Origin of the sequence: Amycolatopsis ultiminotia, from assembly GCF_039536925.1 — a bacterium.
Lineage (GTDB): Bacteria > Actinomycetota > Actinomycetes > Mycobacteriales > Pseudonocardiaceae > Amycolatopsis > Amycolatopsis ultiminotia.
This window is the reverse complement of record NZ_BAAAZN010000002.1, coordinates 188346-245361: the sequence shown is the minus strand read 5'-3', so window position 1 is coordinate 245361 and position 57016 is coordinate 188346. Positions and strand designations below refer to the sequence as shown.

Here is a 57016-nt window from a genome sequence, read left to right as displayed (position 1 = left end):
TGCCGTGTGCAGGTCGTGGCCGCACGCGTGCATCGCACCGGCCACTTCGGACGAGAACTCCTCGCCGGAGGCCTCGGTGACCGGCAGTGCGTCCATGTCACCGCGGAGCAGCACGGTGCCGCCCGGACCACCGCCACCGCGAAGCACCGCGGTGACCGACGTCAGGCGCTCGCCGAGCGCGATTTCGAGCCCGAGCCCGTCCAGGGCACCGAGCACTTTCTCCTGGGTACGCGGCAGTTCGAGGCCGATCTCGGGGGCGCGGTGCAGGTCGCGGCGCAGGGCGACCAGCTCCGGGTGCAGTGCGGCGGCGTCGGAGCGCAAGGACATGGCTCTCCCTCGCTGGAACATCAACATATGCTGGCCCGACGATAATGGGAGTGTCGAACCCCGGCGGCGGGGAAATTGCCGGAATCCGCCGAACCGGCCGCGCTGAGACGAAGGATCCGCCATGTTGAGTGAAGGCGACCTCAAACTCGTCGATGCGCTCCAGACCGATCCGCGCGCACCGTGGTCGGTGGTCGGCAACGCGCTGGGCATCGGCGCGGTGACGGCCGCGCGCCGCTGGGAGTCGCTGGTCGCCCGCGGCCACACCTGGTTGACCGCGTATCCGGCCGGTGAGCTGATGGCCAGGATGGCGCTGGCGTTCGTCGAGCTGGACTGCGAACCGGGCGAGACGCTGCGCGTGGCGCACGAACTGGCGGCCGACCCGCACGTGGCGACCGTGGAACACCTGGCCGGACACTGTGACATCCGGCTGCACCTGATGGCGCCGACCTTGCCGGACCTTGCCGATTACGTACTGCACCGGATCACCGAACGCCCCGGTGTGCGAGCGGCCCGGACGGTGCTCGCACCCCGGTTGTTCACCGAGGGCAGCCACTGGCGGGTCCGCGCGATCTCCCCGGTCGAACGCGAAGCGCTGACCGGCCGGGCCCCGCGCGTGGCCGCACCGCTGCGGTTCACCGACCTGGACCGGGGTCTGGTGCTGGGCCTAGGTGAAGACGCGCGGGCATCTGCCGCGGCGCTGGCCGTCGGTCTCGGCGTGGGTGCCACGACGGTGCGACGCCGGCTGGACGCCCTGCTCGGGCACGGCGCCGTCCGGCTGCGCTGCGAGATCGCCCGCCCGCTGTCGCCCGCCCCGGTCACCGCGACGCTGTGGCTGCGCGTCCCGCCGGACAAGCTCGAGACGACCGCCCGTTCGCTGGCGACCCTGCCCGAGGTACGGCTGTGCGCCGCGCTCACCGGGAGCGCGAACCTGCTGGTCGTGGTGTGGCTGGCCGCGCACCAGGACCTGATGGCGCTGGAAGCGTCGCTGGTCGCGAAACTGCCGTGGCTCGAGGTCGCCGACCGTGCGGTGACGCTGCGCATCGTCAAGCTGATGGGACGCCTGCTCGACGACGCCGGCTTCGGCGCCGGACGAGTCCCGCTGGACTACTGGTCCCCGGTCGGACCGCTCGGCCGGTAACTGCGCGGCCGGGGGTGGGGCCAGCACCCGTACCGGCTCTCGGGCCTGCCGGGTTCTGGCCGGGCCCCGGTGCCGAAACACTCGACAGGTGACCACAGACAAGCTCGTCCTCCCCGCGCCGCCCCGCTCCGGGAGCGATTTCTCCCGGCTCACCCGCCGGGTCTCCGACGCCGGCCTGCTCGACCGCAGGCCCGGGTACTACGCCGTGCGCGCCACGGTGGTGACCACGCTGTTCGCCGGCGGCTGGGTCGCGTTCGCGTTGCTCGGTGATTCGTGGTGGCAGCTGCTCGTCGCCGCGTTCCAGGCGTTCCTGTTCGGGCAGATCGCGCTCCTTTCGCACGATCTCGCGCACCGGCAGGTGTTCCGCACCCGCCGTCCGAGCGAGCTCGCCGGACGGCTGGCGGGGAACCTCGCCATCGGGATGAGCTACGGCTGGTGGATGGACAAGCACACCCGGCATCACGCCAACCCCAACCACGAGGAGCTCGACCCGGACGTCGAACCGGACATCCTCGTCTGGTCCCAGCGCCAGGCCCGGGAGAGCCGCGGCCTGCCGCGGTTCGTCGGACGGCACCAGGCGGCGCTGTTCTTCCCGTTGCTCACCCTCGAAGGGCTGAACCTGCACTGGTCCGGCATCCGCGCCGTACTGCGTCCCGGCCTGCGCAACCGCGGCCTCGAAGCGGTCCTGCTCGGCACCCACTTCGCGGTCTACCTGTCCGCGTTGTTCCTCGTGCTCCCACCCGGGATGGCACTGCTGTTCCTCGTTGTCCACCAAGGACTCTGGGGTGTCTACATGGGATCGATCTTCGCGCCGAACCACAAGGGCATGCCGACGCTGACCGGACGGCCCGAACTCGACTTCCTCCGCAAGCAGGTGCTCACCTCCCGCAACGTGCGCGGCGGACCGGTACTCGACGTCCTGCTCGGCGGGCTGAACCACCAGATCGAGCACCACCTGTTCCCGCACATGCCCTCGGTCCACCTGCGCCGCGCGCAACCGGTCGTCGAGCAGTACTGCGCCGAACTGGACATCCCCTACCTGCGCACCGGCCTGTTCGACTCCTACCGGCAGACCCTGACCCACCTGCACGCTGCGGGGGCGCCGCTGCGGGAACGTCCGTAAACTCGGGAACATGATCAGGAAGACGTTCGCGGCGCTCGCCGACCTCCCGGTCGCTTTCGGGGCGAAGGCGACCGGCGCGCGTGCCGAACGCATGCGCCGTTCACCGCAGTACGCCGACGGCGTGTTCCGCAACGCGAAGCCCACCAACGCGACACCCGCGTCCCCGGCCGGGCTGGTGCGTGAGTTCTTCTTCGGCGACGACCGCAGGCGGCGCCGTCCGGCGAGCGCGATCCCGGTGGTCACGGCATCCGCTCCGGAATCCGCCGACGGCCTCTACCTCACGTGGTACGGGCACGCGTCGAGCTTGGTGGAGATCGACGGCGCGCGGGTGCTGTGCGATCCGGTGTGGAGCGAGCGGGTGTCCCCGGCAGCTTTTGCGGGCCCGCGAAGGCTGCATGCGCCGCCGGTGCCGCTGCGCGAGCTCGGCAGGCTGGACGCGATCGTGATCTCGCACGACCACTATGACCACCTCGACCTCGCCACCGTGCGCGAGCTGGCCGCCTCGACCGACGCACCGTTCCTCGTACCGCTGGGCGTCGGCGCGCACCTGGAGCGCTGGCAGGTGCCCGCCGCGCGGATCGTGGAACTCGACTGGCACGAGACGGCCGACGTCGCGGGGATCCACTTCGTCGCCACGCCTGCGCAGCACTTCTCCGGACGCGGGATCGCCAACGACAGCACGCTCTGGGCCTCGTGGGTCGTCGCCGGTCCGCAGCACCGCGTCTTTTACAGCGGGGACACCGGATATTTCGACGGCTTCGCGGAAATCGGTGCCCAGTACGGGCCGTTCGATGCCTCGTTGATCCAGATCGGTGCCTACGCCCCGAATTGGCCGGACATCCACCTGACCCCGGAAGAGGGTGTGGCCGCGCACCTCGACCTGCGGGGCGGGGTGCTGGTGCCGGTGCACTGGGCCACCTTCACCCTCGCCATGCACCCCTGGACCGAACCCGCGGACCGGGTGTGGCGCGAGGCCAAGGCGAACGACCTCCCGCTCGCCATCCCGAAACCGGGCGAGCGGATCGACCTCGCCGACCCACCCGCGGTCGAGGGCTGGTGGCAGGCACTCGGCTGAGCGGCGAACGCTGTCCGGCGAATGCCGGCCAGTGAGCGCGGACCGCGCGGCCGGGTACCTACCCGAACGGACGGGTCGCACCCGCCGTACGCCGAGGTAGCCTGGCCAGCAGTCAACGCCGACCCGACCCTGGAGTTCCCGTGGTCCTCACCCGCCGTCCGCCGCCGGTGCGCCGGGCCGACGACGGTGCGGGGTGGCCGGCGGCACCGGTGCGGCCGTCCGCTTGGTACGGCACCCCCGCCCCGGCCGAGGCGCCGCCGGAGGAGAGCCTCACCATCGCCAAGTTCCACGCGCCGGAGATCATGTTCGGCGAGGGAGCGCTCGCCGAGGCAGGGCACGCAGCGCTGCGGCTCGGTGCGCGGCGGCCGATGCTCGTCACCGACGCCGGGCTGATGGCGACGCCCTGGGTCGAGGAACTGGCCGGCCACCTGCGCGCGGCCGGGCTGAGCCCCACGGTGTGGGCGGAGCCGACGCCCAATCCCAAGGACCACGAGATCGCGGCCGGGTACGAGTGCTACCGCGAGGCGGGCTGCGACGTGCTCATCGGGCTCGGCGGCGGATCGGTGATCGACGCGGCCAAGGGCGTCGCGCTGCTGGCCGCCAACGGCGGGGACATCCTCGAGTTCGAAGGCGTGGACCGCAGCAGGCAGCCGATCCCGCCGATGGTGATGATCCCGTCCACCGCGGGCACCGGCGCGGACGTATCGCAGTTCTGCATCGTCACCGACACCCGGCGCAACACCAAGATCACCATCATCGGCCGCACGCTCGTGCCCGAGGTTTCGGTGACCGATCCGCGCCTGCTCACCACGATGCCGGACTGGCTGGCCGCGGCGACCGGACTGGACGCACTGACGCACGGTATCGAGGCGTTCGTGTCCAAGGCGCACAACCCGCTCACCGACCACCATGCGCTCAATTCGATCGCGCTGGTCAACGGCAACCTGGTGCGCAGCATCGACTGCCGGGCGGAACGCTCGCCGCGGCTGCTGATGGCACAGGCCAGCCTGGAGGCGGGCCTGGCGTTCACCAACGCCATCCTCGGCGCCGCGCACGCGATGAGCCACCAGGTCGGCGGGCTGCTGGACCTGCCGCACGGCGTGGTCAACGGGGTACTCCTGCCGCACGTGGTCCGGTTCAACGCACGCGCCCGACCGGAGCGGTACGTGCCGGTCGCGCGGGCACTCGGGGTGGCGGACGAGCGGACGCCCGCGACAGCGGCCGGGATGGCCGTGGCCGACCAGGTGCGGGCGCTCGCGGACGAGGTCGGCGTGCCCAAGACGCTGGGCGAGCTCGGCGTCACCGCTGCGCACGTCCCGGTGCTGGCCCGCACGACGCTGCACGACGCGTGCCTGGCGACGAACCCCCGAGCGGCTACCGCCGACGAGATCGAAACGCTGTTCCGGGCGGCCTTGTGAGCTCGGCTCCGTTCGAGGATCCGCCGTTCGAGGACCCGCCGCTCGAGGGCCGGGCCCGGCCGGGATACCTGGCCGAGCTGACCGGCGTGCGGTCCGGGAAGAAGTCGTTCTACCCGGCGTGGGTCACCTCGATCGAGCGGCTGGAAGGCGTGATCCACGCACTCGACCGCATCTCCCGCACACTCGTGCGGACTGTCGAAGGCCAGGACAACCTGCTGCGCGCGACCGTGCGGACCGCGGCCGAGCACGTCGACGCGGAGTACGCGCTGTTCGCCCTCGCGGATTCGGTGCTGCCCGAGGCCGAACCACGGTTCACCATCATCGGCCCCGGCGGCCGTCAGCTCGCCACCACCGATCCGATGCCGGGATACGTGCGCACCTGCCTGGCCCGTGCGCTCGCGGGCGAGCTGCGGTTCGACTCCGCCGCCAGTGACCGGCCGTGGCGCCACCTGCGCGTGCCGGTGAAGGTCGAGAGCGAGGTCGTCGGCGGACTGCTGTTGTGGGCGCCGCAGCGGCGGCAGATCGACGCGACCGACGAGGCGGTGCTGCGGATCCTGGCCAGCCAGAGCGTGGTGGCGCTCTACAACTCCTCGCTGCACCGGCGCAGCGAGCGCGCGCAGGAGGAGCTGCTGGCCGCGCGGCAACGCGAGGTGATCGACTCGGAACGGCACCGGATCGCGCGCGAGCTGCACGACAGCGTCACGCAGTCGGTGCTGTCCGCGGGAATGCAGGTCGAGCTGTGCCGGGCGGAAGCGGACGGGACCGCGGCGGCGGACCGGCTGACCGTGGCGAAGGATCTCACCCGCGGCGCGGTGGACCAGCTGCGGTCGGTGATCCACGCGCTCAGCCACGACCGGGACAGCGCACGCAGCAGCCTGCCGCAACTGCTGGAACAGCTCACCAGCGTGCACCTTCCCGCGGAGCTGGCCGTCGAGCTGCGGATCGGCGGCAAACCGGTGGACCTGCCCGCCGCGGCGGAGCACTCGATGTTCCGGATCTGCGGCGAAGCCCTGTTCAACAGCGCGGTGCACGGCCGGGCGCACCGCGCGCTCATCCGGCTGACGTACCGGGCGTCCGAAGTGGTGCTCGCAGTGTCCGACGACGGCTCCGGGGAACCGGATCTGCTGCGCCGCGCGCTGCGCGTGGCGGGCGGGCACGACCTCGACGGCGCGCATCGCGGCCTGGCCAACATGGACGCGCGCGCCAAGGAACTGGGCGGCACACTGTCCGTGCGCCGGTCACGGATCGGCGGGGTGCAGATCGCGGTGACCGTGCCGTTGCCGTCGGGAGGTGGCCGTGCCTGAACCCGAAGTGTCCGAAGTAGACGTTCCGGGCGGAGCCCGGGACACGGTGCCGATGGTCCTCGTCGACGATCACGCCATCCTGCGCCAGGGGCTGCGCTCAGTACTGGAGCGCGACCCGTCGTTCCGGATCGTCGGCGAGGCGTCGACGGCGGACGAGGCGCTGGCCGTGGTGGCCGCGCACCGGCCGGCGGTGGTCGTGCTGGATCTGAAGCTGTCCACGAACTCCGATTCCGAAGGTCTCGCACTGTGCCGCCGGCTGACCGGCACCTACCCCGAGCTGGCCGTACTGGTGCTGACCACCTTCCTCGAGGACGCGCTGGTGATGGAGGCCGTCCAGGCGGGCGCCCGCGGGTACGTGGTGAAGGACGTGGACACGACCGCATTGGCCAACGCGATCAAAGCGGTGGCACGCGGCGAGAGCGCCTTCGACTCGCGCAGCGTCTCCTCGGTGGTGCGCACCCTGTCGGGCCGGCGGCAGCCGGAGGCACAACGGCTGACCGACCGTGAACTGACCGTGCTGCGGCTGCTGGCCCAAGGCCTGTCGAACCAGGCGATCGGCCAGGAGTTGTTCATTTCGCACACCACAGCGAAATTCCACGTCGCGAACATCATGCGGAAGCTGGCCGTGAGCCGCCGTGCGGAAGCGGTGTACGCGGCTTCGAAGCGTGGCTTGCTCTGAGGCCGGTCAGCGGTCCAGGACCAGCCATCCGCCGTGGTGTTCGAAGACCGTGAACCGCTGTCCCGACTCGTTTCCCCACTCGCGCAACGTGTCCGGATCGAAGCAGCGGACATGTCCGTAGGCCGGGTCCGGGGAGTCCTCGAGCGGTACCGCGATCACCACGCGGCGACGGGCGACGCGCAGCATTTCGTGCAGCGCACGGGTGCCCAGCCCGGGGGGCAGGTGCTCGAGCAGGTGGATCGCCAGCACCGTGTCCACGCTCCGCGCGGCCAGCGGGATTGCCGTGGCATCGCAGACGAGGGTGCGCAGCGGGGTGCCGAGCCACGCCGCGACGCGGTTCAGCAACGCCATCGTGCCCGCGGTGCGGTCGCTGGCGATCGGGGAGAACCCGTCCGCGGCCAGACGCAACGGCAGGAACCCGAAGCAGGAGCCCACATCCAGCACGGTCCGGCCGCGGATCAGCGCCGACGCGCGCTCGTGCACCGGCGCGAAATCGGCGATCGCGCCTGCCTTCGGCGGAGAACGCAGGGCGGCCAGCGTGTTCGCGTAGAAGACCGACCACGCCAGCAGCGGATCGTGCACGGTCGAGCGGACGACACCGGTGAAGATCCGTTCGAACTGCGCCGCCAGCCGCTGCGTGCCGCCCAGTTCCGTGGCGAGGTGCCCGGCGAGGTCGTCGTCCAGCTCGTCGGGCCGGAACCGGTGCGCCACCAAGACCCGCTGCCCCAGTGCGTAGACCCGGAAGTGCTCGGTGACCTGATCCGGCACCAGCCGGGTGAACAGCCGGTTCGGCACCGCCACACCGTCCTCGTGGCACACCACCAGTTCGCCGCTCTCCCACCAGCCCCGGTGCCCCGGCGCCAGCGGGTCCAGCACCGCGGTCACCGGCCCGTCCTCGCCGTCGCCAGATCGGCGGCCGCACTGTCCAACCCGGACAGGTCGCGGACGACGCGGACGCGGTCGCAGTGCTGCGCGTACGCCGGCAGGTCGCAGGGCCCCAGTCCCCAGGAGTAGCGTGGTTCCTGGGTGAGCCAGATCGTCTCACGCGCCTGCCGGGTGATTTCCTCGAACGCAGGCAGATTCGGATCGTTGCCGTTGCCACGGCCGTCGCCGAGGACCAGCACCGTGCTCCGGCGCGTGACGACCGAGCCGAAGCCGTGGAGGAACTCGCCGAACGCGCGGCCGTAATCGGAGTTCGCGTCCACGTCCAGCACGTCCCCGCCGAACACCATGCCCAAGGCGTCCTCGACCGGGTACTGGCCGAACAATCCGGTGATCTCGGTCAGCTCGGCGACGAACGCGAAGCTGCGCACCTGTCCGAACATCCCCTGCAACCGGTGGACGAGGTGCAGTGTGAAACGTGCCGTGGCCCGCACCGACAGGCTGACGTCGGCCAGCACCACCAGCCGTGGCTTGTCCTCGGCTTTCGCGACCGTCACCGGGCGGAACGGCACGCCGTCGTAACGCAGGTTGCGGCGCATCGTCCGCGCGGAGTCGATCCGCCCGCGCACTGCTTCGCGCTTGCGATGCGTCGGTGCGCCGCGAAGGCTGTACACCAAGCGCCGCAACGCTTCCTCGAGCTGGTCCTGCTCACGGCCACCGATCTCCCCCACTGGGGCAACGCGCTTGCCCTCGACGGTGTGCTGCAAGTTCATCAGGTACTCGAGGTGCCGTTTCACCGCTTCGGGCAGCCCTTCGAGGACACCGGCCAGCCGCGCCCGCACGGCCGCGGCGTCGTCCTCGTCCCCCTGGTCCCCGGCGCCGCTCTCGTCCAGCCAGCCGAGCAGCGCGTCCTGCTGTTCGACACCGAGGTCGGTGTCGAGCTTCGTGCCCGGCGCCGTACTCAGCGCGGCCGGGTCGGCGCCGTGCGTGCGGTCGACGTCCAGCCGCACCGAGTTCGCATCGTCCAGTGATGCCACTTCCTGTTGGGAGAAAACGACTTCGTCGGTGGTCTCGTGGTCGAGCACGATCGGGTTCAGCTCCGGATGCGGGCTGTACCGCTCGACCATCCGGTCCGGCTCGAACAGGTCGCCGACCTCGGCGTCCGGGCTCTCCATGTCCGCCCGCGGCGGCCGCTGGCCCAGCTCGTCGGCGAGGGTGAACTCCGCCAGCTCCGGCGCACTGCGCTGCCGGGGCTCTCCGGCGAAACGGACCAGTGCGAAGAACGCGTCGAACAACTCGTCGAACCGTTCGTCGTCGCGGTGGTCCTTGACCAGCGACGCACGCAGCACCTCCCGCAGCAGTGCACGTTCGGCCAGCACACCGGGCGCGGCGGCACCGGCGAGCGCGTCCACCACCTCCGAAACCGACACACGGACGCCGGCGGCGCGCAGCAGCCGGGCGAACCGGTGGATCGTCGCCTGCACGGTTCACGCCCTCCGGTGCCGGCCGAGGTTCGCCGTGAAGGAACGCGAACCCTGGCTGGTGCTGACCTGCCGGACGCGCCCCTGCTCGTCGCCCGGCGCGGGCGTCTGCTTCTCGCCGTAGTAGCCGGGGCCGTGCCGTCCCGGACGATCGCGGTCGTCGCGAGCGGTACTGCCCTCGTTCGCTTCGGCGACAGCCTCACCGGTCAGCAGCTTCGGGATCGCCTCGACCGCACGTGCCACGTCCTTGTCGTACTTCGCGACCACGGAAATGGTGTCCTGCAGCAATTCCGGCGTCAGCTCGGTCGCGCCGAGCACGGCGATCGTGGCCGCCCAGTCGACCGTCTCCGAAATGCTCGGCGGTTTGCGCAGCCCGAGCCCCCGCAGCCCGCGCACGACTTCGACGAGGTGCCCGGCCAGCGCGTCCGGCAGTCCGGTCTTCTTGCCGCGGATGATGTCCAGCTCGCGCGCCGCCGACGGGTAGTCGAGGAACAGGTGCAGGCAACGGCGCTTCAACGCGGCCGAAAGATCACGGGTGTTGTTGGAGGTGAGCACGACGAACGGCGGATGCGCGGCAGTGAACGTGCCCAGTTCCGGCACGGACACCTGCTGCTCGGCGAGCATCTCCAGCAGCACCGCTTCCAGTGCTTCGTCGGCCCGGTCGACCTCGTCGATCAGCAGCACCACCGGCTCGGCCGCGCGTACCGCCGACAGCAACGGACGTTCGGCGAGGAACCGTTCGGAGAAGAACACGCTGTCCTGGGCGCTGATCCGGTCGACGGCCTCGGTGAGATCGGCGGCGTCGTCGACGATCTGCCCGATCTTTTCACGCAGCAGCTGCGTGTAGAGCATCTGCTTGCCGTAGTCCCATTCGTAGAGGGCCTTGGTCTCGTCCTGGCCCTCGTAGCACTGCAGGCGCAGCAGCGGCCGTCCGGTGGCCAGTGCCAGCGATGTGGCCAGCTCGGTCTTGCCGACGCCTGCCGGGCCTTCGAGCAGCACCGGTTTGCCCAGCCTGGTCTGCAGGAACACGGTGGTGGCCAGCCTCCGGTCGGCGAGGTAGCCGACCTCGGCCAGCCGGTCGGCGACGTCGTCGACCGAAGCGAAACTCGTCACGGGCATCCCTTCCGGGGGCAGACCGCGGGTGCCGGGCCGGTCCGCCCGGCACCCGCGAGGACGGTCAGGACAGGAAGTCGTCGAGGTCGCCGTTGAAGCAGTGGTCGACCACCGGGCGGACCGTCTCGAACGTCGTTTCCTTCGGGTTCCCCGGCGTGCACGAGTCGCCGAGGATGTGGTTGGACACCCGGTCGACGTCGTCCGCGTCGCCCTTGATCACCTTGGCGTTCTCGTAGAACTTCGTCGGGCCGGTGCCGAGCCGGCTCTTCGGGTGCGTGTCCTGCGTGACGTCGGTGAACTTCTCCGGGATGCCCACGTCGCGCAGCAGCCGGATCGCCGCGGCGACCGCCGCATCGGCCGCCTTGACCGTGGTCATGCCGGCGGTGTCCACACCGAGTGCCTCGGCGAGCTTGGCGTAGCGCTGGTAGGCGACGGGCAGGTTCCACGCCCACACCCGTGGCAGTGCAATGGCGTTGTTGAGGCCGTGGTGGGTGTCGTAGAAGGCACTCACCGCGTGCGAAACGGAGTGGATCACGCCGAGGCCACCGGAGTTGAACGCCTGCCCGGCGGTGTACTGGGCGTACATCATGCCCTCGCGGGCCCGGAGGTTGTCACCGTGCCACGTCGCGGCGCGCAGGTGCTCGCCCACCAGCTCGGCGGAGTACAGCGCATTGCCCAGCGACGGAATGAAGTCCAACCGCGAGACGTACGGTTCCGACGCGTGCGCCAGTACGTCGAATCCGCACTGCGCGGTGAAATGCGAGGGGCAGTCGTAGTACAGCACGGGGTCGTCGACGGCGAGCGTCACCACGGATGCGTCGTCGAAGGCCACGTACTTGTGCGGGTTGTCCGGGTCGGTCGTGGTGTCGGTGATGACGTACGCCCACGACGTCTCGGAGCCGGTTCCCGCGGTGGTCGAGACGGCGATGTGCGGCGGGTTCTTGGCGTTCTCGCTCTTGTTGAAGCCCTCGAACTCGTTGATGTTGCGCCCGTCGTGCGCAACCGAGATGCGGGCACCCTTGCACGCGTCGTGCGAGGAACCGCCACCGATGGAGACGAATCCGTCGCACCGGTTCTCCTGGTACAACGCGACCGAGTCCATCACGTTGTAGTCCTTGGGATTGGACTCGACCCGGTCGTAGAGCACCGGGTCCAGCCCGTGGTACTTCAGCGATTCGAAGATCTTGTGCACGATGTCGGTGCCCCGCAGCCCGGACGTCATCACCAGCGGCCGCTTCATGCCGATCTTGAGCGCCTCCGGCCCGATCATCTCGTGCGCACCAGGACCGAGCAGCGCCCGCGGCATCGGATGGAACTCCTTGAGCGGGAACGGTTTGATCAGTTCGTCGACCTGCATGGGGCGTCCCTTCACGAGCCGGGTGGGTACCGCACGAAGCTATTTCGCCCGACCTGCCCCGCACCACCACACGAGCGCGAAACCGTCCGTCCGCCGCCGCGAACTCCCCGAGCAGAGCGGCCACCACCCTGCCCGACCGGACAGGGCCACGACGGAGGGGCGGCAAGTTCCGGCGGGTGCTGTTCGATCAGCGTGGCCGCGTGCACACCTCGGCCTCGACCGCCGGCGGCGACGACGCGTTGATCGAGTTCGTGCGGATTTGCTCGCACTACTACGCCCACCACGGCCGGCTGGGCGAGGAGGAGCTGCTTGGCAAGCACGCCGGGATCCCGGCGTGCTTGCCGAGGCCGTCACCGCATGGACGTGCGGCACCGCAGTCGTCAGGTAGCGTGCGTTCGTGGAGCCGGTAGGGATTCCCTGGGGAAAGCCGCGCGGGGAGCGGGCCGACGCGGTGCGCAATCGGGCGCACCTGATCGAGGTTGCCCGCCGGATGGTGGCCGAACTCGGCGTCGACAAAGTGACCATGGACGAACTGGCCGAGCGGGCCGGGCTGGGCAAGGGCACCGTCTTCCGCCGGTTCGGGACCAGGGCGGGCATCTTCCACGCGCTGCTCGACGAGGACGAAACCGAGTTCCAGCAGCGGGTGATGAGCGGGCCGCCGCCGCTGGGGCCCGGCGCATCCGCGGAAGAGCGGCTGATCGCCTACGGCCACGCCCGGATGGCGTTCCTCCTGGCGCGCACCGCACTGGCGCGCGCCGCGCTCGATCCGGAGCAGCCGGTTCCGCCCGAGGGCAGCCCGTCCGTGTTCCACGTGCAGACGTTGCTGCGGGTGGCCTGCCCGGATGCGGCGACGAGCGGCGCGCTGGCCTTGCAGCTGACCGCGGCGCTCGAAGGGCCGATCCTGCTCTACGTGCAGAACCCGCAGGAGTCCGATCCCGGGCCCATGCCGGAGTACTTGGCGGACAGCTGGGTAACCCTCGTCCAGTGCGTCTGCCGCTCGTATCGCTGACCCCGGCGGATCAGCGGCGTACGCGGGCTTGCCCGGCAGCCACTTAAGCGGGGTATAGTCCGGTTAGGTGGTACGGCAGCAGGCGCCGGACGCCATGGGACCAGCACACATCGACGCACCGGGAGGACCGGACATGCCACTGACCGGGAAATACGAGCCGAGCCCGTTCGAATTCAGCCGCACCCAGGCGGAACTCATCGAGTCCTCCGGCGGCGAGGAGGGCACGGACAACCAGGGCAAGCCGGTGATCGTGCTGACCTCGGTGGGCGCCAGGACCGGGAAACTGCGCAAGACGCCGCTCATGCGCGTCGAGCACGACGGTGCCTACGCGGTGGTCGCCTCGCTGGGCGGCGCGCCCCGGCACCCGGTCTGGTACCACAACCTGGTCGCCAATCCGCACGTGGAACTCCAGGACGGCCCGGTCAAGAAGGACTACCTGGCCAGGGAAGTGCACGGCGAGGAGTACGAGACCTGGTTCGAGCGAGCCGTCCGGGTGTGGCCGGACTACGCCGAATACCAGAAGAAGACCACCAGGAAAATGCCCATCTTCGTGCTCACCCCGATCGACGCCTGACCCCGGGCACCCAGCACCGGGAGCCGACCACCCGGCACCGGGCGCCGCGTGCCGAGCACCCAGGCGGCAGGTGGCGAGCGCTGCCGGCCAACCCCGGCAGCCGGGCACCGGGCGCCGGCGAATATCGGTGGGCAGCCCGGCTTGCGTGAGTTACGCTGCGCTCGGAGTATCGCAATCATCCGGAGGTTGAGGCCAATGCCGGCGACCCAGCAGGGCCGCTGCGCGCTTCTCCCCGTCGAGACGATCCGGCTCGACGGGCGAGACTGACCCGAGCGGTCCATGGCGACGTTTTCTTTTCTCGTCCGACCATGAAAGGCCTCACCTACCGTGTTTGCTTCTGCTGTCCACGCCTACGTCCGCGCCCAGATGGGCACCGCTGCGGTACACATCGGTCCGTTCCTGGCCTCGTTCGACAGTCACGACGACGGCCTGTTCCGCAACTATGCGATCCCCGGCGAGCACACTGTCCCCACGGCCGGGGATGTCGCGGCACTCGTCCGGGCTTTCCGGGAACGAAACCGGGTGCCGCGCCTGGAATACCTGCCCGCGCTGCAGCACGGCCTCGAGCACGTGCTGACCGAGGCCGGGTTCACCGTCGAACGGCACCTGCCGGTGATGGTCTGCCCCACCCTGCCCGGTCCGGCCGAAGACCCGGCCGGAGTCGAGATCCTGCTCGCCCGGTCCGACCGGCACCTGTGGCAGGCCGCGGCCGCGCAGAACGCGGCCTACGGCCAGGCCGAGACCACCGTGCACGACAAGGATCGGCTTCGCGCCACCCTCGATCGCGGCGGCCTGGTGGCGCTGGCGCTCGACCGGCACACCGGGGCCGGCGTCGGTGCGGGACTCTGCGCACCACCGCACCACGGCGTCAGCGAATTGGCCGCGATCGGCGTCCGCACCACACACCGGCGCCGGGGAATCGCGGCCGCGCTGACCGTGCTGCTCACCCGTTCCGGTCCCGCCGCCGGGATCACCACCCCGTTCCTGACGCCGGCCGGCGAGGCCGAGGAACGCATCTACCGATCGGTCGGCTACCGGGCGGCCGCACAGATGATCCACATTTCCCTGCCCCCGGACCGTGGCACACTGGAGCCATGAAGCTCAAGCTCGATCTCCACGACATCTACAACCGCGGCGGGGAGATCGACCGGGCGCTGCGGGCGGTGATCGACGAAGCGGTCGCGAAGAAGGCACCGTTGGTGGAGATCATTCCCGGAAAGGGATCGGGCCAGCTCAAAAAGCACGTGGTGCGCTTCCTGGAGCGCAAGGACATCAAAGCGCTCTACCACCGGGTGGAAAAGGACAAGGACAACTTCGGCCGGATTTTCGTGCACTTCCGCTGGAAATGAGTCACAGCCAGTCGTCGGGCCGGGGCCAGGGCATCAGTGCGGAGAGGACGTCCGGAACCGGCTCGGTCACGGTGTAGCGGCCGCGGTGGAACAGCAGCGGCCGGTCCTGCGAGGTTTCGCCGAGCGCGGTCACCCGGCCGATCACCACGTAGTGGTCACCGGCCGGGTGTACCGCCTCCACCTCGCAGTCCACCCAGGTGAGCGCGCCGTCCAGCAACGGAGCACCGGACGGCGCCGGATGCCAGCCGACCGAGGAGAACCGGTCGCCGCCCCGGCTGCCGAATGCCGCACTGACCTCCCGCTGGTGCTCGGCAAGCACGTTCACCGCGAAGCACCCGGCGGCAGCGAGCAGGGGCCACGTACGCGAAGTGCGTGCGACGCAGAACAGCACGAGCGGCGGATCGAGCGACAAAGCGGCGAACGATTGGCAGGCGAACCCGACCGGCCCCTCCCCCGAACCGGCGTCGGCGGCATAAGCGGTCACCACCGTCACACCGGTACAGAAATGTCCCAGTACCTCACGGAAACGGGCAGGCGCCGTGCCCTGCTCCGGAAGCTCGCCGAGTCGACCCGCCTGCGGAGCGGCGTCCGCCGCACGGCCGTCCCGAGTGGACGGAGCAGGCAGGCTTTGCCGCGGCGACCCGGTCATCGGCTGCCCACCGAGAAATCGTGGCCCCACAACGAAACCGCGGTGCTTTCCCGCGCCATCCACTTCTCGTCGTCCACTTGACGGCCTTCGCAGCCGAATTCCACGTCGAAGCCGCCGGGGGTCTTCATGTAGAACGACAGCATCAGATCGTTCACGTGCCGGCCCAGCGTCGCCGACATCGGCACCTTGCGGCGCAGCGCCCGGTCAAGGCAGAGACCCACGTCGTCGGTGTGCTCGACCTCCACCATCAGGTGCACGATCCCGCTCGGCGTCGGCATCGGCAGGAAGGCCAGGCTGTGGTGGCGCGGGTTGCAGCCGAAGAACCGCAGCCACGCCGGATCCCCGTCGGCCGGACGGCCCACCAGCTGCGGCGGCAGGCGCATCGAGTCCCGCAGCCGGAAGCCCAGTACGTCGCGGTAGAACACGAGCGCGGCGGCGTCGTCGTGAGTCGACAAAACCACGTGGCCCAGACCCTGTTCACCGGTCACGAAGCGGTGGCCGTACGGGCTCACCACGCGTCGGTGCTGCAGGGCCACGCCGTGGAAGACTTCCAGGGTGTTGCCGGACGGGTCGGTGAAGCTGATCAGCTCGGCCACCCGGCGGTCGGCCAGTTCCTCCGGGGTGCCTTCCTTGTACGGCACCGAGGCGGCGTCGAGCCGGGCACGCACGTCGGCCAGCTCCGCGGCGTTCGCGGCCTCCCAGCCCGTCTGGGCCAGCCGGTCGTGCTCGCCGGGGACGATCACCAGACGAGCCGGGAAATCGTCCATGCGCAGGTACAGGGCGTTCGGATCGGTGCCCTCGCCCTGCACCATGCCCAGCACCTTCAGGCCGTAGACCCGCCAGGCGTCCAGGTCGGTCGCTTCGATGCGGAGGTACCCCAGCGAACTGATGGACATCACGCACTCCCGAGGAAATCCAGGGCAAGCCGGTTGAACTCGTCGAACTTCTCCAGCTGTGCCCAGTGTCCGCAGCCGCCGAAGACGTGCAGCTGCGCACGGGGGATGGTTTTCAGCGCGAGCAACGCGCCGTCGAGCGGGTTGACCCGGTCTTCGCGGCCCCAGACGAGCAGCACCCGTTGCCGCAGCCGGTAGGCCTCCCGCCACAGCAGGCCTTCCTCGAAGGAATCCGGCTGGGCGAACGACCGGCCCATGGCGCGCATCGCGGCCAGCGACTCCGGATCGCTCGCCGCGGCGAGGCGTTCGTCGATCAGCTCGTCGGTGATCAGCGACTGGTCGTGCACCATGATGCGCAGGAACGACTCCATCCGCTCGCGCGTCGGATCACCGGCGAACCGGGACAGCAGGCGCACGCCCTCGGTCGGATCCGGGGCGAACAGGTTCACGCTCAGCCCGCCCGCACCCATCAGCACGAGCCGTCCCGCGCGGTCCGGATGGTTCAGCGCGAGCCGGACCGCGGCACCGGCCCCGAGCGAATTGCCGACCAGATGGGCGCGTTCGATACCCAGCGCGTCCATCAGGCCGACCACCGCATCGGCACTGTGCCGGAAGTACTGCGGATGCTCGGTCGGCTTGCCGGAACGGCCGAAGCCGGGCTGGTCCACCGCGATCGTGCGATACGCCTTGCCGAACTCCGGCAGGTTCCGGCCGAAGTTGCTCCACGCCGAGGCACCGGGGCCGCCGCCGTGCAGCAGCAGCACGGTCTCGTCGTGTTCCACGCCTGCCTCGTGGTAGTGCAGCGTGAGTCCACTTCGGACTTCGACGGACCTGCCATCGGGAGCCATCAGACCATCGCATTCTCGACGGGCAACCCGAAGGCGCCGGTACCGAACAGGACGTACGCGCGCTCGGCGTCGTTGGCCGCGTGCACCCGGCCGGCGTGCGCGTCGCGCCAGAACCGCTGGATCGGCGTGCCCCGCTGCAGTGCACGGCCGCCGGAGTTCTCGAAAAGCCGGTCGATCGCGGCGATCGACCGTTCGGTGCCGCGCACCTGGTCACGGCGCACCCGCAGCCGGGTGCTGAACGGCAGCTTCTCACCCCGGCAGGCGAGCTGGTACAGCTCGTCGATGTTGTGCGTCAGCTGCAGCCACGCAGCGTCGATTTCGCTGGCCGCTTCGGCGATCCGCACCTTCGCGAAAGGGTCCTCTTTGGACTGTTCACCGGCGTAGGCGGCACGCACCCGCTTGCCCTGGTGTTCCACGTGCGCGTCGTAGGCGCCCTGCGCCATGCCGATGATCGGCGCGGTGATCGTACTGGGATGCACCGAACCGTAGGGCAGCCGGTACAGCGGCCCCGGGTTCAGCTCCTGCCCCGGCGTCTTGCACTTCGAGGTGGCCACGAAGCTCAGCGCCCGGTGCGCGGGCACGAACACGTCCTCGACCACGATGTCGTTCGATCCGGTACCCCGCAGCCCCACGGTGTCCCAGACGTCCACGATGGAGTAGTCCGCGATCGGCAGCAGATAACTGCAGAAGTCCACCGGGTGTTCACCGTCGAAGGCGGGCCCGCCGACCAGCACCCAGCTGCAGTGGTCGCAGCCGGAGGAGAAACTCCACCGGCCGGACAGCCGGTAGCCGCCCTCGACCACGGTCGCCTTGCCCATCGGCGCGTACGACGAGGAGATCCGCACGTCGTGGTCCTCGCCCCACACCTCCTCCTGTGCCCGCGCGTCGAACAGCCCGACGTGCCAGGGATGCACCCCGAGGATCGACGCGACCCAGCCGGTGGACCCGCAGGCGCTCGCCACCAGTTTCACCGCGGTGTAGAAGGTGACCGGATCGGCTTCCAGGCCGCCGTACGGTTTCGGTTGCAGCAGCCGGAAGAACCCGGTCTCCTGCAAGGCTTTCACGGACTCCGCGGGGATACGGCGGGCATCCTCGGCTTCCTGTGCGCGTTCCCGCAGCACCGGGAGCAGGTCGCGCACCCCCGCGATCACGGCAGCCAGCTCGCTCATCGGCCGTCCTCTCTCGTTCGAGAGTCCAAGACTAGAACACGTTCTCGTTTTTGTCGACGCGGTGCGTGCCGCGGGCCGCGTTCAGGCCTGCCCTGCGGCCGGAAAACACGCAGTCGGCCAGCGACAGACCACTCACATACGACCTGGAACAGATTCCCACTGCGGTCCGCCCGGCGGCGTACAGACCGCTCGTGCCCGCCACCGCGCCGGTGTCCTCGTCCACCACGAGCCCGCCGAGGGTGATCATCGGACACGGGTAGCCCAGGTTCGGTTTCACCGACACGTCGATCAGCGAATACGGCGGCGTGTCCAGCGGACGGGCGAACTCGGCGGGTTTGCCCGCCGGATCCGGACCTCGCCGGTACTGCGCGTACGTCTCGGCGAGCCCGTCCGGGTCGACACCCGCCCGCCGGGCCACTTCCTCCAGCGTCGCGCCGGTGACCCGGCCGGGGCCGAGCAGGTACCGCAGCTGCAGCGCGGCGAACCACTGGCCCTGCCGCCTGCCGTCGCGACGGGCCTCGGTGACGATCGGCGCGTCGACCAGCAGCCAGCCGCGGCCACCGTGCTCGGTGATCATGCGCTCGCCGATCGCCGCACCGTAACGGGATTCGTCGATGATCCGGCGTCCGCCGTCGTCCACGAGCAGTCCGCCGAGGAACGCCGCAGGCGGCGTGAGGAACCGCCACGCCGAGATCCGGTCCAGCTCCGCCGCCCGTCCTCCCGCGTCGAGGCCGAGCCGGAGACCGGAACCGTCGTCGGCGGACGTGCCGAGTGCGAGCCCGCCGCGATACGCGGGCGCGTGCTCCCGGACCAGTGCCCGGTTGGCGATGAACCCGCCGGCCGCGAGCACCACCGCTCGCCGGGCGGTGATCCGCAGCTCACGGGCGTGTTTCCGCTCGATCCGTTCGACCCGCCGGTGCAGTGAACGGCGCAGCGGCGGCAGATAGATACCCGGCTTGGCCGACCACGAGGCAAGGCGTTCGTGCCGGCTGCGGACCCAGCCCGAAGCGCCGTGCAGGCTGTCCGCGACCACACCGGTCACCGCACCGTCGGCGTCCTGGAGAAGGCTCTGCACCCGCGTCTGCGGCAGCACCCGTACCCCACGTTCACCAGCGGTGGCGAGCAGCCGTTCCATCAGCAGTTTTCCCGAAGTGCCAGGCCCTTTCACGCGATGTCCGCGCGGCGCGGGCTTCGCCACGTTACGGAATCCGCCCGCGGCCTCGCTTCCGGAGTAGTAGAGGTAGTGCTTGTTGCTGGGATACGACGTCTTGTACCCGCACAGGCTGCCCTCGAACGGCACCCCCTGGCGCTCCAGCCACGAGATCATGTCGACGCTCTCCTCGCAGAAGCGCCGCAACGTCTGCTCCGACACGACGTCACCGGCCTCGAGCTGCAGGTACGCGTGCATTGCGTCGACGCTGTCCTCGACGCCCGCGGCATGCTGCTGCGGCGTCCCTCCCCCGGCGTAGACCACGCCTCCGCTGACCCGGCTCGCCCCGCCGCCGGCGAACCGGTCGACGAGAAGCACCTCAGCCCCCGCGTCCGCCGCCTCGATGGCCGCGCACGCGCCGGCCGCGCCGGCTCCGATGATCACGACGTCCGCCCCGAGCTCGTCCATAATCGCCACCCTAGAACTGAAACACGTTCTCGTCTATGGTGGCTGAAGTGGCCGCGAGCAGGCCAGCAACAGTCGATAACACGTTGCATGTGAGGTGGCATGGCGTACGAGTACGACGTGGTGGTCGCCGGCAGCGGCGCCGCCGGGATGACCGCCGCGCTCGCCGCCGCGCACCGCGGCCTTTCCGTGGTGGTCCTGGAGAAGGCGGCGCACTTCGGCGGGTCGACGGCGCGCTCCGGCGGTGGCGTCTGGCTGCCGGGGAACCATGCGCTGCGCGCGGCGGGCATCGACGAACCGCCCGAACGCGCCCGCGACTACCTGGCGGCCATCGTCGGCGACCTGGTGCCGCCGGGGCGGCGGAACACGTTCCTCGACCACGGGCCCGAGGTGCTGGATTTCGTCACCCGGCACACGCCGCTGGAGTTCCGCTGGGTGCCCGGCTACAGCGACTACCACCCCGAAGCACCCGGTGGCAGGCCCGGCGGCCGGTCCGTGGAGCCGCGCCCGCTCGACGGCAAGCTGCTCGGCGACGACCTCGCCCGGCTCGAACCGCCCTACAGCGCACCACCGCTCGGCGTGCCGATCACCCAGTCGGACTACCGCTGGCTGAGCCTGATCGCCCGGCATCCGCGCGGGCTCGCGCGGGTGCTCTCCCTGGGCACGAAGTGGCTGCTCGGGCGGCTGCGCGGACAGCAACCGCTGGCCATGGGGCAGGCGCTGGCCGCCGGACTGCGGATCGGCCTGCGCAAGGCCGGGGTGGAGGTGCTGCTCGACACGCCACTGCTCGATCTGCACACGGAGAACGATGAGGTCACCGGCGTGCTGGCCGGCCACGAAGGCGACGAGAAGCTGTTCCGCGCGCGCCGCGGGGTGGTACTGGCCTGTGGCGGCTTCGAGCACAACGAGCAGATGCGCACCAAGTACCAGCGCACGCCGACCGGCACCGAGTGGACCGTGGGCGCGGTCGCCAACACCGGCGACGGCATCACCGCCGGGCTCAAGCTCGGCGCGGCGACCGATCTGATGGACGACGCATGGTGGGGACCGTCGTTCCCGCTCACCGGCGGCCCGTGGTTCGCGCTCGCCGAACGTTCCCGGCCGGGGTGCCTGATCGTCGACTCGGACGCGGCACGGTTCGTGAACGAGTCCGCGCCCTACGTCGAGGCCGTGCACGCGATGTACGGCGAGGGCGACGGTCCGGCCGAGCACCTGCCCGCGTGGCTGGTGTTCGACCAGCGCTACCGCGACCGCTATCTGTTCACCGGTCTCGGACCGCGCCAGCCGCTGCCCGGCCGCTGGTACAAGTCGGGCGTGGTCACCCGGTCCTCGACGCTGTCCGGGCTGGCCGAGCGGATCGGGGTGGACCCGGGGAAGCTGGCGCACACCGTCGAACGGTTCAACGGCTTCGCCCGCACCGGGGTGGACGAGGACTTCCACCGCGGCGCCAGCGCCTACGACCACTACTACGGTGATCCGCGCCAGAAACCCAGTCCCAGCTTGGGCGAACTGGCGAAGCCGCCGTTCTACGCGGTGCGGATCGTGCCCGGCGACCTGGGCACGAAGGGCGGCCTGTGCACCGACGAAGACGCCCGTGTACTGCGTGCGGACGGCACCGTGGTGCCAGGACTGTACGCAGCGGGCAACACCAGCGCGGCCGTGATGGGCCGCACCTACGCCGGCCCCGGCGCGACCATCGGCCCGGCGATGGTCTTCGGCTACCTTGCGGCGCGGGCGCTGGCGAACGAAGATCGGACGACCGGCACGGGAGGCAGGCAGTGACCCCGACGACGCAGACCCCACACCAGCAGACGCCGACGGGTTCGGAGGCGGTCCGCTCGATCGACGCCGGTACGCCGCCGGCCCGGTTCGCCCGCGGCTGGCACTGCCTCGGGCTCGCCGACTCGTTCCGCGACGGCAAACCCCACGAGGTCCGGGCGTTCGGCACCAAACTCGTGGTGTTCGCCGATTCCGCCGGGAAGCTGAACGTGCTCGACGGGTATTGCAGGCACATGGGCGGCGACCTCACCCAGGGCTCGGTCAAGGGCGACGAGGTGGCCTGCCCGTTCCACGACTGGCGCTGGAGCGGCAGCGGGAAATGCGTGTCGATCCCTTACGCCAAGCGGGTTCCGCTGCGCGCACGCACCCGGGCGTGGCATGTGCTCGAGGAGAACAAGCAGCTGCTCGTATGGCACGATCCGGAGGGCAATCCGCCCCCGGAGGACGTCGTGATCCCGCGGGTGGAGGGCGCGTTCAGCGACGAGTGGAGCAACTGGACCTGGGACTCGATCCTGATCGAGAACGCCAACTGCCGCGAGATCATCGACAACGTGGTGGACATGGCGCACTTCTTCTACATCCACTACGCCTTCCCCACCTACTTCAAGAACGTGTTCGAGGGCCACATCGCCACCCAGTACCTCAACACCAAGGGCCGCCCGGACATGGGCATGGCCTCCAACTACGGCGGCGAGGAGAACCTGCTGCGTTCGGAGGCCTCCTACTTCGGCCCGTCCTACATGATCAACTGGCTGGTCAACTCGTTCCAGGGCTACGAGATCGAGAACGTGCTGATCAACTGCCACTACCCGGTCAGCCCGACCTCGTTCGTGCTGCAGTGGGGCATCATGGTCAAGAAGCTGCCGGGGGTCTCCGACGAGCATGCGGACAAGATCGCCGCGAAGCTGGCGAAGGGCATCGGCGTCGGGTTCCTGCAGGATGTGGAGATCTGGAAGAACAAGACCAAGATCGACAATCCGCTGCTGTGCGAGGAGGACGGCCCGGTCTACCAGCTGCGCCGCTGGTACGACCAGTTCTACGTGGACGCCGCGGACGTCACCGAGGACATGACCCGGCGCTTCGAGTTCGAGGTCGACACCACGAAGGCGAACGAGGTCTGGGCCGCGGAGGTGCGGGAGAACCTGGCCCGCCAGCGCGCGGAGGCCGAGGCGAACGCGGAAGAGGCCGGGGTGTGACTGCGGAGGCCACCGAGTTCCTCACCGCAGGGCTGCAGCCGCACGAATGCCGCAGCTGCGGCACCTGCGTGCTGGTCAAGAAGAACAGCCTCAAGCACACCAGCATCCAGTGGACCACCGACGCGTCGCGCAGCTGCCCGGTCTTCGCCGCGCACGCCGAGGCAGGCGGGATCACCGCGTTGCTCGACACCTGCGAGAAGCTCGCCGACAGCATCGACAACGCGGTACGCGAGGGCAGCCTCGACAGCGGTGCGCGATGACCGAGATCGTCACGCTCACCGTCGCCGAGGTCATCGAGGAGACCGCGGACGCCTGCTCGCTGGTGTTCACCGTGCCGGACGAACACGCGCAGCGCTTCACCTACTCCCCCGGTCAGTTCCTCACCCTGCGGATCCCCAGTGACCGCACGGGTTCGGTCGCCCGGTGCTACTCGCTTTCGAGTGCACCGCACGAGGGACGGGTGCAGGTCACGGTCAAGCGCACCGCAGACGGGTACGGCTCGAACTGGGTGTGCGACCAGCTGCGCGCGGGCTCGACGGTGGAGGTGCTGCGGCCCTCCGGGGTGTTCAGCCCGGCCTCGCTGGACGCGGACTTCCTGCTGTTCGCCGCGGGCAGCGGCATCACCCCGGTGATGTCGATCCTCAAGTCGGCGCTGGAACTCGGGTCCGGGCGGGTGGTGCTCGTCTACGCCAACCGCGACGAGCAGTCGGTGATCTTCGCGCGCGAACTGCGGGCGCTGGAAGAACGGTTCGGCGAACGGCTCGTGGTGGTGCACTGGCTGGAAAGCCTGCAGGGCCTCCCCACCACCACCGCGCTGCGGGCGCTCGCCGCACCGCACCACGGTCACGAGGCGTTCCTGTGCGGCCCGGCGCCGTTCATGGCCGCCGCGCAGGACGCGTTGCGGGAGCTGGGCGTGCCGCGCGAGCGGGTGCACGTGGAGAAGTTCCACTCGCTCACCGGCAATCCGTTCGAGGAAGCCGAACCACCGGAGGAACCCGGAGCCGGCGAGGAGACCACCGCACTCACCGTGACCCTCGACGGCGAGACCCGGCAGGTCGCCTGGCCACGCCGGCGCAAACTGCTCGACCACCTGCTCGCCGAAGGCTTCGACGCACCGTACTCCTGCCGCGAAGGCCAGTGCAGTGCGTGCGCTTGCCGTCTGGTCTCCGGCGAGGTGAAGATGCTGAACAACGAGGTGCTGGACGCCGAGGACATCGCCGACGGGATCGTGCTGGGTTGCCAGTCGGTGCCGTTGACCGACGAGGTGTCCGTGAGCTACGAGTGACCCGGACGACGAACGAGGAGAGCCCGTGCCCATCGACCCCGCGGCCGCGATCGGTGCCGATCTCGGCGAGCTGCGGTTCGCCTGGACGCAGGCGGACGTACTGCTGTACCACCTCGCGCTCGGCGCCGGTACCGATCCGCTGGACGAGCGCGAACTGCGCTACACCTACGAGCGTGACCTGCGGGTGCTGCCGACGTTCGCGACGGTCGCGGCGAACCTGCGGACCTTCAGCCCGCCCGCGGTGAAGTTCCCCGGCGTGGACATCGACCTGGCGAAGGTGCTGCACGGCAAACAGGAGGTCGAGCTGCACCGGCCGATCCCGGTGCAGGGCAAAGCGATCGCGCGGTCCCGGCTGGTGGACGTGTTCGACAAGGGCAAGGCGGCAGTGCTGGTGCAGCGGACCGAGGTCGCCGACGAACAGGGCGCTCCACTGTGGACGGCCACCTCCAGCATCTTCGCCCGCGGCGAGGGCGGTTTCGGCGGGGAACGCGGTCCGTCCGACCGGATCGAGTGGCCGCAGCGCGAGCCGGACGCGGTGCTCGAGGTGCCGACCCTGCCGCAGCAGGCGCTGCTCTACCGGCTGTGCGGGGACCTCAACCCGCTGCACGCCGACCCGGAGTTCGCCCGCGCGGCCGGCTTCGACCGGCCGATCCTGCACGGGCTGTGCACCTACGGCGTGGTCGCGAAGGCCGTGGTCGATGCCTTCCTCGACGGCGACCCGGAGCGTGTCTCGGTATTCGGGACGAAGTTCGCCGGGGTGCTGTTCCCCGGTGAGCGGCTGCGCGTGCGCGTATGGCGTGAGGACGGAAGGCTGCTGGTCAACGCCACCGCGCCGGAGCGGGACGACGCGGCTGTGCTGTCCGACACAATTCTGGTGCCCCGGTGATCTCCCGGCACGTATTACGGTGTCCACATGGCGGACGAGCGAGGCGAGAGCTACTTCGTGGTGCGCGGCCCCGTGGAGCCGGGCGACAAACGGGGCCGTGAGCTGGGCTTTCCCACAGCCAACATCGCACTGCGCAACCAGAGCGGCGAACTCGGCGACGGCGTGTGGGCAGGCTGGGCCGAGCGCTCGGACGGTACCCGGGTGGCCGCCGCGGTGTCGGTCGGCCGCCGTCCCACCTACTACGGCGCCGACGGGTACCGGCTCGTCGAGGCGTACCTGCTCGACTTCACCGGCGACCTGTACGGCGAAACCCTCACCGTGTGGCTGGGCAGGCACCTGCGGGACCAGAAGGCCTACGGCTCGGCCGAGGAGCTGATCGAGGCGCTCGCCGTCGACGTCGAGGCCGCCAGGGACTGGGTCGCGAACCACCCGGCCGCCGCACTGCCCGCCCTCGGCACTCCGCCGCCGGACGGCGAGGTCCGCAGGCTCGGCTGATCGCTCATCCGGCAGCCAGCAGCAGATACCCCATTCCGGCGCCCATCACCGCACGGCACAGGGTGCGGGACAGGTGCCCCGGCATCGGCTCCGCGGCGCGCAGCCGCAGCGCCAATGCGCCGGAGCGGACGGCATCGACGGCGAAGTACCCGGCGGCCGGCACGGCGACCACCGGCCAGGCCACCGGGGCGTCCATTGTGGACATCACCAGCCACGGACCGTGTGTCATCCCGGTGTGCGCCGTGGCGCTGATCATGTAGAGCATCGCCGCCGCGGACAGCGCGTGGTGCCCGCAGCCCGCGCCGTGGCCCGATCGGCGCCCCCGCCACCAGGCGAACCCGAACCACCCGGCGGTGAGCGCGAGCACCGCCTGCCATCCGGCCGCCGGGATCGGGCCGCCGACCGGGCAGACCATCGCCACCATGGCCACCACCAGCAGCAGTTCGGCGAGGTCACCGCCCCGCAGGGGGTGGCCGAGGCGCACGTAGTCGAGCCGCGCCAGACGCAGCAGGCACGGGAGGGCGAGCAGGGCGAACAGCGCGGTGAGCAGCCAGGCCAGCGGCGGACTCACCGCGGACCGGGCCTGGTGGCGGCTCCGGACAGGCTGGTGCGGGACACGGTCGGCACCTCACTCCACAGGCACAGTTTTTCCACCGTGCCACGCGCGGGGTGCCGGCACCAGCCGACGATGCGGTGAAATCTGTTGCCCCACAAGAGTTACCGTGCCGGCCACGAGGGGTCAGGGTGCGGTCAGCACCAGCCCGCTCGTCGGGACGCCGGTGCCTGCGGTCACCACTGCGGTCTCCGCGCCGCCGACCTGGTTCACCGCACTGCCGCGCAGCTGCCGCACGGCCTCGGCGATTCCGTTCATCCCGTGGATGTAGGCCTCGCCCAGCTGTCCGCCGTGCGGGTTCAGCGGCAGTTTTCCGGTCAGCGTCAGCGTGTCGCCCGCGATGAAGTCCTTTGCCTCGCCCCGGCCGCAGAACCCGAGCTCTTCCAGCTGCATCAGCACGTACGGGGTGAAGTGGTCGTACAGCACCGCGACGTCCACGTCCTGCGGTCCGAGCCCGGACTGCGCCCACAGCTGCCGCCCCACCACGCCCATCTCCGGCAGCGCCGCGAGGTCGTCCCGGTAGTAGCTGGTCATCACGTACTGGTCCGGGCCGCTGCCCTGTGCCGCCGCGGAGACGGTGACCGCAGGCCGCCGCAGGTCCCGGGCCCGTTCCAGGCTCGTGACGACGAGCGCCACCCCGCCGTCGCTCTCCTGGCAGCAGTCGAGCAGGTGCAGCGGCTCGGCGACCCAGCGGGACGCCTGGTGCTCCTCCAGGGTGATCGGCCGTCCGTGGAACCACGCCTTCGGATTGGTCGCCGCGTGCGCCCGGTCGACCACCGCGACCCGGCCGAAGTCCGCACTCGTGGCGCCGTACTCGTGCAGGTAGCGCCGGGCGACCATGGCCACCGTGGCAGCAGGTGTCGCGATCCCCATCGGGTAATGGAACGCGTTGTCCACCCCCGAGGAGTTCACCTGCTGCGCGGCGCCGGCCTGCACCCGGCCGAAGCGCTGGCCGGACCGTTCGTTGAACGCCCGGTAGGCCACCACCACCTCGGCCACCCCGCTCGCCACGGCCAGCGCCGCCTGCTGCACGGTCGCCGCCGCGGCCCCGCCGCCGTAGTGCACCCGGCTGAAGAACGTCAGCTCCGGGATGCCCAGCTCACGGGCGAGTGCGATCTCCGCGTTGCCGTCCATGGTGAACGACACGAGACCGTCCACATCGGAAGGCTGCAGCCCGGCGTCGGCCAGTGCGTGGCTCACGCATTCCGCGGCCAGCCGCAGTTCGCTGCGCCCGGAGTCCTTGGAGAACTCGGTGGCGCCGATCCCGGCGATCGCCGTGGTCCCGCTGAACCTCATGCGGCCTCCTCGGGCAGGATCAGGGAGACCGTGCCGGTGACGTGCGCACCGAGACTGTCCACAGCGGACACCTCGAGCTCCACGCCGGCACCGTCGCGGGCGGTCACCCTGCCGGTGAAGGTGAGGGTGTCGTAGGCGTAACAGGGCACGCCGAGACGGATCCTGATGGACCGCACCAGCGCTTCCGGCCCGGCCCACCGGCTCACGAACCGCTGTACGAGCCCGGTGTCGGTGAGGATGTTGAGGAAGATGTCCTTCGACCCACGGGCCACCGCGGCGTCGCGATCGTGATGCACGTCCTGGAAGTCCCTGGTGGCGAGCGCGGTGCTGATCACAAAGGTCGGCGTCGCCTCGACGACCATCGGCGGCAGCTCAGTGCCCACCGCACAACCACCCACGGCAATCCCGCCCACTTCGGACCCGGCCACGGCAACTCCACGCGCGACCGGACCATCCACTTCGGACTTTCCCGCGGCACCGCCGATTTCGGGCTCGCCCACCCCGAAGCCGCTCATCGCGCCACCTTCCACGCGGGCAGGGTCAGCTCGTCGTCCACTCGCACGAAGGCGGCCACCACCGGCAACCCGACGTGCACCTCGTCCGGCTCCGCGTCCAGCAGTTCGGCCATCAGCCGCACTCCTTCCTCCAGCTCCACCAACGCGACCACGAACGGCAGCCGTTTACCCGGCACCTGCGGGTGGTGGTGCACGACGTAGCTGTAGACCGTGCCACGTCCGCTGGCGACCAGGTAGTCCGGCACCGTGTCCAGTGCGCCGTCCGGCGGCATCGGCCCCGGCGGATGCCGCAACTGCTCGCCCCAGCGCTGGATCCGCAGCTCGCCCTCGCGCAGGCCGGCCCAGAAGAACTCGGTGTCCGCGCTGATCACCGGACGCAGCACCGGTGACGGCGGCGGTTCCGGTTCGCGCGGACGGAACTTCAGGATCCGGAACAGCATGTCCGCCACCGGTTCCCCGTCCACGTACCAGTGCAGCCGGGTGGTCACGAACCAGCCCTCGCCCAGCGCGGTGCGCTTCGGGCCGGTCACGTCCGACAGCTCCGTGGTGACCGAAACCTGCTCCCCCGGCCGCAGGTAACGGTGATAGGTCTGCTCGGAATCGGTGGCGACGACCGAGGTGTACCCGGCCTCGTCGAGCACGGCCATGATCGCGCCCATCGGATCGTCGTCCGTGCGCGCACCGTGCAGTCCGGCCATCGTCCAGACCTGCGCCATCGCCGGTGGCGCCACGAGTCCCTTGTGGACGCTCCCGGCGGCGTACTCCGGATCGGTGTAGACCGGATTGGTGTCGCCGATCGCCTCCACCCAGTTGTTCACCATCGCCTGGTTGACCGGATCCCTGGCGAGGCGCGGCGCGCACTCCCCCGCGGCGGCGATCTTCGCGGCTGCTTCCTCGACGGTCATCGCGGCACCCTCGGCAATCCCAGTCCGGCGGAGGCGATCAGCTCACGCTGGATCTCGCTGACGCCTCCGCCGAACGTCAGCACCAGGTTCCGCTTCGCCAGCACGTCGAGCCATTCGGCCAGCTCCGCGGTGTCCGGATCGGCGAGGTCGCCGTGCCGTGCCACGAGCTCCTCCAGCAGCCTCCCGATCCGCTGGATGCGTTCCGAGGCGAACACCTTCGTCGCCGAAGCGTCGGCCACCGCGACCGGCCCCGCCGACGCGGACACCGCGACCTGCCAGTTGAGCAGCTCGTTCACCCTGGCCACGGCGAACGTTTCGGCCAGCACCGCGCGCACGTCCGCCAAGTCGAGCAACGCCGCGCCGTCCGGGGTGCGCCGGGCGGCCGCCCACGCCCACACCCGGTCGTGCAGTCCGCCGATCCGGCCGGCCGGGCCGAGCATCACGCGCTCGTGGTTGAGCTGTGTGGTGATCAGCCGCCAGCCCCGGTTCTCCTCGCCGACCAGCAGTTCGGCCGGCACCCGCACGTCCTCGTAGAAGGTGGCGTTCACGTGGTGCGCCCCGTCGCAGGTGATGATCGGCGTCCACGAGTAGCCCGGATCGCTGGTGTCGACGATGAGGATCGAAATGCCCTTGTGCTTCGGCGCGTCCGGTGCGGTGCGCACGGCGAGCCACACGTAGTCCGCATCGTGCGCACCGGTGGTGAAGATCTTCTGGCCGTTGACCACGTACTCGTCACCGTCGCGGACCGCGCGGGTGCGCAGGGACGCCAGGTCGGTGCCCGCCTCCGGTTCGGTGTAGCCGATCGCGAAGTGGATCTCGCCGGCCAGGATCTTCGGCAGGAAGCGGGCTTTCTGCTCCTCGGTGCCGAACGCCTGGAGCGTCGGCCCGACCGTCTGCAGGGTCACCGAGGGCAGCTGCACGTCGGCGCGCGCCGCCTCGTCGACGAAGATGTGCTGTTCGATCTCGCCGAAACCCTGCCCGCCGTACTCCTTCGGCCAGCCGACGCCGAGTTTGCCGTCCCGGCCCATCCGGCGCACCAGCTCGCGGTAGACCGGCCCGTGCCGTTCCCGCAGCAGCGCCCGCCGTTCCTCCGGCGTCAGCAGACCGGCGAAGTACTCGCGCAGCTGCGCGCGAAGTTCCTGCTGCGCCGCGGTCAGTTCGATGTGCATGCTCATCCCGCCACTCGTTCGCCCAGCCGGCCGAGCCGGTGGGCCGCGCCCCCGACCGCGCGGCCGAGGTCCTTCACCGCCGAGGAGTACCGGTGCAGCGGATAGCTGCGGTCCACGCCGACGCCGCCGTGCAGGTGGTGGCAGATCGCGAGCGCGGACGGTGCTTCCTCGGTGAGCCAGTACGCCGCCACGTCGAGTTCGGCATCCGCGTCCAGGCCCGCAGCCAGCCGCCACACCGCGGAGAGCGCGGCCAGGTGCAGTGTCCGCGACGCCACGTAGACATCCGCGATCTGCTGTGCCACCGCTTGGAATTCGGCCAGCGCACGGCCGAACTGCGTCCGTCCGGCGACGTGCCGGGAGGTCAGCGCGAGTGCTCCGGCGAGCAGACCGTCGCCCAGTGCGAGCGCGCCCGCGAGCGCGAACCGGTGCACTGTCGCGACCGCATGGCCGGGCGTGGGATCGCGCAAGAGGTCGGCCTCCTCGATCCGCACCCGGTCGAACCGCACGGTGTACTCCGGAGTACCGCCTGCGGTGTACGCGGGGACCGTCTCCAGCCCCCGGGCACGCGGGCGCACGAGCGCGACCCCGACCCCGCCGGGCAACGACACCGGGGTGAGGATCCGAGCCGACTCCGCGGCGTAGGGCACCTGCGTCTTCACCCCGGTCACCTCCCACGCGCCGTCGGCTGCGACGCCGGTGGTGCCGGGCACCAGGGTGAGCGGTGCGGACGGTTCGTGCAGTGCCGCGGTGAGCAGGCTCTCCCCCGCCGCGGCGGGCGGGAGGAGCTCCGCCCGCTGCGCCGGCGAGCCCAGCGTCTCCACCGGCAGAACCCCGAGCGCGAGCACCGCATACGCCGGAACGGCGGCGGCCGCGCGCCCCACTTCGGTGAGCACCGGCGCGATCTCCGCCACGCCCAGCCTGTCGCCACCGAGATCCGCAGGCAACGGCAGCGCGAGCAGGCCCGCGTCGGCCAGCGCCCGCCACTGCTCGGCGGGCTGCTCGCTCTTCGCGAGCACCCGCGCAGCCAGCGCGGCGATCTCGCCCTGCGTATCGTCAGGGGTGAAGTCCACGCCGATCTCCCTCCCGCGAAAAGTGGAACACGTTCTAGTCTTAACCGGAACGGGCGGGCTCGGCAACCCCCCGGCGGCTTCGGCAACCGGGTAAACGGAAAGCGGATCGGCCGACCGGGCAGAGAGGAGCAGCACACCGACGTGGGTGCGGAACAGGTTCTCAAAGACGCGCTGCGCGACGTCGGATGGCAGGCCACCCGGAAACTCGCCACGATCCCGTCCACCGCCGGGGTGCCGGATCCGGAACCGCTGTCCCTGCCGGGGCGCGGGGAGACCGTGGTGGTGGACATCGGCCCGCGGCACGCACCGGCGGTGCTCCTGCTGCATTCGGTCGCCACGACCGGGCTGCTCACCTGGTACCCGGTACTGGAACGGCTTTCGGTGAACTACCGCGTGGTGGTGTTCGACCAGCGCTGGCACGGCCAGGGCATCCGCTCACACGAGTTCAGCCTGACCGACTGCGCGGACGACGCGGTGGCCGTGGCGGACGCGCTGGGCATCGACCGGTTCCTGGTCGCGGGCTACTCGATGGGCGGCATGATCGGGCAGATCGCCGCGCACCGGGCGCCGGACCGGGTGAGCGGGCTCGTGCTGTGCGCCACCGCGAGCAACTTCCGCCGCGGCGTCCGCCAGCGGATCGCGCTCGACGTGTTCGGCCGCACCCTGCACCTGCTGCGCGACCAGGCGCAGATCGGACTGGTTCCCGGTGAACCCAGGCGCGAACGGCTCGCCCGGCTGGAGGACCACCGCTGGGCGCTGGAGGAGTTCCGCTCCACCAGCCCGTGGGCGATCGCGGTCGCGCTCGACGAGATCGGCCGCTTCGACTCCACCCCGTGGCTGCACACCCTGGACGTGCCCGCCGCGGTGGTGGTGACCACCCGCGACGGCTTCATCGCCTCGTCCCACCAGCGCACGCTGGCACGCCGCATCGCGGGCGCGGCGACCTACGAGGTCCCGGCAGGACACACCGCATGCGTGTTCGCCGCCGGGCAGTTCGTGCCCGCCGTCATGGCCGCCTGCACCTCGGTACACGCGGCGATCGCCGACCAGCAGGAACCAGAACCCCAAGCCGGCACGGCCTGAGCCGGGCGCACCCGCCCCGGACGAGCACCGGCCCGCGGCCGGTTCAGTAGCGGGAAACCAGGTCGTCCGGGCTGAGGTCCAGCCGGTACGGCCGGTCCAGGTGGAGCACCTCTTCGCCGGTGGCCTCGCCCTCGAGTGCGTAGGCGTTGCCCTCGAGGCGGAAGCAGCTGAGCGTGGGCTCGTCCGGCTCGATCACCCAGTAGTACGGGCACCCTGCCGCGGCCAGCCGCGCAGGCTTGAGATGGTGGTCGATGTGCCTGCTCGAGGGCGAGACGACCTCCACCGCCAGCACCGGGACCCCGGCCAGCGCCCGGTCGGTGAACATCTCCCTGCGGCCCACCACCACATCCGGGATCAGCACGGTGAACTCGTCGAGCACCACGTCCACCGGTGCCGGGAGCACCTCGCAGTCCGCAGGGCAGACCGGGGTGAGCGCGGCGAGCAGGCGCGCGACCACCCGCTGGTGCAGCGGACGCGGGGACGGGCTCACCAGAAGCGTCCCGTCCACCAGTTCGTACCGGCGGCGTTCATCCGAGATCGTCTCCAGGTCCCGACGCGTGAGACGGTCGCCGTGCGCGAACATCGGGACTGTCATCATGCTGCCCCCGCAGGCGGGCCGACCGGAAACGACTCCGACAGGGTAGACGGGCACCGGTGGCAGCGCGAACCTTCCCGCGGCGCGGCGCGGACCCGGGCGGCCCATTCCGCCCGGCCGCCCTTCGCGGCGCCGATCACGATCGGTGACCGTTTTCCGGGAAAACCGCCCCGGACAGCCCAGCACACGACCGGAAACAGGTCCGTTCGAGTCATGTCCGCGTTTTCCCGAAAAGGCCATTCACCGTCCAGTGACCGGCCATCATCTGCTCACCCGGCAGTCGACTGAGCAGGTCGGACACCGTTTCCGGACCACATTCGGAGAACCCTACCATTCCGCATTCGAAGCACTCCGGAAAATAGTTGATTCAGCGGGATTTCACCATTTCGCACGGCCTTCGCGCGGTGTGCTTAACCGGGTGGACCGGACCGCGTCCTAATCTGGCCGGACGCCCTTCGCCTCCCCCTCCGGTGGTGCTCATGCCTGCCCCGTCCGCACCGAGCCGGCCGGTGTCGCTGTTCCGCCTCGACGGCCGGGCCGCGGAACACGAGCTGCTGGTGCCGCTCCGGCCCGAACAGATCACCACGGACACGCCGGTCGACCTCTCCGGCACCCGCGCGCGGCTCGTCGCCGGCGCGTTCCGGACCGAGGCACCGCACTGGCTGCCGCACGCGGAGGCGCTCACCGGCACGGCGCTCGGCCTGTCCGCCACGCTGCCGTTCGCCGTCCTGCTGGTGCCCCGTCCACCGTGGCTCTACGCGGTCACCTGGGGCGCCGGGCACCTGGTGCTCAACGACGAGCACGTGGAGCAGGGCTTCGGACTGCGGTTCGGGATCCGCCGGCTCGACCCGTTCGACCTCGGGCTGGTGGCGAGCGCGGCACTCGACGTCTCGGCGCGGGCCACGCAGATCTCCATCCCCGGCGGGGGCGAGCTGTCCGCGTTCCGGCTCGAGCCCTACGGCGATCTGGTGCACCGGATCGCCGGATCGGCCGATCTGCGCGATCTCACCTACGGGCGGGTCACCGGCAGGCGGCACCGCATCCGGGTCGGCACCTCGCTGTGGGCGCCGCTGGCGCAGGAACCCGGGGCGTTGCTCGCCGACCTCGACGCCGTCGGCGCGGTGGTCGACGAACCCGACGAGGATTCGGCACTGCGGTTCGTGGCACAGACCCGTCCGCTGGACCGGCACCATCCGATCGTCCCGGAGCTGGAGCGCAGGCTGGCCGCGGCACTCGCCGGCGACGGCGAACCGGTCGGGATCGCCTGGCCCGCCACCGGCGGGCAGGACGCGGAGAACGCCGGCTCGTTCCGGATCACCGGCCTCGGCCCCGGCGGCCCGTTGCACGTGCCCGGCAGGCTCGAGGCGGAGCACCTCACCGCCCGGCTGTCCGGTCTGCCTGCGGAACGCCGGCTCAAGGCACTGCGCGCGGGGCGGATCACGCCGTGCGCGGACGAAACGGGTGCGGAACCGGACGGCGCGCCGTCACCCGCGACCCGCTGGCTGGCCTACGAAACAACGATCGAGCACACCCGTTACGTCTTCCACCAGGGCCGCTGGTACCGCATCGGCGAAACGTACGTGGCACAGATGCGCGAGCAAGTGCGCGATCTGCTGGCACAGCGGCAGCACTGGCCGGAGGTGACCTGGAAACCCAGTGGTGAACCGGACGACGAGCACCGCTACTGCCGGCTCGTCGCCGAACAGCCGGGGTACCTCTGCCTGGACCGCGACGTCGCGAGCACGCCGCTGCACCCGCGGTTCGAACTGTGCGATCTGCTGGGCCCGGAGGACGAGCTGATCCACGTGAAGTGGCTGGGCCGGGCGACCGCGGCGAGCCACCTCTACACCCAGGCACTCGTGTCCGCCGAGGCACTGCACGACGAGCCGCAGGCCATGGCACAGCTGGCCGCCAAAGTGTCCACTGTGGATCCGGGACGGGTGCTCGGCGGCGCGCCGGACACCGTGGTGCTGGCCGCGGCCGGCCGTTCCTGGCAGGTGGACGAGCTGTTCACCCTGTCGCAGGTCGCGTTGCTCCGGCTGGACCGGGCCGTGCGCGGACTCCGGGCGACGCTGAAGTTCGCGGACATTCCTTATCTGGCCAAGAAGAAGACCACCGCCCGGTCGGCGAGACGGATCCCCGCCCAACGACGCGGCGACACCCGGCGATGAGCACCCCCGGCCGGTGCCCGGCTCGGCGTCCCGCGCGTCGGCGGGTCGGTGCCCGGTGCGTGCCCGGTGCGTGCCCGGGTCAGTCGGTGGCGGCCTCGCGCAGCTCGTGCAGCGCCTCCGGCAGGGCGTCGGCCAGCGGCCACAGGTCTTTCACCAGTTCCTTGGCGCCGAGCAGGCCCACGCCGACCTTGCCGTCGGAGGACAGCACCGTGATGTTCAGCCCGGCGCCGTGGAAGACCGGGCCCAGCGGGTAGAGGCCGGTGATCCGCGCGCCCAGCAGGTACAGCGGCACCGGCGGGCCGGGCACGTTCGAGATGATCAGGTTGTGCACCACCGGATGCCGTTCGGCCAGCCGCAGCGCGGAGTAGGCACGCACGCCGAGGCCGAACACCGAGGAGGGGGAGAACTGCGCCCAGTCGGCGAGCATGTCGGCGTTGATGTCGTAGTGGTGGTCCTTCGACAGCCGGTTCGCCTCGGCCAGGAAGAACACCCGCGCCGCCGGATCACCGAGGTGCGTTGGCAGCGACGCGAAGAACGCGGACACCCGGTTGCTGCCGCGGTCGCGTTCGGTCCGTTCGTGCACCGACACCGGCACCGTGGCCACCAGCGGATCCTCCGGCAGTTCGCCGCGGCCGAGCAGGAACTGCCGCAGCGCGCCCGAGACCAGCGCCAGCACCACGTCGTTCACGGTCACCCCGAACGCGTTCTTGATGCGCTTCACCTCGGCGAGGTCCAGCTGCGCGAAGGCGACCGAACGGTGGCCGGTGATGGTGCCGTTGAGCGAGGTCCGCGGCGCGGTGAACGGCACCGGCATTCCTTTGCCGCGCACCGCTCTCCCGAGCCACCGCGGGACCAGCTCCACCAGTTCGGGCAGCAGCCGGGCGAGTTCGGCCGGACGCTGCAGGACCGCGTCGGCGCTGTCCCGCAGTATCCGCAAGCGGGTGGGCAGGCCGCTGTTGTGCTGGTCGTCCGGGATCTCCGGCATCGGTGCGTCCGGTTCGAGCCCGGCGAGGTAGGTGATCAGGTTCGCCCCGCCGACGCCGTCCACGCTCGCGTGGTGCATCTTCAGCAGGACCGCGACCCGGCCGCCGGACAGTCCTTCGATCACGTAGCACTGCCACAGCGGATGCGCCCGGTCGAGCCGCTGGCCCGCGACGTGCGCGCACAGCTCGGCCAGCTCGCGATCGTCGCCCGGCGCGGGCAGCCCGACCCGGTGCAGATGGTTGTCCAGGTCGAAATCCTCGTCCTCGACCCACACCGGATGACTGAGGTTCCAGAGCGGATTGTGCAGTTTGCGGCGGAACGCCGGGATTTTCGCCACCCGGTCCGCGAGCCTGCGCTTCATTTCCTGGAACGAGTACCCGCCGGGCATCGCGGCGCCGTCGAGCATGATCAGCCCGCAGATGTGCAGCAACTGCGACGGGGTTTCCAGGTAGAGGAAACTCGCATCCAGCCCGCTCAGTCTCTGCATGGCACCAGGATATTCCAGAACCACGGCGAAGGTGTCCGGCGGCGGTAGCATCGACAAGGTGAAACCGGATTTCCGCACCCGGCGGGCGGCGCAGCTCGGGCTCACCGCACTCGCCGTGCGCCCGCCGCGATCCCGCCGGACCTCGATCCCGGTGTTCTTCGCCGGGTGGCTCGCCGGCGAACTCGCACCCCAGCTGCTCGCGCTCACCGCGGCCGACACCGTGCAGCACGTGGTCCGCCGCGGGCTGCGCGACCGCGGCGACCGAGCAGGGCTGGCGCTGGCCGCGTTGTCCGCGGTCGGCCTCGGCTCGGTGATCGCGACCTCGGCCCGCGCACGCGGCGAGGTGGAATCGGCACTCACCGAGGCACTCGGGCCGGACTACGCAGGCCGGCTCCCGCACCCGCCGACCCCGCAGGACCTCGCCACGCCGTGGGGCCAGATCGTGCTGCCGTTCCGGTCACGCGACCCGGAAGTGGTGCGGGAGCGCAACATCGCCTACGCCCCCGGCGGGAAGCGGTTCCTGCTCGACGTGTTCCGCCCACGGGAGCCGGTGCACGAGGCCCCGGTGCTGCTGCAGATCCACGGCGGCGCGTGGACCATCGGCAACAAGGAGGAACAGGGCCAGCCGCTGATGCGGCACCTGGCCCGGCGCGGCTGGGTGTGCGTGGCGATCAACTACCCGCTCGCCCCCGCGCACCGCTGGCCCGCGCACATCGTGGCGGCCAAGCGGGCGCTCGCCTGGATCCGCGAGAACATCGCGAGCTACGGCGGGGATCCGCGGTTCGTCGCGGTCACCGGCGGATCCGCGGGCGGGCACCTGGCCGCCCTGCTGGCGCTGAGCCAGCACGACCCGGCGCTGCAGCCGGGGTTCACCGAGGCGGACACGAGCGTGCAGGCATGCGTCCCGCACTACGGCGTCTACGACATCGCGGCCACCAGCGGTTCCGAGGACAGCCGGTATCGGCTGGAAAGCCTGCTCGCGCCCCGGGTTTTCGGACCGGACCTCGATCCGGAGACCCATCTCGACGACTACCTCGCCGCGTCGCCGCTCAACCGGGTGGCCGAGGACGCCCCGCCGTTCTTCGTGATCCACGGCAGCCACGATTCCCTCGTGCCGGTCGCCGAGGCGCGGGAATTCGTGGCGCGGCTGCGCGAGAAGTCCCGCGAGGTCGTGGCGTATGCGGAGCTGGCCGGTGCCCAGCACGCGTTCGACGTGTTCCCCTCGATCCGCAGCGCGCACGTGGTCCGCGGCGTCGAGCGGTTCCTCGAACACACCCACCGGGCGTGGGCGGACGATCAGGAGTTGACGCCGGCGAGGGCGAAGAACTCCTGACGCGAACGGGCGTCCCGGCGAAGCGTGCCGAGCAGCGCCGAAGTGACCGTGGAGGACCCCGTCGCCTGCACGCCGCGCAACGTCATGCAGGTGTGCTCGGCCTCGATGACCACCCCGACGCCCTTGGGCGAGAGCTGCTCGGAAAGCCAGCCGGCGACCTGTTTCGTGAGCCGCTCCTGCACCTGCGGACGGCAGGCGAAGTGCTCCACGACGCGAGCGAGCTTGGACAGCCCGAGGATGCGGTCACCCGGCAGATAGCCCACGTGCGCCACGCCGGTGAACGGCAGCAGGTGGTGCTCGCAGACCGAGCGAACCGGGATGCTGCGGGCCAGCACGAGCTCGTCGTAGCCCTCGTCGTTGGGGAACGTGGTGAGGTCGAACGCGCGCGGGGTGAACAGTTCGGCGTACGCCCTGGCCATCCGCCCCGGGGTGCCCTGCAGGCTTTCGGAATCGAGACTGATCCCGAGCGCACGGAGGAACTCGCCCGCGGCGCGCTCGGCCGCGTCGAGATCGAGGCCGGGATCGGGTTCGTGGATGACGCGGAGAGCGGCTGGCGACTGCATGGGGCGATCCTCGGGATTCGACAGGGTTTCGCGTAGGAATCTTGGTCTTATCCATCCGGTGAGTCAATGTGACCAGATGAACATGCCAGGTGTCGGGATGGGGAAACGTCGCTGGGCGTTATCGTGACGGTGTGACGAGTGAGCGTGCGACGATCCGCGCGGTGGCGGCCCTTGACGAGGACCTGCGCCACGGGATGTATGCGTTCATCCGCGACGCGCACCACCCGGTGACCCGGGAGGAGGCGGCCGCGGCTGTGGGCATCTCCCGCAAGCTGGCCGCTTTCCACCTGGACAAGCTCGTGGCCGCCGGACTGCTGCGCGCGCGGTACGAGACGGCGGGCAAGGTAGGGCGCGCGCCGAAGGTCTACGAACCGGCAGGCACCGACTTCGCGATCAGCATCCCGCCCCGGCGCCCGGACGTGCTGGGCTCGATCCTGCTCGATGCGGTCTCCTCCGCCGCGCCGGAGGAGACCGCCAGGGACGCGGCACTGCGGGCGGCCGGACAGCACGGTGCGGAGGCAGGCGCGGCCGAACGCGCCCGTATCCGTCCCGGCAGGCTGGGCACCGAGCGGGGCCTGACCGTGGCGGGCGCGGTGCTGGCCCGGCACGGATTCGAACCGAGCCGCGAGACCCCGGCGTGCGTGCGGTTGCGCAACTGCCCGTTCCGGCCGCTGGCGTCCCGCGCACCGGACCTGGTGTGCGGCCTGACCCGGCGGTTCCTGACCGGACTGCTCGACGGACTCGGCGCGTCCGGGGTGTCGGCCACTCCGGTCACCCCGCCGTTCGAGGGATGCTGCGTGGAACTGCGAGGCGGGCGGAACCGGCCCTCCGGTGACCCGCCTGCGCGCTCCTGATCGGACTTCCGTTCACTCCGGCGGATAAGCGAGGTCCACCGGGCGCTCCGCCGGCGGGCCGTCCAGGCGCCAGCGGCCGGTGCTGCGGACGAAGCGGTACCAACGATGGTCACGGCCGTAGCGCAGTTGCAGCTCGCCGAGCGTGATGCGGTTGCGCCAGGTCCGCGGGGTGCCGGTGAGCCCGGAGTCCGCCAGGTCGGCGCGGGCTTCGGCAAGCGGGCCGGGACCCGGTGCCCACGGTTCGCGCAGTACCGCCAGGCCGGAGCGGCCTGCTTCGTGCCAAGCCTGTGCCCACGCGGCCAGATCCGCCGGCGGGACACCCGCGGCGGCGGCGAGTGCCGGTACGCCCGCACAGCGGCGGGCGGCCCGGCGGGCCAGATCCTCCTCGAAGGTCAGGTCGGCCAGCGCACCACCGGTGCGCAGCAGGTCGAGGGCGAACGCGGCACCGTCGGCGGCCAGCGCACCGAGTGCGGCCGACGTCCAGCCGGTGCGGGCGGGTGGGTCGAGGTCGAGCACGGCAGGCGGCCCGGGTTCGCCGGGCACCTCGGGCAGCGGCGGTACCGGCGCCACCCGGCGGGCGTACGCCGTTTTCGGCGTCAGCCCCGGATCGGGCGGACGGGCTTGCCGGGTGGCACCGGGGGCACGCAGTTCGCGCAGCCGGGACAGCACCTCCTCGCGCGGTCTGCCGCGCAGGGTGAACAGCGTGAACGGATCGGTGTCCACCTCGTCTGCGACCAGGTAGTACACCGCAGCCACGTGCTTGCACGGGTTCGCCGGATCCGGGCAGGAACACCGTGGCCGCAGATCACCCGGACCGGGCAGCAGATCGGCACCCGCCGCACGGGACTGCGCGGCCAGCTCTTCCGGCAGTTCGCCGTCGAGCAGCGCCGCGGAGTGGCCCAGCCGACGGCCCGCGACGTCCAGCAGCGTGTCCCATTCCTGCGGGGTGAACTGCCGCATCCGGATGGTGACCCGGTACGGCTGCGGACGGCTCCCGCGTACCCGCGCGGTGATCTCGCCCGGCGCGACGGCCAGCTCCTGCACGGTGTCCTTGCGCGCGTAGGTCCGCCCGCGCGGCAGCCGGTTCGGGTCGAGGCGCGCTCGCTGTTCCAGCGCCTCCACCCACGCCCGGCCCCACCAGGTGCGGCCGAACGTCCGCCGGGCAGGCATCAGCCACCGAGCCGCACGAGGCCGGCGAGCTGGTCGTCGGACAGCTCGGTGATCCAGTCCTCCCCCGCGCCGACCACCGCTTCGGCCAGTCCGCGTTTGGACTCCAGCACCGCGGCGATGCGCTCCTCCAGCGTGCCCTCCGCGATCAGCCGGTGCACCTGCACCGGACGGTCCTGCCCGATCCGGTACGCGCGGTCGGTGGCCTGGTCCTCCACCGCCGGGTTCCACCAGCGGTCGTAGTGGATCACGTGGGTGGCCCTGGTGAGGTTGAGCCCGACGCCACCGGCCTTGAGCGACAACAGGAACACCGGCACCGCACCGGACTGGAACCCGGCCACCAGTTCGTCGCGCCGCTTCGGCCCCGCCTCACCGGACAGCAGTGCGGTGGGCAGCCCGCGCTCGGCCAGCCGCCGCTCCAGCACCCGGCACAACCGCACGTACTGGCTGAACACCAGCACGCTCTCGCCCTCGTCGAGGAGCACATCGAGCAGTTCCTCGAACGCGGTCAGCTTGCCCGACCGTCCACGGAGGACTCCGCTGCTCTCCTTGAGGAACTGCGCCGGATGGTTGCAGATCTGCTTGAGCTCGGTGAGCAGCTTGAGCACCTGGCCGCGGCGCTGCACGCCCCGGGACTCGCGGATCTGCGCCAGGTTCTCCCGCACCACCGCCTCGTACAGCGTGGTCTGCTCGGCGGTGAGCGGCACGAACCGGTCGGTTTCGGTCTTGCGCGGCAGCTCCGGTGCGATGTCCGGATCGGTTTTCCGTCGGCGCAACAGGAACGGCCGTACGGTGTCGGCAAGCCGTGCGGTCGCCGCGGCGTCCCGATCGCGTTCGACCGGCCGGGCGACGGTGCGCCGGAACCGCTCCAGCGTGCCGAGCAGACCGGGGGTCGTCCAGTCCAGCAACGACCACAGCTCGGTGAGCCGGTTCTCCACCGGGGTGCCGGTGAGCGCGACGCGAGCCGCGGCGGGCACCTGGCGCAACTCCTTCGCCGTGGCGGACAACGGGTTCTTCACGTGCTGCGCCTCGTCCGCCGCGACCAGTCCCCAGTCCACTTCGGACAGCGCGGCCCGGTCCCTGCGCAGTACGCCGTAGGTGGCGAGCACCACCTCGCCGGGCGCGAGGTCCTCGAGATGCCGTCCGCCGCCGTGGAACCGGCGGACCGGCACCTGCGGCGCGAACCGGGCGAACTCGCGTTCCCAGTTGCCCAGCAGCGAAGTGGGGCACAGCACCAGCGTGGGCCCGGCGCCGAGCGTGCGCCGGTGCAGGTGCAGTGCGATGAGCTGGATCGTCTTGCCCAGCCCCATGTCGTCGGCAAGGCACGCGCCCAGCCCGAGGTCGGTCATGGTGACCAGCCAGCCGAGCCCGGCCCGCTGGTACGGGCGCAGCGTGGCGGTGAGCCCGTCCGGCGGGTCGACCGGCGCCGGATCGCGCTCCCGCAGCCGTTCCACGAGACCGGCGAGCGCGGGCTGTGCAGCGAACTCGACGCGTTCGCCCGCCACCTCCAGCTCACCGGTGAGCGCCGCGGCGAGTGCCTCGGCCCCGGTCAGCCGGGACCGGCGGGCACGCATCCTGGCCAGCAGCGCGGGATCCAGCCGGACCCACTGCCCGCGCAGCCGGACCAGCGGACGCTTGGCCTCGGCGAGTGCGCTCACCTCGTCGTCGGTGAGCTCGCTGCCGCCGAGGCTGAGCCGCCAGCGGAACTCCAGCAGGCCGTTGAGCGGGAACGCCGGACCGCCCTCACTTGCCGGCGCCTGCGTGACACTGGCTTTCGCGCGGACCTCGCCTGCGAAGAGGTCCTTCGGCCACAGCACCTCGATCCCCGCGGCACCCAGCCCGCGAGCACCGTCGCCGAGCAGGTCGACCACTTCGTCGTCGGACAGCGGCAGCTCGGCAGGGGCCGGTTCGGACAGCACCCGTCCCAGCGGCGGCCAGGCCCGCGCGCCCCGCCGTAAACCGAGCAGCAGCTGGGTCTCCACCTGGTCGCCGAGCCGCTGCAGCACCGCTTCCGGGGCGTTCCAGAGCGTGCCTGCCGGCACGACGAGACTCGGCTCCAGCGTGGACCGCACGGCGAGCACCCCGGCGAAGATGTCGTCGCGGGCCTCGATTCGCAACAGCAGTTGTGCGCCGTCCGGACGGCGGGCTTCCAGTTCGGTGAGCCAGGCGGCGCCCTCCGGATCCAGCAGCGTGGGCTGCGGATCGGCGAACGCGGCCCGGCCCGGCCCGACCGCCGCGGCCGGAGTGCGCACCAGGACGTCGGCCGCCGCGTCCCAGACGGCGCGCACCAGCGATTCGGGCGAGTGCAACCGGATCCGCTTGACCCCGGACAACGGCAGCGCATGCGCCTCCGGCGGCAACGCGGCGGCGAGCCCGCGCAGCAGTTCCTCGTCCGCCGCGTCGAGCGGGCCGACCCGCCAGGTGCCGAGCCCGCTCGGCGACGCGGCGGGCCGCAACCGCCCGCGCGCCACGAGATTCACGCCCGCGTTGACCACCGCCGACCACGCGGCCACCGCCGGGCTGGCCTCGTCGGCAACCACTAGCAGCCGCGGAATCGCCCGCGCCAGCGGCACCAGCCGCGCGGACACCTCGGTCCGCGCGAACTTCCCGCCACCGGGCAGCACGAGCTGGATCGGGGTGTCGCCCCCGATCTCGTCTCCCCACAACGCCAGCACCCCGTCCCGCGGCGGATCCGAGGGCAGGTAGGTGGCCTGGGTGGTCACGCCGAACTCCACGCCGAGCACGGTATGCCAACCCCGATGCAGGGGCCCATCCCGGATGACCTGACGGGCCGGCTCACCGGATCAGCGCCGGGAGCAGTACCCGGGATCGTCGGCCCGGGTCAGGGGTGAAGGACGACCTTGATCGCTCCGGAGGCCCGATCAGCCGCCGCCCGGAAGGCCTCCGCGGCGTCGTCGAGGGGGAGCCGGTGGGTGATCACCGCCTGCGCGATCTCGGGGTTGCCGGCGAGCAGTGCTGCGGCCTGTTCGGTGTCGCGGACGCCGTCGTGCCTGCGGTAGGCGACGGAGTGGACGTCGGTGAGTTCCTTGACCAGGCTGACAACGCCCCGGGATGGGAACAATGTGCTGATCCACACCCAGCAGCACAACGCGACCGCCGGGACGCGCGAGCTCGGCACACCGGGCGAGACCGGCTTCACTGCCCGCGGCGTCGATCACGACGTCGTAGGCGCCTGCCGCCGAGCCGGCTTCCAGGCGTTCCGCGGCAATCCGCTGATGCTCGTGGCGCACCTCGACATCGACGTCGAAGCCGCGTTGCCGGGCCGCGGCCAGCAGCCCGATGCTGCCACCGCCGACGATCGCCACCCGCTCCCCCTTCTCGAGCGACGCGCTGCGGACACCGTGCACGGCCACCGACGTCGGCTCCACGAGGCAGGCGTCGCGCACGTCGAGGCCGGGCGGGAGCTGGACGAGCATGTTCTCCGAAACCGTCACGGCATCACATATGCCGCCGTCTCGGAACATGCCGAGCGTTCCGTGCTCCGGGGCGCTGCACCGCTGGACGTGGCCGGCCCGGCATTGATCGCACTCGCCGCAGTAAACCGTGGGTTCGACGGCGTAGGACCGGCCGTCGGTGGTGGTGCCGGCGAACTCGTGGCCATAGGTGTAGCCCTGAACGCCACCCGCCGCGAAGTTGACGTCGGTCCCGCAGAGGCCGGCCGAGGCGACGGCGAGGCGAACCCCGGGACCTTCCGGCTCGTCGACCTCGGCCACGAGGATGCCCTGATCGGAGTTTCGTACGGCACGCACGGTGTTCCCTTCGTCCATCGCCCTGCTCGACACGCGGGGGACCGCCGCACTGACCATGCGCAACGTCGCCGAGGAGCTCGGCTGCACGCAGGCATCGCTCTACCGGCACGTGCGCAACCGTGAAGAGCTGGTGACGCTGCTCGTCGACCGGGTGATCGGGCCGGCCGGCTCGGTTCCGCCCGACGACGCGGATCGGGCCGGGAAGGCGGCATGGTCCGCCCGCACGTTCCGCGAGCACCTGCGCCGGCATCCGGGCGTGGTCTCGCTCCTGCGCGGGACCGAGCGGCTCGGTCCCAACTCACTGGCCGGGGTGGAATACGCCCTCGAACTGTTCATCGGCGCGGGTCTCAGTCCCGGGCTCGCCGACGCCGCCGCATCGTCGCTGGCCACCTTCGTCATCGGCTCGGTGCACTTCAATCCGGGACTCGACGCACGGGATCCCGAAGAGAGCGATCACCGGCGGCAGCTGTACCGCTCGCGAGACGCTGCGGCCGTTCCGCTGCTCGTCCGGCACGCCGAAACCTCGCGGACCTCGGCAGCGACGCCGAGTTCGAAATCGGCCTGAACGCGGTGCCGACCGGCTTGCACGCCCTGATCGAGAACACCCGCGGCTGAACGTGCCGTCGGCACCCGGCGCGCCGCCGGAACCGGGCTCAGCGCGGCAGGCCCAGCAGCCGTTCCGCGGTTGCGGTGCGCAGGATCTGGGTCGTGCCGCCCGCGATGGACAGGCAGCGGGTCAGCAGGAACTCGTGGCTGGCAGGGGAATCCGGGAGCAGTTCCGGACCGAGGGCCAGCGCGAACTCGGCGACCTCCTGCCGGTGCCGGACGCCGAGCAGCTTCGCCACCGACGATTCGGCGCCGGGACCCCGGCCGTCCAGCCGGCGCAGGGTGGCGCGCAGATCCAGCACCGAGCACGCGCTGCCCTGCCCGATCAGTGCGCCGAGACGTTCGCGGTCCACGTCGGCAGGCACGGATTCCAGCAGGGCCTCCACGCTCTCCCCCACCGCCGAGCCGCTGCCCAGCGCCACGCGTTCGTTCGCCAGCGTCGTGCGGGCCAGTTTCCAGCCTCCGCCGGGTTCGCCGACGACATCGGCGTCCGGCACGAACACCTCGTCCAGGAAGACCTCGTTGAACACGCTCCGCCCGGTGATCTCGCGCAGCGGGCGGGTGGTGATGCCGGACGTGCGCATGTCCACCAGGAAATACGTGATCCCCTTGTGCTTCGGTGCTGCCGGATCGGTGCGGGCAAGGCAGATCGCCCAGTCCGCCTCGTGGGCCAGCGAGGTCCACACCTTCTGCCCGGTGATCCGCCACCCGCCCTCGACCCGGCGGGCCGCGGTGCGCAGTGCCGCGAGGTCCGAACCCGCGCCGGGTTCGCTGAACAGCTGGCACCAGGTCAGCTCGCCGCGCAGTGTCGGGCCGGCGAACCGGTCCTGCTGCTCCGGCGTGCCGTGCGCGAGGATCGTCGGCACCGCCCATGCGCCGACCACCAGGTCCGGACGCCGGATACCGGCCGCGGCGAGCGCGGCGTCGACGCGCAGCTGGGTGGCCGGGTCGGCAGCACGGCCGTACGGCTCCGGCCAATGCGGCATCAACAGGCCGGAATCCGCCAGCGCGATTCGCCGCCGTTCTTCCGGCTCCGCGGCGATTTCACCGACCAAGCGGGTCACTTCGGGGTCTTCGCCGACGTCGACGGCGAGCGTGCGCTGTTCCCCGGACAGCGTCAGCTCCGCGGCCCGGCGCCGCCACCACGGCGTGCCACCCAGCCAATGCTGCAACGCCAACGCTCGACGCAGGTACAGATGCGCCTCGTGCTCCCACGTGAACCCGATTCCGCCGAGGACCTGTATGCAGTCCTTCGCGTTCTCTACCGCGGCGTCGAGCGCCACAGCCGCCGCGCTCGCCACCGCCAACGCGTGCTGCCGGCTCCCGGCCGCCGAAGCGGCGTCCCACGCCAGCGCCTCGGCCGCTTCGGCACGGCAGAGCATCTCCGCGCACAGGTGCTTCACCGCCTGGAACGACCCGATCGCCTGGCCGAACTGCTCACGCACCTTGGCGTACTCGACGGCCGTGGTCAGGCACCACCGCGCCACCCCGGCGGCCTCCGCGACCGCCAGCGTCGCCGCGAAGTCCCGTACGTCCGGCAGCTCCAGCGTCTCGCCCGGCAACCGGCCGGAACACCGCATCCGCCCCAGCGAACGGGAGAAATCGAACGGCGCCAACGATTCCACCTCGAGCCCCGGCGCATCCGGCGGCACCAGCACGTACCGCCCGTCCTCCGGCACGAGCAGCCACGACCCGGCCTGGACGCCCGGCGCCGGTCCGGACACCCCGGCGAACAGCGGATCGAGCAGCACCCCGACCCGTTCGGCACCTTCGGCGATCCGGGCGGCGAGGTCCTTGTCGTGTTCGGCCAGCAGCAGGCCACCCAGCGCGGTGCTCAGCAGCGGCCCGGGAACCAGCGCCTCGGCCGCCGCGGCCAGCCCGGACGCCAGGTCCGCGACGCTCCCCTCCGCCCCGCCTGCCGAGGCAGGCAGGGCGATCCCGGCCAGACCGAGCGCGGCGAACCCGGCCGGCTCCGCACCCCCGGTCCCTTCGGCAGCCCGCACGGCGGCAACCGGATCGTGGTCCGCCGCCCAGCCGCGCACGGCGGCGGCGAGTGCGGCCTGTTCGTCGGTGAGCGCGACCGGCATCGGTCCTCCTCATGGGACGGGTCTACTCGCGAGTGTAGAACGTGTTACAGTTTTTCGGCCAGTGGGTCGATCGCGGATCGTGTCGCCAGGGAAGGTAGGCTGAAGCCCGAACTGGAACGAGTTCCGCAGACAGGCAGGACAGGAGAGTGCCGATGCCGGGCAAGGCGAAGGCTTCGGCGGCGAAGGCCCGGACGAACGGCCTCGGCGCAATGGGTGACGAGCTGGGCTCGGCCGCCCAGCGCGACCGCCGCCGCCGCATCATCGACGCCACGCTCGCACTCGCCTCCAAAGGCGGCTACGACGCGGTGCAGATGCGTGCCGTCGCGGAGAAGGCCGACGTCGCACTGGGCACGTTGTACCGCTACTTCCCCTCGAAGATCCACCTGCTCGTCTCCGGCCTCGCACTGCAGTTCGAGCGGGCGCACGACAAGATCGAACGCAGCGCCATCCCCGGCGAGACCCCGGCCGAGCGGCTGATGTTCGTACTGGGCCGCAACACCCGGTTGATGCAACGCGATCCGCACCTGACCGAGGCGATGGTGCGCGCGTTCATGTTCGCCGACACCTCCGCGGCCGCCGAGGTCGAACTGGTCGGCAGGCTCATGGAGGACATGTTCGGCAGCGCCATGGGCATCGACGACCCGACCGAGGCCGACCGCGACATCTTCCACGTGGTCGCGGACGTCTGGATGGCCAACCTGGTCGCCTGGGTCACCCGCCGCGCCTCGGCAGGCGACGTCGCGAGCCGGCTCGAACTCTCGGTACACCTGCTGCTGGACAAGTAGCCGCAGGAAACAGGCGCAAGCCACCGGGACCCGCCCCGTGCCGCAACGTTCCCGAAGTGCACCCCGCGCACGTGCCCCGGGAAACCGCCCGCGCCATTTCCAGACGCACCCGCGCGGGCGACCGCGGGGACCCAGCCGCACGCCGACGCCTCCCGGGTGCGCCCGCACCGAAGACCGCGGGAATTCGGCCGCGCAGCGGCGCTTCCCACACACCCCCACGCGCGAGTCAGCGGGAACCGGGCCACGCGGCGACGCTGCCCGGGTGTGCCCGCTCACCAGCCACCGGCAAACCGGCCGCACGCCGACGCTACCCGAACACCCCACGCGCGAGTCACCGGCAAACCGGCCGCGCAGGCGCCACCTCCCGGGTGCGCCCGCGCGGCGGATTCGTTCAGCGGTAGTCGGCGGCCACCCTGGCCAGCTCGTCCAGTGCGCTCAGGGTCTCCGCTTCCGGCAGGGTTTTCAGCAGGAACGTGTAGCGGTCCAGACCGGCGTCGGCGTAGCCCTTGAGCACGTCCGCGTCCGCCTCGCCGCCGAACACCGTGAACGGCACGTCGGTGCGCCCCTGCTCGGCCAGCCAGTCGCGCACCCGCCGGAGCTCGTCGACCGAGGTGCCCGGACGCGGCAGCCAGCCGTCGCCGTACTCGGCCAGCCTGCGCAGCGCGGCCGGGCTCTCCCCGCCGACGTAGATCGGCGGATGCGGGGTCTGCACCGGCTTCGGCCAGGAGAAGATCGGGTCGAAATCCACGTGCGTACCGTGGAATTCCGCCTGCTCCCGGGTCCAGATCGCCTTGAGCGCCTGGAGCTGCTCGTCCATCAGCGCACCGCGGGTGCGCGGATCGGTGCCGTGATCGGCCATCTCCTCCCGGTTCCAGCCCACCCCGACGCCGAACGCGGCCCGGCCACGGGAGATCAGGTCCAGCGACGCGACCTCCTTGGCGGTGTGGATGGTGTCACGCTGGATCAGCAGCGCGATCCCGGTGGCCAGCACCAGTTCCGAGGTGTTCACCGCGGCCGCGGTGAGCGCGAGGAACGGGTCGAGCGTGCGGTAGTAGACGCTCGGCAGCTCGCCCCCGCCCGGGTACGGGCTCTGCCTGCGCACCGGGATGTGTGAATGCTCGGCGAGGAAGAGCGAGTCGAACCCGCGCTCCTCCAATGCCTCGCCCAGCACGTCGGGCCGGATGCCTTGGTCGGTCACGAACGTGGAGATACCGAAGTCCATCCTCCCGTTCTACCCCGTGGATCGGGTGCGGGATGCACGCAGTGGTTGACAGCTCACCCGATCGGTCCGCTAGCGTGAAATCATCAACCGTTGAATAGGAGGCTCGCCATGGCCATCGCGGACGTCGATTTCGAGCAGGTCTATCAGGGAACCACTCCACTGGCAGCCAAGATCCCGTGGGACATCGGGCGTCCACAGCCCGAGATCGTGGCTCTGGAAGAGGCAGGCGGCTTCCGGGGCGAGGTCCTCGACATCGGCTGCGGGCTCGGGGACAACGCCGCATTCCTCGCCTCCCGCGGGCACCGGGTGACCGGGCTCGACGGTGCACCGACCGCGCTGGCGGAAGCCAGGGCCCGTGCGGCCGCCAAGGGGCTGGAGATCACCTTCGAGCAAGCGGACGCGACCCGTCTCGACGGCTACGAAGGCCGGTTCGACACGGTGCTCGACAGCGCGCTCTACCATTGCCTCGACGAGGAAACGCGGCCCGCGTACCTCACTGCGCTCGTGCGGGCGACGAAGCCCGGTGCGCAGCTGCACATGTTCTGTTTCTCCGACGCCATGCCGGAGACCTTCCCCGTGCCGGCGCGGATCAGCGAGCAGAGCCTGCGCGAAACCGTCGGGCAGAGCTGGCGGATCGGCCGGCTGGAGCCGACCGTCTACACCACCTCGATGACACGCGAGGAGGCGCTCGGGGCCGTCCGGACGGCGACGCCGGAGCTGACCCCGGACCCGGCCGAGTTCGCGGCGCTGAGGACCGACGAACAGGGCCACGTGCTGCTGCCGGTCTGGCGGCTGACCGCGGAACGGGCGTGACGGCTCAGACGTTGCGCCGGTACTGGCCGCCGACCTCGAAGAATGCGTCGGTGATCTGACCGAGCGAGCACACCCGCGCGGCATCCATCAGCACGTCGAACAGGTTGCCGCCGCGGGTGGCCGCCTCGCGCAGCGCCGTGAGCGCACGCTGGGCATCTTCGCGGTGCCGGTGCTGGAAGTCGGCGAGCCGATCGAGCTGCGACTGCTTCTCGTCCTCGGTCGCGCGGGCCAGCTCCACCTCGACCTCGTCCTCGCCCGCCCTCGGGTTGCGGAAGGTGTTCACGCCGACGATCGGCAGCGAACCGTCGTGCTTGAGCCGTTCGTACAGCAGTGATTCGTCCTGGATCTTGCCGCGCTGGTACCCGGTCTCCATCGCGCCGAGCACGCCGCCGCGCTCGGAGATCCGGTCGAACTCGACGAGCACGGCCTCCTCGACCAGATCGGTCAGCTCGTCGATCACGAACGAACCCTGCAGCGGGTTCTCGTTCTTCGACAGGCCCCACTCCTTGTTGATGATCATCTGGATGGCCATCGCGCGGCGGACCGAGGACTCCGAAGGCGTGGTGATCGCCTCGTCGAAGGCGTTGGTGTGCAGGGAGTTCGCATTGTCGTAGAGCGCGCAGAGCGCCTGCAGCGTGGTGCGGATGTCGTTGAAGCTCATTTCCTGCGCGTGCAGCGAGCGGCCCGAGGTCTGCACGTGGTACTTGAGCTTCTGCGAGCGGTCGTTCGCGCCGTAGCGCTCGCGCATCGCCACCGACCAGATCCGCCGCGCCACCCGGCCGAGCACCGAGTACTCCGCGTCCATCCCGTTGGAGAAGAAGAACGACAGGTTCGGCGCGAAATCGTCGACGTCCATCCCGCGGGACAGGTAGGACTCGACGTAGGTGAAGCCGTTGGCGAGGGTGAAGGCCAGCTGCGAGATCGGGTTCGCCCCGGCTTCGGCGATGTGGTAGCCGGAGATCGAGACCGAGTAGAAGTTGCGCACCCCGTGGCCGATGAACCACTCCTGGATGTCGGCCATCATGCGCAGGCTGAACTCGGTGGAGAAGATGCAGGTGTTCTGCCCCTGGTCCTCCTTGAGGATGTCGGCCTGCACGGTGCCGCGCACGTTCTTGAGCGTCCACTCGCGCAGCTCTGCCGACTCGGCCTCGGACGGCTCGCGGCCGTGCTCTTCCCGGAACTCCGCGAACTTCTGGTCGATCGCGGTGTTGAGGAAGAACGCGAGGATGGTCGGTGCGGGGCCGTTGATCGTCATCGACACCGAGGTGCTCGGCGCGGTCAGATCGAAGCCGTCGTAGAGCACCTTCATGTCTTCCAGCGTCGCGATGGAGACGCCGGACGTGCCGACCTTGCCGTAGATGTCCGGCCGGGTGGCCGGATCGTGGCCGTAGAGGGTGACCGAGTCGAACGCGGTGGACAGCCGCTTGGCCTCGGAATCGGCGGAGAGCAGCTTGAACCGGCGGTTGGTGCGGAACGGATCGCCCTCGCCCGCGAACATCCGCGCCGGGTCCTCGCCCTCGCGCTTGAACGGGAACACGCCCGCGGTGTAGGGGAAGTAGCCGGGCAGGTTCTCCCGGCGCAGGAACGACAGCAGCTCACCGGATTCGGTGTAGCGCGGCAGTGCGACGCGCGGAATCCGGTTGCCGGACAAGGTGTCCCGCCACAGCTGGGTACGCAGCTCGCGGTCCCGGACCTGTACCACCAGCTCGTCGCCGCGGTAGTCCTCGGCGAGCGCGCGGAACCGTTCGAGCAGCTTGGTCGACTCGCCGTCCACATCGGACTCCGCAGCAGCCAGTAGACCGTCCAGCGCATCCGTGTTCGCGTCCACTTCGGACAGCGCGGTCCTTGCCTCGGCCAGGTGCTCGTGCTTGCGCAGTGCGGCGACCTGCTTCTCGGTCTGCGCATGGTATCCGCGCACGGTGTCGGCGATCTCCGCAAGGTAGCGCGCACGGTTACCGGGGATGATCGTGCTGGCGTCCGTGGACACCTTGCCCGCGATGTCGGGCAGCACACCGGCCGACACCGACAGGCCACGCCCGGCGAGCGCGTCCCGGAGATGCTGGTACAGCGCGGTAACACCGTCGTCGTTGAACTTCGCCGCGCTCGTGCCGTACACCGGCATGTCCTCCGGATCGACACCGAAGGCCTCCCGGTTGCGCACCAGCTGGCGGGCGACGTCACGGCGTGCGTCCTCGGCACCGCGGCGTTCGAACTTGTTGATCGCGACCGCGTCGGCGAAGTCGAGCATGTCGATCTTCTCCAGCTGCGACGCGGCACCGAACTCGGGCGTCATCACGTACAGCGATTCGTCCACGAAGTCGACGATGCCCGCGTCGCCCTGGCCGATGCCGGGCGTCTCCACGATCACCAGGTCGTAGCCTGCCGCCTTGCAGGCGAGGATCGATTCCTGCAGTCCGGCGGGGATCTCGCCGCTGGTGGTGCGGGTGGCCAATGAACGGAAGTACACCGGCGAGCCGTCGAGGCAGTTCATCCGGATCCGGTCGCCGAGCAGCGCGCCGCCGCCCTTGCGCCGGGACGGGTCCACGGCGAGCACCGCGATCCGCAGTTTGTCCTCCTGGTCGAGCCGGAAGCGGCGGATCAGTTCGTCGGTGAGCGAGGACTTGCCGGAACCGCCGGTGCCGGTGATGCCGAGTACCGGCACCTGCCGCTGCCCGGCCGCCTCGGCGATCGCGGTGTGCCACTGTTCGGGCAGGTTCTCCCGCTGCAGCTGGGTGATCACCCTGGCGAGCGCGGGCACCTCACCGGAAAGCAGTTTGTCGACCGAGGCGGGCGGCTGTGTGGAAAGATCGCTGTCGCAGGCCTCGATCATCGAGTTGATCATGCCCGGCAGGCCCATCTCGTAGCCGTCCTCGGGCGAGAAGATCCGCGCCACGCCGCGGGAGTGCAGCAGGTCGATCTCCTCGCGCACGATCACCCCGCCCCCGCCGCCGAACACCTTGATGTGCCCGGCACCGCGCTCGTTCAGCAGCTCCACGAGGTAGCTGAAGTACTCGACGTGCCCGCCCTGGTAGGCCGAGATGGCCACCCCCTGCACGTCCTCGGCAATGGCAGCGGTGGCCACCTCGTCCACCGAGCGGTTGTGCCCGAGGTGCACCACCTCGGCACCCTGGGACTGCAGGATCCGCCGCATGATGTTGATCGACGCGTCGTGGCCGTCGAACAGGCTCGAGGCCGTGACGAACCGGACGGGGTTCTCGGGACGGTACAGCTCGCTGCCGCTCATCCCTCCAAAATACTCGGACTTCCTACTATCGGAAACCCGAAGTGCGCGTGACCGGGCTCTCAGTGGCGAGGGTGACCGCAGGCCGGCGAGAGCGCCGGACTGTGCGAGGTGCGTCTGCAGACGGGGTCGAAGCGGCTGGAGCAGGCCGGACTCGTCAGCTGTGGCCGGTGTTCCGCGCCTGGCCGGGCAGCCGGCGAGCAGGCCGGGGCCGGAGAACTTCCGGGGGCCTTCGACGTGCGCACCGATTCGCAGCCGGCGGCGGGCGCGGTCGGGCCGCAGCGAGGACGGCGCCGGCCGCGAGGGGAACGGCGCCTTCCCGGCTGGTCTTCAGCTACTGCGGGGAGGCGCCGGACGACGAGGTGGGCCGAACGCCGTGACGATCACCCGCACCGAGCCGGACGGCAAACCGAGACGGCCCTTCCGCAGTCGCCGTTCCGGACGACGCGCAGAACGACGGCCACCGCCACGGCCGGGCGTCGAGCTTCGAGGACTTGCCCGGCCGAGGACCGGCGCACAGCCGCGCCGGGTCACTCGGCGAGCGACCCGGCGGGCGGATGGTCAGCGGGCGTTGGCGTTCGCCGCGCGCAGCGCGATCCACTGCCGCATCGCGTACTCGACGAGCGTGATCAGCGTCTGCTTCGTCGACTCGCGTTCCCGCGCGTCGCACCGGACGATCGGGATGCTCGCGTCGATGGACAGCGCCTCGCGCACGTCGTTGATGTCGTGCTCCAGTACGCCGTCGAAGGTGTTCACGCCGACGATGTAGGGCAGGCCGCGGTCCTCGAAGAAGTCGATCGGCGCGAACGAGTCCGCCAGCCGGCGGGTGTCGGCCAGCACGACCGCGCCGATCGCCCCGCGCACCAGGTCGTCCCACATGAACCAGAACCGCTGCTGGCCAGGGGTGCCGAACAGGTACAGGATCAGGTCCGCGTCGAGCGACACGCGGCCGAAGTCCATGGCGACCGTGGTGGTCGTCTTGTTCGGGGTCTGGTCGAGGTTGTCGATGCCGCGGCTCGCGTCGGTCATCATCGCCTCGGTGGTGAGCGGAACGATCTCCGACACCGAACCCACGAAAGTCGTCTTACCCGCCCCGAAGCCGCCCGCGACCACGATCTTCGCCGATGTCATGGTCGGGGGTGCGGTTTCCCGCGGTGCCTTAAAGCCGACGGAGTCCACTCAAAACCCTTTCCATCAACATCAAGTGTGCTTCGGCGCCGTCCTGGCCCGAGATCGTCCGGTGCACCGTGACCAGCCCCGCGTCGGCCGCGTCGCTGATCAGCACCCTGGCCACCCCCAGCGGCACCCGCAGCGCCGCGGCGATCTCGGCCACCGAACGCGGGGTCCGGCACTCTTCCATGATCGAGACGCTCTCGATCTGCTCGGCCGCCGCCTCGGGGAAGCCCCCCGCGGCGACGTGGTCCTTGGTGGAGATCAGGGTCTCCAGTTCGAGCGCGTAGTTCGCCCGCGTGCGCCCGCCGGTGAGAGCGTACGGCCGCACGATCGCCGTCTCCTCGGCCGGGTCCACCCGCTCCGGCCGGTCCATCCGCTCCGCCCGTTCCGGCCGGTCCTGCCGTTCCGGCCGGGTGAACGCGGTGGGCACGGAGAACTCGCCGCTCGGCGGTCCGGGGTCGAAGAGGCCGCCTGGTCTGGGGCCGTCGGAGTCCGTACTGCCCGGTGGAGAGACGAGAGAGGTCACACCATCTCCTAAGTCGGCGGGCGGCGGTGCCGCCTGCGGTGCCGCCGCCGCTTGCGTGCTCTCGGCTGGCGGTTCTGGGGACTGGGCCTGCTTTCCGGTCTTCTTCCGCTTTCTGCGCGAGCGGCCCGAATCAAGGCTGAAGCCGTTGAAGACGTCGGCGATCGAACCGTCGTCATCGGCGTCGCCTGCCTCCCCGCGCGGGGGCTCGACGCCGTCTGGCGGCTCTTCGCCGAACAATCCGGACCCCTGGCTCATCGCGCCATCATCCCACCGGTTCACCGATCAGCGAGCCCCCGGCGCCCTGCAGCTGCGCGCGCAGCTCCGGCGTGAGGATCTGGCCGACCCGGTCCACCAGCATGGTCATCTCATACGCCACCTGGCCGATGTCGCAGTTCGGCGCCGCGAGGATGGCGAGGCAGGAACCGTCGCTGATGGACATCAGCACCATGATGCCGAGTTCCATCTCCACGACCGTCTCCCGCACGGTGCCCGCCTCGAAGCAGCGGGCCGCGCCCTGGGTCAGGCTGACCAGCCCGGATGCCACGGCGGCGAGCTGATCGGCCCGGTCGAGCGGCAGCCGGTTGGAGGCGGTGAGCAGCAGCCCGTCGGCCGACACCACGACCGCGTGCGCCACTCCGGGAACCCGCTCGGCGAAGTCGTTCACCAGCCAGCCGAACTGGTTCTGCTGCGGCTGGGCCGCATTCGGCGAGGTCATTCACCCTCCAATGTTTCGTGGTTCTTCTCGGCGCCCTGCGCGGTGCGGTGGCGGCCACGCTGGATGCCCTGCTGGAAACTGCTCAGGCGGCCACGCACGTCGTGCGCGTCGCGGGACGGACGGGGACGTGCCGCCCCGGAAGGCGGCGGGGCGCTGCCGGGGAGTAGCTGCTCGCCCCTGCGGCGCCGGGGCAATCCTGCCGAAGTGAACGAAGTGGGGGCAGACTGGGACACCGCTTGCGCGTTCCGCCAGCCGTCATCCGACCCGAATGTCCACTCCGACGCGCCCTTTCCGCCACCCGCGGCCTCGATTCCGGCCACCGCGGCAGGTATCTCCCCCGGATCGACCGCGGGCGGCCCGGCCGGAACCTCGGACGCTCCGCGGCGCCGGGTCGGCAGGGCATCCGGCCGCTCCGGACGCCCGGACCGGTCCGCTCCCCCGCCATCGGGACGCTCTCCCGCGGTGGTCCCGAACTGGTCCGGACCACTCGCGCCGGGGTGCGGAAGGCCCGGCCGCACGGCACCGGCCGGGCCGGCGGGCGGCCCGGCCGCTCCGGGCCGGGCGAAACCACCCTGTCCCGGCTCGGTCGGCCGATCGAACGCGAACGCACCGGTCGCAGTGTCCACCGCATCCGGCTGAGCGGGCCCTGCCTGCGCGGGTTCCGCCGGATTCGCGGGCCGGTCGGCCGCAGCCGGCCGGCCGAACAGGTCCGGCTGAACCGGTGCGGACCCACCGGTCTGCCCATCCACCGCATCCGGCTGAGCAGGCCCTGCCTGCGCCGCAGCGGGTTCCACCGGATTCGCGGGCCGGTCGGCCGCAGCCGGGCGGGCGAACCCGGCCGTGCCTGCGAGACGTTCGGCGACGCCGGGATGGCCGGTGCTGCCTTCGCCCACGCCGGCTTGCGAGGTACCCGTCGGCTGGTCGGCCGGGTCCGGGCCGCTCGCACCGGCGACCCCGGTGCCGGGCGCGCCCTCGGGCCGGTCGGTCGTGGCGCCGCCGATGCCGTTCCACTCCGGGCCGACGGGACGGCCGGGCTGCTCGGTCGGCGCACCGGCTTCGCCTCGGTCGGCCTCCGCACGGCCCTCCGGCTGTCCGGCCGGACCGGGGGTGGCGGACGGCGCGGAGTGGTCCGGACCGTCTGCCGGGGCCGCGGGGCCGTCCTCGGACGGGGGCTGCCCGGTCCCTGGTGGCGTCGGGGCGAGGCCCCGCTTCCCCATGAACGCAGCCGCGACGCGGCCGCGGCCGGCATCCGGCGGAGTGCCCTCCGCACCGGTTCCGTCGGCCGCCGGGGGCCTGCCGCTGTCCACTCCGGACTGCGGATCGTCCCGGGCCGGGGTGAACGCGGACGGGGCCCGGGATGCGGGCCCGGGGCCGGGCGAGGTGGCACCAGGGGTCCGGCGGGGCATCGCGGCCGGACGATCCCGGCGAGCCTCCTCCGGCGAATCGAACGACTCCGCCCGCCCGGCTTCCCCACCGGCGGACGGCAAACCGGTTCGTCCCGGCTGGTCCCCCTCCACCGCGGGGACGAATCCGGTCGCCTCCGGACCGGACTGCCCGCCCCGCGTGCCGGGAGCAAACCCGGCCACGTCCGAACCGGACTGCCCACCCTGCACAGCCGAACCAAACCCA

Annotated in this window: 53 protein-coding genes (1 of these 53 running past the window's edge); 24 read left to right on the top strand and 29 right to left on the bottom strand. The window is 71.0% G+C overall.

The genetic code is table 11. From position 1 onward, the window contains the following. Positions 1-327, bottom strand: the 5' end (the start) of a protein-coding gene (locus ABD793_RS06065; RefSeq protein WP_344856214.1) for a M20 metallopeptidase family protein. It extends 873 nt beyond the left edge of the window; the window shows 327 of its 1200 coding nt (coding positions 1-327); it begins with the start codon at positions 325-327; its stop codon lies off the left edge, out of view. 121 nt (positions 328-448) lie between these two features. On the opposite strand from ABD793_RS06065, the gene ABD793_RS06060 reads away from it, so the two are divergent. The 6 genes from ABD793_RS06060 (at position 449) to ABD793_RS06035 (ending at position 7064) form a co-directional block, all read left to right on the top strand. Continuing rightward, positions 449-1465, top strand: a complete 1017-nt coding sequence (locus tag ABD793_RS06060; RefSeq protein ID WP_344856212.1) for an Lrp/AsnC family transcriptional regulator — start codon at positions 449-451, stop codon at positions 1463-1465. An 88-nt stretch (positions 1466-1553) separates the two neighbouring features. Beyond that, positions 1554-2588: a fatty acid desaturase family protein gene (locus ABD793_RS06055; RefSeq protein ID WP_344856210.1), complete on the top strand. Its 1035-nt coding sequence runs from the start codon at positions 1554-1556 to the stop codon at positions 2586-2588. A gap of 13 nt (positions 2589-2601) precedes the next feature. Then, a complete protein-coding gene (locus ABD793_RS06050; RefSeq protein WP_344856867.1) occupies positions 2602-3663 on the top strand; it encodes an MBL fold metallo-hydrolase in 1062 nt (353 codons plus the stop codon). Between the two features lie 140 nt (positions 3664-3803). Further along, positions 3804-5081 carry an iron-containing alcohol dehydrogenase gene (locus tag ABD793_RS06045; RefSeq protein ID WP_344856208.1) on the top strand — a complete coding sequence of 426 codons (1278 nt, stop codon included), beginning with the start codon at positions 3804-3806 and terminating at the stop codon, positions 5079-5081. Further along, the gene (locus tag ABD793_RS06040; RefSeq protein WP_344856206.1) at positions 5078-6385 is read left to right on the top strand and encodes a GAF domain-containing sensor histidine kinase; all 1308 of its coding nucleotides are present in this window, start codon (positions 5078-5080) and stop codon (positions 6383-6385) included. Before ABD793_RS06045 ends, ABD793_RS06040 begins: the two co-directional genes overlap by 4 nt. A 52-nt stretch (positions 6386-6437) precedes the next feature. Then, a complete protein-coding gene (locus ABD793_RS06035) occupies positions 6438-7064 on the top strand; it encodes a MadR family response regulator transcription factor (protein WP_344856865.1) in 627 nt (208 codons plus the stop codon). A 6-nt stretch (positions 7065-7070) separates the two neighbouring features. Here the strand turns inward: ABD793_RS06035 and mftM are convergent, their stop codons facing one another. From mftM to mdo, 4 genes are read right to left on the bottom strand one after another with little or no spacing between them, the layout of a single operon-like run. Further along, positions 7071-7949, bottom strand: a complete 879-nt coding sequence (mftM, locus tag ABD793_RS06030; RefSeq protein WP_344856204.1) for a mycofactocin oligosaccharide methyltransferase MftM — start codon at positions 7947-7949, stop codon at positions 7071-7073. After that, positions 7946-9430, bottom strand: a complete 1485-nt coding sequence (locus ABD793_RS06025; RefSeq protein WP_344856202.1) for a VWA domain-containing protein — start codon at positions 9428-9430, stop codon at positions 7946-7948. Before ABD793_RS06025 ends, mftM begins: the two co-directional genes overlap by 4 nt. Positions 9431-9433: 3 nt before the next feature. After that, positions 9434-10546, bottom strand: a complete 1113-nt coding sequence (locus ABD793_RS06020; RefSeq protein ID WP_425548655.1) for an AAA family ATPase — start codon at positions 10544-10546, stop codon at positions 9434-9436. A 58-nt stretch (positions 10547-10604) separates the two neighbouring features. Beyond that, positions 10605-11897: an NDMA-dependent methanol dehydrogenase gene (mdo, locus tag ABD793_RS06015; RefSeq protein WP_344856198.1), complete on the bottom strand. Its 1293-nt coding sequence runs from the start codon at positions 11895-11897 to the stop codon at positions 10605-10607. 176 nt (positions 11898-12073) lie between these two features. Here mdo and ABD793_RS06010 point away from each other — a divergent pair, with 176 nt between their 5' ends. From ABD793_RS06010 to ABD793_RS05990, 5 genes are all read left to right on the top strand, one after another. Continuing rightward, positions 12074-12307 carry a hypothetical protein gene (locus ABD793_RS06010; RefSeq protein ID WP_344856196.1) on the top strand — a complete coding sequence of 78 codons (234 nt, stop codon included), beginning with the start codon at positions 12074-12076 and terminating at the stop codon, positions 12305-12307. Next, entirely contained in the window at positions 12295-12906 is a 612-nt protein-coding gene (locus ABD793_RS06005) for a TetR/AcrR family transcriptional regulator (protein ID WP_344856194.1), read from the top strand. Before ABD793_RS06010 ends, ABD793_RS06005 begins: the two co-directional genes overlap by 13 nt. A 133-nt stretch (positions 12907-13039) precedes the next feature. Continuing rightward, the gene (locus ABD793_RS06000) at positions 13040-13480 is read left to right on the top strand and encodes a nitroreductase family deazaflavin-dependent oxidoreductase (protein ID WP_344856192.1); all 441 of its coding nucleotides are present in this window, start codon (positions 13040-13042) and stop codon (positions 13478-13480) included. A gap of 327 nt (positions 13481-13807) precedes the next feature. Further along, positions 13808-14578 (top strand): GNAT family N-acetyltransferase, encoded by a 771-nt coding sequence (locus ABD793_RS05995; protein ID WP_344856190.1) that lies wholly within the window; start codon positions 13808-13810, stop codon positions 14576-14578. Then, on the top strand, positions 14575-14829 hold the full coding sequence (locus ABD793_RS05990; RefSeq protein ID WP_344856188.1) for a Smr/MutS family protein: 255 nt from the start codon (positions 14575-14577) through the stop codon (positions 14827-14829). The genes ABD793_RS05995 and ABD793_RS05990 overlap by 4 nt, the downstream gene beginning before the upstream one ends. 1 nt (position 14830) lies before the next feature. On the opposite strand, the gene hsaB is transcribed toward ABD793_RS05990, so the two are convergent. The 5 genes from hsaB to ABD793_RS05965 are packed head-to-tail and all read right to left on the bottom strand — an operon-like array spanning position 14831 to position 20006. Further along, positions 14831-15478 carry a 3-hydroxy-9,10-secoandrosta-1,3,5(10)-triene-9,17-dione monooxygenase reductase subunit gene (hsaB, locus tag ABD793_RS05985; protein WP_344856186.1) on the bottom strand — a complete coding sequence of 216 codons (648 nt, stop codon included), beginning with the start codon at positions 15476-15478 and terminating at the stop codon, positions 14831-14833. Continuing rightward, positions 15475-16374, bottom strand: coding sequence for an iron-dependent extradiol dioxygenase HsaC (gene hsaC, locus ABD793_RS05980; protein ID WP_344856184.1), 900 nt, complete (start codon positions 16372-16374; stop codon positions 15475-15477). The genes hsaB and hsaC overlap by 4 nt, the downstream gene beginning before the upstream one ends. Continuing rightward, a complete protein-coding gene (hsaD, locus tag ABD793_RS05975) occupies positions 16374-17219 on the bottom strand; it encodes a 4,5:9,10-diseco-3-hydroxy-5,9,17-trioxoandrosta-1(10),2-diene-4-oate hydrolase (RefSeq protein WP_344856182.1) in 846 nt (281 codons plus the stop codon). Before hsaD ends, hsaC begins: the two co-directional genes overlap by 1 nt. Beyond that, the gene (gene hsaA / locus ABD793_RS05970; RefSeq protein WP_344856180.1) at positions 17219-18388 is read right to left on the bottom strand and encodes a 3-hydroxy-9,10-secoandrosta-1,3,5(10)-triene-9,17-dione monooxygenase oxygenase subunit; all 1170 of its coding nucleotides are present in this window, start codon (positions 18386-18388) and stop codon (positions 17219-17221) included. The genes hsaD and hsaA overlap by 1 nt, the downstream gene beginning before the upstream one ends. 31 nt (positions 18389-18419) lie before the next feature. Continuing rightward, entirely contained in the window at positions 18420-20006 is a 1587-nt protein-coding gene (locus ABD793_RS05965) for an FAD-binding protein (protein WP_344856178.1), read from the bottom strand. A gap of 99 nt (positions 20007-20105) precedes the next feature. Between ABD793_RS05965 and kstD the strand changes: the two genes are divergently transcribed. Genes kstD through ABD793_RS05935 form a run of 6 tightly spaced genes read left to right on the top strand, consistent with a single transcriptional unit; the run spans position 20106 to position 25644 of the window. Further along, positions 20106-21785 carry a 3-oxosteroid 1-dehydrogenase gene (gene kstD, locus ABD793_RS05960; protein WP_344856176.1) on the top strand — a complete coding sequence of 560 codons (1680 nt, stop codon included), beginning with the start codon at positions 20106-20108 and terminating at the stop codon, positions 21783-21785. Next, complete coding sequence (locus tag ABD793_RS05955; protein ID WP_344856174.1) at positions 21782-22978, top strand: 3-ketosteroid-9-alpha-monooxygenase, oxygenase component; 1197 nt, start codon at positions 21782-21784, stop codon at positions 22976-22978. Before kstD ends, ABD793_RS05955 begins: the two co-directional genes overlap by 4 nt. Then, the gene (locus tag ABD793_RS05950) at positions 22975-23238 is read left to right on the top strand and encodes a hypothetical protein (RefSeq protein ID WP_344856172.1); all 264 of its coding nucleotides are present in this window, start codon (positions 22975-22977) and stop codon (positions 23236-23238) included. Before ABD793_RS05955 ends, ABD793_RS05950 begins: the two co-directional genes overlap by 4 nt. Further along, positions 23235-24263, top strand: a complete 1029-nt coding sequence (locus ABD793_RS05945) for a 2Fe-2S iron-sulfur cluster-binding protein (protein ID WP_344856170.1) — start codon at positions 23235-23237, stop codon at positions 24261-24263. Before ABD793_RS05950 ends, ABD793_RS05945 begins: the two co-directional genes overlap by 4 nt. Before the next feature lie 25 nt (positions 24264-24288). Continuing rightward, a complete protein-coding gene (locus ABD793_RS05940; protein ID WP_344856168.1) occupies positions 24289-25149 on the top strand; it encodes a MaoC/PaaZ C-terminal domain-containing protein in 861 nt (286 codons plus the stop codon). A 27-nt stretch (positions 25150-25176) separates the two neighbouring features. Next, on the top strand, positions 25177-25644 hold the full coding sequence (locus ABD793_RS05935) for a riboflavin kinase (protein ID WP_344856166.1): 468 nt from the start codon (positions 25177-25179) through the stop codon (positions 25642-25644). A 4-nt stretch (positions 25645-25648) separates the two neighbouring features. Here the strand turns inward: ABD793_RS05935 and ABD793_RS05930 are convergent, their stop codons facing one another. From ABD793_RS05930 to ABD793_RS05905, 6 genes are all read right to left on the bottom strand, one after another. Continuing rightward, positions 25649-26215, bottom strand: a complete 567-nt coding sequence (locus ABD793_RS05930; protein ID WP_344856164.1) for a DUF5134 domain-containing protein — start codon at positions 26213-26215, stop codon at positions 25649-25651. A gap of 168 nt (positions 26216-26383) precedes the next feature. Continuing rightward, positions 26384-27553 (bottom strand): lipid-transfer protein, encoded by a 1170-nt coding sequence (locus tag ABD793_RS05925; protein ID WP_344856162.1) that lies wholly within the window; start codon positions 27551-27553, stop codon positions 26384-26386. Beyond that, positions 27550-27915, bottom strand: coding sequence for a MaoC family dehydratase (locus ABD793_RS05920; protein WP_344856863.1), 366 nt, complete (start codon positions 27913-27915; stop codon positions 27550-27552). Before ABD793_RS05920 ends, ABD793_RS05925 begins: the two co-directional genes overlap by 4 nt. A 149-nt stretch (positions 27916-28064) precedes the next feature. After that, on the bottom strand, positions 28065-28973 hold the full coding sequence (locus ABD793_RS05915) for a bifunctional MaoC family dehydratase N-terminal/OB-fold nucleic acid binding domain-containing protein (protein ID WP_344856160.1): 909 nt from the start codon (positions 28971-28973) through the stop codon (positions 28065-28067). Continuing rightward, entirely contained in the window at positions 28970-30142 is a 1173-nt protein-coding gene (locus ABD793_RS05910; protein ID WP_344856861.1) for an acyl-CoA dehydrogenase family protein, read from the bottom strand. The genes ABD793_RS05915 and ABD793_RS05910 overlap by 4 nt, the downstream gene beginning before the upstream one ends. A gap of 2 nt (positions 30143-30144) precedes the next feature. Then, positions 30145-31212 carry an acyl-CoA dehydrogenase family protein gene (locus ABD793_RS05905; protein ID WP_344856158.1) on the bottom strand — a complete coding sequence of 356 codons (1068 nt, stop codon included), beginning with the start codon at positions 31210-31212 and terminating at the stop codon, positions 30145-30147. Positions 31213-31353: 141 nt separating this feature from the next. On the opposite strand from ABD793_RS05905, the gene ABD793_RS05900 reads away from it, so the two are divergent. Then, entirely contained in the window at positions 31354-32295 is a 942-nt protein-coding gene (locus tag ABD793_RS05900; RefSeq protein WP_344856156.1) for an alpha/beta fold hydrolase, read from the top strand. Between the two features lie 43 nt (positions 32296-32338). Here ABD793_RS05900 and ABD793_RS05895 read toward each other — a convergent pair whose 3' ends face one another. Next, a complete protein-coding gene (locus ABD793_RS05895) occupies positions 32339-32878 on the bottom strand; it encodes a Uma2 family endonuclease (RefSeq protein ID WP_344856859.1) in 540 nt (179 codons plus the stop codon). Between the two features lie 491 nt (positions 32879-33369). On the opposite strand from ABD793_RS05895, the gene ABD793_RS05890 reads away from it, so the two are divergent. Beyond that, positions 33370-35061 (top strand): TIGR04141 family sporadically distributed protein, encoded by a 1692-nt coding sequence (locus tag ABD793_RS05890; protein WP_344856154.1) that lies wholly within the window; start codon positions 33370-33372, stop codon positions 35059-35061. A gap of 79 nt (positions 35062-35140) precedes the next feature. On the opposite strand, the gene ABD793_RS05885 is transcribed toward ABD793_RS05890, so the two are convergent. Further along, positions 35141-36532 (bottom strand): WS/DGAT/MGAT family O-acyltransferase, encoded by a 1392-nt coding sequence (locus tag ABD793_RS05885; RefSeq protein ID WP_344856152.1) that lies wholly within the window; start codon positions 36530-36532, stop codon positions 35141-35143. A 58-nt stretch (positions 36533-36590) separates the two neighbouring features. Between ABD793_RS05885 and ABD793_RS05880 the strand changes: the two genes are divergently transcribed. Next, entirely contained in the window at positions 36591-37865 is a 1275-nt protein-coding gene (locus ABD793_RS05880) for an alpha/beta hydrolase (protein WP_344856150.1), read from the top strand. On the opposite strand, the gene folE is transcribed toward ABD793_RS05880, so the two are convergent. Next, a complete protein-coding gene (gene folE, locus ABD793_RS05875) occupies positions 37829-38428 on the bottom strand; it encodes a GTP cyclohydrolase I FolE (protein ID WP_344856148.1) in 600 nt (199 codons plus the stop codon). The two genes, ABD793_RS05880 and folE, sit on opposite strands and share 37 nt — an antisense overlap. Positions 38429-38559: 131 nt before the next feature. Between folE and ABD793_RS05870 the strand changes: the two genes are divergently transcribed. After that, complete coding sequence (locus ABD793_RS05870; RefSeq protein ID WP_344856146.1) at positions 38560-39282, top strand: helix-turn-helix transcriptional regulator; 723 nt, start codon at positions 38560-38562, stop codon at positions 39280-39282. Between the two features lie 12 nt (positions 39283-39294). Here ABD793_RS05870 and ABD793_RS05865 read toward each other — a convergent pair whose 3' ends face one another. The 3 genes from ABD793_RS05865 to ABD793_RS05855 form a co-directional block, all read right to left on the bottom strand. Next, positions 39295-40452: an SWIM zinc finger family protein gene (locus tag ABD793_RS05865; RefSeq protein WP_344856144.1), complete on the bottom strand. Its 1158-nt coding sequence runs from the start codon at positions 40450-40452 to the stop codon at positions 39295-39297. Further along, the gene (locus ABD793_RS05860) at positions 40452-43184 is read right to left on the bottom strand and encodes a DEAD/DEAH box helicase (RefSeq protein WP_425548654.1); all 2733 of its coding nucleotides are present in this window, start codon (positions 43182-43184) and stop codon (positions 40452-40454) included. Before ABD793_RS05860 ends, ABD793_RS05865 begins: the two co-directional genes overlap by 1 nt. A 147-nt stretch (positions 43185-43331) precedes the next feature. After that, entirely contained in the window at positions 43332-44237 is a 906-nt protein-coding gene (locus ABD793_RS05855; RefSeq protein WP_344856140.1) for an alcohol dehydrogenase catalytic domain-containing protein, read from the bottom strand. On the opposite strand from ABD793_RS05855, the gene ABD793_RS05850 reads away from it, so the two are divergent. Further along, on the top strand, positions 44221-44784 hold the full coding sequence (locus tag ABD793_RS05850; protein ID WP_344856138.1) for a TetR/AcrR family transcriptional regulator: 564 nt from the start codon (positions 44221-44223) through the stop codon (positions 44782-44784). The two genes, ABD793_RS05855 and ABD793_RS05850, sit on opposite strands and share 17 nt — an antisense overlap. 88 nt (positions 44785-44872) lie before the next feature. Here the strand turns inward: ABD793_RS05850 and ABD793_RS05845 are convergent, their stop codons facing one another. Beyond that, a complete protein-coding gene (locus tag ABD793_RS05845; RefSeq protein WP_344856136.1) occupies positions 44873-46912 on the bottom strand; it encodes an acyl-CoA dehydrogenase family protein in 2040 nt (679 codons plus the stop codon). A gap of 152 nt (positions 46913-47064) precedes the next feature. Here ABD793_RS05845 and kstR point away from each other — a divergent pair, with 152 nt between their 5' ends. Beyond that, positions 47065-47697 (top strand): cholesterol catabolism transcriptional regulator KstR, encoded by a 633-nt coding sequence (gene kstR, locus ABD793_RS05840; RefSeq protein ID WP_344856134.1) that lies wholly within the window; start codon positions 47065-47067, stop codon positions 47695-47697. A 391-nt stretch (positions 47698-48088) separates the two neighbouring features. Here kstR and ABD793_RS05835 read toward each other — a convergent pair whose 3' ends face one another. Continuing rightward, positions 48089-48919 (bottom strand): LLM class F420-dependent oxidoreductase, encoded by an 831-nt coding sequence (locus ABD793_RS05835; protein ID WP_344856132.1) that lies wholly within the window; start codon positions 48917-48919, stop codon positions 48089-48091. Positions 48920-49027: 108 nt separating this feature from the next. Here ABD793_RS05835 and ABD793_RS05830 point away from each other — a divergent pair, with 108 nt between their 5' ends. After that, positions 49028-49732: a class I SAM-dependent methyltransferase gene (locus tag ABD793_RS05830; protein ID WP_344856130.1), complete on the top strand. Its 705-nt coding sequence runs from the start codon at positions 49028-49030 to the stop codon at positions 49730-49732. 4 nt (positions 49733-49736) lie between these two features. Here the strand turns inward: ABD793_RS05830 and icmF are convergent, their stop codons facing one another. The 5 genes from icmF to ABD793_RS05805 all read right to left on the bottom strand — a co-directional run. Beyond that, the gene (gene icmF, locus ABD793_RS05825; protein ID WP_344856128.1) at positions 49737-52976 is read right to left on the bottom strand and encodes a fused isobutyryl-CoA mutase/GTPase IcmF; all 3240 of its coding nucleotides are present in this window, start codon (positions 52974-52976) and stop codon (positions 49737-49739) included. A 558-nt stretch (positions 52977-53534) separates the two neighbouring features. Further along, on the bottom strand, positions 53535-54152 hold the full coding sequence (locus ABD793_RS05820; protein WP_344856126.1) for a GTP-binding protein: 618 nt from the start codon (positions 54150-54152) through the stop codon (positions 53535-53537). After that, positions 54133-54927: a DUF742 domain-containing protein gene (locus ABD793_RS05815; RefSeq protein WP_344856124.1), complete on the bottom strand. Its 795-nt coding sequence runs from the start codon at positions 54925-54927 to the stop codon at positions 54133-54135. Before ABD793_RS05815 ends, ABD793_RS05820 begins: the two co-directional genes overlap by 20 nt. A 7-nt stretch (positions 54928-54934) precedes the next feature. Next, positions 54935-55387: a roadblock/LC7 domain-containing protein gene (locus tag ABD793_RS05810; protein ID WP_033295708.1), complete on the bottom strand. Its 453-nt coding sequence runs from the start codon at positions 55385-55387 to the stop codon at positions 54935-54937. Further along, positions 55384-57016: DNA polymerase III subunit gamma/tau domain-containing protein (locus ABD793_RS05805; RefSeq protein WP_486303685.1), on the bottom strand; the 1633-nt coding region annotated here is incomplete at its 5' end. The genes ABD793_RS05805 and ABD793_RS05810, both read right to left, overlap by 4 nt.

Bases quoted from the DNA above. Each gene is read 5' to 3' on its own strand.
- ABD793_RS05990 (WP_344856188.1), top strand. From the start codon at position 14,575: ATGAAGCTCAAGCTCGATCTCCACGACATCTACAACCGCGGCGGGGAG.
- ABD793_RS05920 (WP_344856863.1), bottom strand. From the start codon at position 27,915: ATGGTCGTCGAGGCGACGCCGACCTTTGTGATCAGCACCGCGCTCGCC.
- ABD793_RS05810 (WP_033295708.1), bottom strand. From the start codon at position 55,387: ATGACCTCGCCGAATGCGGCCCAGCCGCAGCAGAACCAGTTCGGCTGG.
- ABD793_RS05925 (WP_344856162.1), bottom strand. From the start codon at position 27,553: ATGAGGTTCAGCGGGACCACGGCGATCGCCGGGATCGGCGCCACCGAG.
- ABD793_RS05890 (WP_344856154.1), top strand. From the start codon at position 33,370: ATGCCTGCCCCGTCCGCACCGAGCCGGCCGGTGTCGCTGTTCCGCCTC.
- icmF (WP_344856128.1), bottom strand. From the start codon at position 52,976: ATGAGCGGCAGCGAGCTGTACCGTCCCGAGAACCCCGTCCGGTTCGTC.
- mdo (WP_344856198.1), bottom strand. From the start codon at position 11,897: ATGCAGGTCGACGAACTGATCAAACCGTTCCCGCTCAAGGAGTTCCAT.
- ABD793_RS05895 (WP_344856859.1), bottom strand. From the start codon at position 32,878: ATGTTCGCGCACGGCGACCGTCTCACGCGTCGGGACCTGGAGACGATC.
- hsaD (WP_344856182.1), bottom strand. From the start codon at position 17,219: ATGGCTCCCGATGGCAGGTCCGTCGAAGTCCGAAGTGGACTCACGCTG.
- ABD793_RS05855 (WP_344856140.1), bottom strand. From the start codon at position 44,237: ATGGACGAAGGGAACACCGTGCGTGCCGTACGAAACTCCGATCAGGGC.
- ABD793_RS06000 (WP_344856192.1), top strand. From the start codon at position 13,040: ATGCCACTGACCGGGAAATACGAGCCGAGCCCGTTCGAATTCAGCCGC.
- ABD793_RS05935 (WP_344856166.1), top strand. From the start codon at position 25,177: ATGGCGGACGAGCGAGGCGAGAGCTACTTCGTGGTGCGCGGCCCCGTG.
- ABD793_RS06060 (WP_344856212.1), top strand. From the start codon at position 449: ATGTTGAGTGAAGGCGACCTCAAACTCGTCGATGCGCTCCAGACCGAT.
- ABD793_RS05865 (WP_344856144.1), bottom strand. From the start codon at position 40,452: ATGCCTGCCCGGCGGACGTTCGGCCGCACCTGGTGGGGCCGGGCGTGG.
- ABD793_RS05845 (WP_344856136.1), bottom strand. From the start codon at position 46,912: ATGCCGGTCGCGCTCACCGACGAACAGGCCGCACTCGCCGCCGCCGTG.
- ABD793_RS05945 (WP_344856170.1), top strand. From the start codon at position 23,235: ATGACCGAGATCGTCACGCTCACCGTCGCCGAGGTCATCGAGGAGACC.
- ABD793_RS05965 (WP_344856178.1), bottom strand. From the start codon at position 20,006: ATGGACGAGCTCGGGGCGGACGTCGTGATCATCGGAGCCGGCGCGGCC.
- ABD793_RS05910 (WP_344856861.1), bottom strand. From the start codon at position 30,142: ATGCACATCGAACTGACCGCGGCGCAGCAGGAACTTCGCGCGCAGCTG.
- hsaA (WP_344856180.1), bottom strand. From the start codon at position 18,388: ATGAGCGAGCTGGCTGCCGTGATCGCGGGGGTGCGCGACCTGCTCCCG.
- kstR (WP_344856134.1), top strand. From the start codon at position 47,065: ATGCCGGGCAAGGCGAAGGCTTCGGCGGCGAAGGCCCGGACGAACGGC.
- hsaC (WP_344856184.1), bottom strand. From the start codon at position 16,374: ATGTCCATCAGTTCGCTGGGGTACCTCCGCATCGAAGCGACCGACCTG.
- ABD793_RS05815 (WP_344856124.1), bottom strand. From the start codon at position 54,927: ATGAGCCAGGGGTCCGGATTGTTCGGCGAAGAGCCGCCAGACGGCGTC.
- kstD (WP_344856176.1), top strand. From the start codon at position 20,106: ATGGCGTACGAGTACGACGTGGTGGTCGCCGGCAGCGGCGCCGCCGGG.
- hsaB (WP_344856186.1), bottom strand. From the start codon at position 15,478: ATGACCGGGTCGCCGCGGCAAAGCCTGCCTGCTCCGTCCACTCGGGAC.
- ABD793_RS05830 (WP_344856130.1), top strand. From the start codon at position 49,028: ATGGCCATCGCGGACGTCGATTTCGAGCAGGTCTATCAGGGAACCACT.
- ABD793_RS05835 (WP_344856132.1), bottom strand. From the start codon at position 48,919: ATGGACTTCGGTATCTCCACGTTCGTGACCGACCAAGGCATCCGGCCC.
- ABD793_RS06020 (WP_425548655.1), bottom strand. From the start codon at position 10,546: ATGCCCGTGACGAGTTTCGCTTCGGTCGACGACGTCGCCGACCGGCTG.
- folE (WP_344856148.1), bottom strand. From the start codon at position 38,428: ATGCAGTCGCCAGCCGCTCTCCGCGTCATCCACGAACCCGATCCCGGC.
- ABD793_RS05885 (WP_344856152.1), bottom strand. From the start codon at position 36,532: ATGCAGAGACTGAGCGGGCTGGATGCGAGTTTCCTCTACCTGGAAACC.
- ABD793_RS05915 (WP_344856160.1), bottom strand. From the start codon at position 28,973: ATGACCGTCGAGGAAGCAGCCGCGAAGATCGCCGCCGCGGGGGAGTGC.
- ABD793_RS06035 (WP_344856865.1), top strand. From the start codon at position 6,438: ATGGTCCTCGTCGACGATCACGCCATCCTGCGCCAGGGGCTGCGCTCA.